The organism is Streptomyces sp. NEAU-174 (genome assembly GCF_052665095.1).
This window is the reverse complement of record NZ_JBQTCE010000023.1, coordinates 111,371-152,005: the sequence shown is the minus strand read 5'-3', so window position 1 is coordinate 152,005 and position 40,635 is coordinate 111,371. Positions and strand designations below refer to the sequence as shown.

Genomic DNA, 40,635 nt, shown 5'->3' with positions numbered 1-40,635 from the left:
GCGCGGCCAGGGCCCGCGGCCAGGGCCCACCCCCCTTGCGGCGGCTAAGCGGCCTCGCTGAAGTCCGGTGCGGTTCGGGTGCGCCCCGAAGGGGCGCGGGGAACTGCGCGACCGGCCACGACGAAGCCGCGGATGAACGACGGCACCTCGCGGCACTTCCCGTGGAGCGCTTAGGCCACCGGCCGGGGCCAGGCGTCGGCGAGCAACCGGCGGGTGTCGGCGAGGAGTTGCGGCAGCACCTTGGTCCTGCCGATCACGGGCATGAAGTTGGTGTCCCCGCCCCAGCGCGGCACCACATGCTGGTGCAGATGCGCCGCGATTCCGGCGCCCGCCACGGTCCCCTGGTTCATACCGATGTTGAAACCGTGCGCACCCGAGGCGGTACGCAGCGCGGTCATCGCGGCCTTGGTGTACTCCGCGAGCTCCACCGTCTCCTCGGCGGTGAGCTCGGTGTAGTCGGCGATGTGCCGGAACGGGACGACCATGAGATGACCGCCGGTGTACGGGTACAGGTTGAGCACGGCGTACACGGACTCGCCACGAGCGATGATCAAGCCGTCCTCGTCGGACTTCTCCGGAATGGAGCAGAACGGACAGCCATCGCCCGCGCCCGGGCCGGTCGGCTTGTTCTCCCCCTGGATGTAGGCCATCCGATGGGGCGTCCACAGGCGCTGGAACGCGTCAGGCGTCCCCACTCCGATCTGCTGTTCCGGCTCACTCGTCATGCGGGCCAGCATATTCGCCCCGCAGGGGTGAGGAAGAGCCGAGGGGCGGCCCTGGTCAGGGCCGCCCCTCGGAATCCCGGCCTCCGTGGAGACCGCTTTTGGATCAGACCTGGATCCGGCGCTCCACGGCGTCGGCGATCTCGGCCAGCGCCTGGTCGATCGGGATGCCGTTCTTCTGCGAGCCGTCGCGGTAGCGGAAGCTCACCGCGCCGTTCGCGACGTCCTCGTCACCCGCGATCACCATGAACGGGATCTTGGACTTCTGGGCGTTCCTGATCTTCTTCTGCATCCGGTCCGAGGACGAGTCCACCTCCATCCGCAGGCCCTTCGCCTTGGCCTGGGCGGCGAACTCCTCCAGGTACGGCACATGGGTGTCGCCGATCGGGATGCCGACCGCCTGGACCGGGGCGAGCCACACCGGGAAGGCACCCGCGTAGTGCTCCAGCAGCACCGCGAAGAAGCGCTCGATCGAGCCGAAGAGCGCCCGGTGGATCATGACGGGCTGCTGACGGGAGCCGTCCGCCGCGGTGTACTCCAGCTCGAACCGGGCCGGCTGGTTGAAGTCGACCTGGATGGTCGACATCTGCCAGGTGCGGCCGATCGCGTCCCGGGCCTGGACCGAGATCTTGGGGCCGTAGAAGGCCGCGCCGCCCGGGTCCATGACCAGCTCCAGGCCCTGCTTCTCGGCGGCCTTGCGCAGCTCCTCGGTGGCCTCTTCCCACTGGTCGTCGCTGCCCATGAACTTGTCGGAGTCGTCCCGGGTGGACAGCTCCAGATAGAAGTCGCTCAGGCCGTAGTCGCGGAGCAGGTCCAGCACGAAGGTGAGCAGATTGTCGAGCTCATCGGCCATCTGCTCCTTGGTGCAGTAGATGTGCGAGTCGTCCTGGGTGAAGCCCCGGGCCCGGGTCAGGCCGTGGACGACGCCGGACTTCTCGTACCGGTAGACCGTGCCGAACTCGAAGAGCCGCAGCGGCAGCTCGCGATAGGACCGCCCGCGCGCCCGGAAGACCAGGTTGTGCATCGGGCAGTTCATGGCCTTGAGGTAGTAGTCCTGGCCCTCGAACTCCATGGGCGGGAACATGCCGTCCATGTAGTGCGGCAGATGGCCGGAGGTCTCGAAGAGCTTGGCCTTGGTGATGTGGGGGGTGTTGACGAACTCGTACCCCGCCTCCTCGTGCCGCTTCCGCGAGTACTGCTCCATCTCCTTGCGGATCACGCCGCCCTTGGGGTGGAACACCGCGAGGCCCGAGCCCAGCTCGTCGGGGAAGGAGAACAGATCCAGCTCCGCGCCCAGCTTGCGGTGGTCGCGCTTCTCGGCCTCGGCGAGGAAGTCCAGGTACGCCTTCAGCTCGTCCTTGGTCGGCCAGGCGGTGCCGTAGATCCGCTGGAGCTGGGGGTTCTTCTCGCTGCCCCGCCAGTACGCGGCGGCGCTGCGCATCAGCTTGAAGGCCGGGATGTTCCGCGTGGTCGGCAGGTGCGGACCGCGGCAGAGGTCCTTCCAGCACAGCTCGCCGGTCTTGGCGTCGAGGTTGTCGTAGATGGTCAGCTCGCCCGCGCCGACCTCGGCGGACGCGCCCTCGGCGGCGTCCGCGGCCGACCCCTTGAGCCCGATCAGCTCCAGCTTGTACGGCTCGGCGGAGAGCTCCTCGCGCGCCTCCTCGTCGGTGACCGCGCGGCGGGAGAACCGCTGCCCCCGCTTCTGGATCTCCTGCATCTTCTTCTCGATGCGCTTGAGATCGTCCGGGTGGAACGGGGTCTCGACGTCGAAGTCGTAGTAGAAGCCGTCCTTGATCGGCGGGCCGATGCCCAGCTTCGCGTCCGGGAACAGCTCCTGCACCGCCTGGGCCATCACATGCGCGGTGGAGTGGCGCAGGATGTCCAGACCGTCCTGGCTGGTGATCTCCACCGGCTCGATCTCGTCGCCCTCGGCCGGCTGGTACGCCAGGTCCTTGAGCTGCCCGGCCACGCGCACGGCGACGATCGAGCGGTCGCCGGTGAAGAGGTCCGCCGTCGTAGTGCCCGTGGCCACCACGCGTTCTTCCCGCTCGGAATCGCGTTGGATGATCACACGGACGTCTGACACCGGTCTCTCCTGACTGATGGATGGCTCCCCGCGGCGTATGCCGCGCAGCGTGAATCGTACCGAGCCGACGGGCGGGACCGCGAAACGGTTGCGGACGGGCGTCATGAGCCCGGCGGCGGTCAGGGGCCGCCGCCGCACGCCTCCTCGAAGAAGTCCAGGTTCTCCTGGAGCGACTTGACCAGCCGGTCCCGCTCGGCCTCGTCCACCGGGACCGGGGTGACGCCACCGGCCCCGCCGAGCCGCCGGAAGCCGCCGCGGCTCTCCAGCCGCCCCCGCACCCGGATCGGCAGCCCCACCAGATGGGCGTGGCCGGCGATGCGGTAGTCCTCCTCGTCCAGGGTGATCCGCACCTGGTCGACCTCCGCCCCGGAGAGCACCCGCAGCCGCACCGTCCCGGGGCCGCCGGGGCCGGTACGGCGCAGCCGCACCACCGCACCGGTGAGGCATACCGGAACGGACGGCTCATCCCGGACATAGCGGGCGCCCGCCTCCCGCAACCCCGGGAGGTCGCCGGGCGAGAACTCCACCGGATCGGGCCGGGCGGCGAACCCCGGCGGCGGACCGGCGGCCGGTGACCACTCCAGCGCCACCCGGGCCCCTTCCGTGCCCTGGACCAGCGCGATCACCGCCTCGGTCAGCTCCCGGCTGGCCCCCGCCTCGACCGCCGCGTCATACGCCTCCATCCGGCCGGTCGTCCGGTGGTAGTCGGCGGCGTCCCGGAGGGCGTACAGCGCGCGCAGCAGGGTGACGGCGGTGGCGCGGCCGTCCTCCTCGACGGGCACGAAGACGGTCAGCTCACGGCCGCCGGACCCGGCGCCCGGGGGCCCGGTCAGCACCCGCTCCAGGGACGCCTCGGCGGCGCGGCGGTGCCGGGCGCCGTAGTACCCCGCGCGGCCGCGGGCGGCGAGCGCCCCGGCCAGCAGGGTGTCCCGGGCGGCGGCGCGCAGCCGCTCCTGCGCGGTCCAGGCGGAGGTGCCGCCGGGGGATTCGGGCACCTCGCGCCGCCAGCGGATCTCGTCGCTGGGCACGGCGAGGCCGGTGAGCACCTCGCGGGCGGAGGGCGCGGCGCTGCGGCTGAGCGCCATCAGCGCCTCGCCGAGCAGATCGCCGCTGTCGGGGAAGTCCCGGCTCTCGGGCACCAGCAGGCTGGTGCCGCCCGCGGGCCGGCCCGGCGGGGTCCAGCGGGCATAGGCCCCCGGGGCGCCGCCGCGGCGGCGCCAGCCGTGCCGGGCGAGCAGGGCGCCGAGGACGGCCGGATCCACCTCGTCGGGGCGCGGGACCGGCAGGGGTGCCGGGTCGTCCTGGGGCCATGGTCGGTCCATCACGGTCTCCCTCCCGCCCCGACCCGGGTCATGATCTCGCAGAGCGCGCGGTCGTCGAAGATCCGCGAGGTCGGGATCCGCACGGTGGTCCGGCGGCGGCCCGTGACCGCGTGGCCGGCCAGATTGATCCAGTAGCAGCAGTGGCGCAGGGACAGCCGGTCATGCCCGGCCCGCAGCCAGTCCTCCTGGCCGCGCGGCACGATCATCACCACGAGGATCTTGTGCACGGAGACCGGGCTGCGGGCCAGCTTGACCAGGTGGTCGTTGTCGAGCGTGAAGGCGAAGGTCGGCCCCGGAGGGTCGGGCGCGAGCTGGTACGTGGCCTTGAGCTGCACCTTGATGGTGACCTCGTCGTCCACGGCGTGGCCGGGCGCGCTGTGGCTGACGTGCCAGTCGATGCCCTGGTCGGGGAAGGGCTGGGCCAGTGAGCAGCCCGCGGCGGCGGCCACCGCGTGCAGATAGCCCACCTGAAGGGTCTCCATACAGGCGGTGGTGGCGATTTGGCCACGCACGGGAGGTGATCCGCTCAGCGCAAGGCCGCTCGCCGTCGGGGCCGGGTCGGGTGTTGCGAGCGTCATGTCCGTGACGCCTTCCGGTCGTCGCCGGCTTCGTACACCTGTGTTGTCTCCGCGTCAGGACCTCGGCAAACAGCGGCGGTTCGCGGTCCTCCCTCCGGGTATCACCTGGTCGGGGCGGGATCAGATGTCATCGAGGGGAAATGCACGAGGAGTTGAGGCCATGCCGTCCTGGTTCGAAGGGCCGCTCGCCGCCTTTGACACGGAGACCACGGGTGTCGATGTCGAGCATGACCGGATCGTATCGGCGGCCCTGGTGGTGCAGCGCGGGACCGGAAGTCTGCCGGAGATCCGGCGCTGGCTGGTGAGTCCGGGCGTGCCGGTGCCGCCGGCCGCCACCGAGATACACGGTCTGACCGACGCTCATCTCCAGCGACACGGCAGATGGCCGGCGCCGGTGGTGGACGAGGTGGCGCGGGCGATAGCGGAACAGGTCACGCGGGGCACCCCGGTGGTGATCATGAACGCGCCGTTCGATCTGACCCTGCTGGACCGGGAGTTGAAGCGGCATCGCAACTCCAGCTTGGCGGGCTATCTTCCGCTGCGCTCGATGACCGTCCTGGATCCCCGGGTGCTGGACAAGCATCTGGACCGCTATCGCAAGGGCCGCCGCACCCTGATCGATCTGTGTGCGCACTACGGCGTGGAGCTGACCGGCGCGCATGACGCGGCGGCGGACGCTGCGGCCGCGCTGCATGTCGTACGGGCGGTGGGCCGCCGGTTCGCCTCCCGGCTGGAGACGCTGACCCCCGCCGAGCTGCACGCGCGCCAGACGGTCTGGTACGCGGCGCAGGCCCGGGGGTTGCAGGCGTGGTTCGCGCTCAACGGCTCGGACGAGGTCTGCGATCCGGCGTGGCCGCTGCGGCCGGACCTGCCGGCCGCGGCCTGAGCGCCCGGGCCCGGCGCGGTGCGCCCGCCGCGGTGCGCCCGGCGCTCAGGTCCGGCGGAGCGAGAAGGGGTGGCCGGCCGGGTCGGAGTAGATCCGTGTGTCGCGCAGGCCACCGTTGTTCTTGGTGTCCAGCGGTCGCGCGCCCAGGTCGACGACCTGGCGCTCCGCAGCGTCGATGTCCTCCACCAGCAGATCCAGATGCGCCTGCTGGGAGTCGTCCGGCCGTGGCCAGCTCGGCGGGGCGAAGCCGTGGTCCCGCAGGAAGGCCATCCGCGACCCGCCGGGCGCGACGATCTCGACCCGGTCGGGGGTGGTCAGCGGCTGGATCTCCGCGCCGAGCACCCGGGCGTAGAACTCCGCGAGCTCTTCGGGTTCGGCGCAGTCCAAGGTCAGGACGGCTGCGGTCGCGACGGCCATGAGTTCCCCTCCACATCGTCACCCACGGAAGCTTTATCCGGATACCCCACTCCCGGCCGTACAAGCACACAAACAGGAGGCCGGGCCGCCTGCTGGCGGCCCGGCCTCCTGGGGTGGTGGGCGATACTGGGTTCGAACCAGTGGCCTCTTCGGTGTGAACGAAGCGCTCTCCCACTGAGCTAATCGCCCGGGTTGTTCTCTTCGGGGTCTCCCCGGCGGAACGACCTGAACAATACAGGTCGCGGCGGGTTTGGTTCAAACCGCATTTCCGCCGGGGGCCCCGGACGCCGGGCCGGACGGCGCCCCGGCCGGACCCGCTGGCCGCGCGGCGAGGTGCGCCCGCAGCCCCCGCAGCCCCGCGCGCATCATCAGGGTGTGGTTGGCCCGGAAGACGAGACGCCCGATGAGCGCGAGACGGCGCAGCAGCGGCTTGCGGGCCACCACCTCCTGTTCGAACAGAGCGCGGGTGCCGGTCCCCTGGGGCAGCACCGTCCAGCGAGCCCATCCCTCCAGATCGCCCGCGAAGCCGATCTCCAGCACGCCCTCCGCCGGGTCCTGGCGCGCCTCGCTGACGATCAGCCGCAGGTCGTACGGGACGAGGGAGCGGAATCGGGCGGCGCCGCTGCGCTCGTCGATCCGCCGGACCTCACGGACCTGGGGCCACCACCGCGGATAGTCGTCGCCGTTCGCCAGCACCGCGAAGACGGCGGCGGGCGGAGCGTCGAGGTCCCATCGGCTGCGGAAGCGGTAATGGCACCAGTCCATGCCCTCAGTGTGGTCCGGCCGTCACGGCCTGGCTAGCCCGGCAGCTTGTCGCCGACGAGCGCGAGGTTCTGGATCGCGGCGAGGCCGTACTGGGCGGTGGCATTGGTGCTCACCCAGGCCGCCTCGACGCCGGGCTCCAGCACCTCCGGGCCCTCGACCTTCACCGACTTCCAGCTGATGGTGGCATCCGGGTAGCCGTCGCCCTCGTGGTATTCGGTGAACTTCTGCCAGGCGCGGGCGGCCAGCTTGTCGTCCTTCAGCTGGACGGCGGCGTAGGCGTCGAGCCGGGAGTGGCCCTGGACCAGGATCAGCGAGCCGAAGTCGGCGCCGTAGCGGGCCTTCTGCTCGGCCTTGGTGGCGTTGAAGTAGCGGCAGTAGTCCAGCCATGCCTCCTTGAACTTCGGCAGGTCGATGAGGTCGATCACCTCGGCGCAGACCTCGACCAGGCCGAAGACCGCGGACAGATGGGAGACGCTGACCTTGGGCCGGTCGGCGATGGCGTACTTGCCGGTGTCGAGGTCGTACAGACCGCTGCCCTGGACGAAGCCGTTGGGCTGGGCCGCGATGGTCTCCATGGTGGAGCGCAGCCGCGCCTCGGCCTTCTCCGCCTTCGGGCCGCGCCGCTCCCATTCGGTGAGCCAGGCCCCGGCGAGGCCGCTCCAGTCGGTGCCGAAGCCGATGTCCAGGGCGTGCGGATCGGGCTCGTAGTCGGGGTCGTCGCGGACCTTGCGCTGCGGATCGAGGACGAGGAACGTCTCGTCGGAGTCGACGAGGGCGTGCATGATGTCGCCGATCCGCTCGTCCGCGGTGAGGAAGTAGAAGAAGCGGCGGTACAGGGCGGTGGAGATGCGCTGCTGTTTGGCACTGTCGGCGAAGTGCTGGACACCGTGCCGGGTGCCGAGCCCGGCCCACTTGCCGAGGTGGTAGGCGTCGACCTCGCCGGTGTGGCGGGTCATCGACTCGGCGAAGCGGAAGATGTCGGCGCGGCCGGAGCGCAGATACGCCAGCCACAGCCACAGGTCGGGCGAGAGCTCGGAGTTGTCCCAGGCGTAGCCGCCGACGTCGTACCGCCACTGGTGCCGGTCGCCGTCGTACGTGTGCATGATGTCGCCGTAATCCCAGAAGCCGTACCAACGGCGCTGTTCGACCTGGCCCTTGTGGTAGTCGAAGAGGAAGTCCAGCCGGTCCTCGACCTTCGCCTTGGCGGGGGTGGAGCGGTCGACGGGGGCGAAGAGGCCGCCGAAGACCTTGGCGCGGGCCAGGTCGGCGGGTCCGGCGGCCAGTTGGGGCGGGGTGCGCACGGCGGCGGCCTGCCGGACGAGGGCGTCGGCGTCGGGGGTGGCCGCGTTGGCCCAGAAGGTGAGTTCGCTGGTGCGGGCGATGCCGTACGGGGTGCCGAAGCCGGGCTCGTAGTCCTCGTAGGTGATCTCGAGGCCCTCGAGCTGTTCGGGGTAGGTGTCCTGGCCCATGCCGTCGTGGTAGAAGCGCAGGTCCATGGGCTGGGCCTCGGGCGACCAGAGCCACAGGGTGACCTCGGCCTCGGCCCCGGCGGCGCCGCGGATGTCCAGCTGGGCGGGGAACTTCTCCCAGAAGTCGCGCAGTCCGAAGGAGAGTCCGCCGCTGACGCCGCCGACATAGCCGAAGCCGCTCGCCCGGCCGCCGCCGCCCGCCGCGATCCAGCCGTGGCCGGGCTTGGTGCGCTTGCGCAGGGTGAAGCCGTCGGCGGAGAGCTGGGAGAGGGTGTAGTCGCCCCAGGCGGGGATGAGATGCAGCCGGGAGGTGACGCGCTGGTCCCAGCCGGCCGGGTCGGGCAGCTTCTCGCCCTTGACCTGCGCGGTGCGGACGCCCGCGCCGGGGTCGCGGCGCAGCCCGGTGACGCCTTTGACGGCCTCGGTCAGGAATCCCTTGCCCTCGCCCGCGATGCGGATGTGACGGTCGTACGCCGCGTCGCGCATCGGCACGGAGAAGCGGACGCCGAGGCCCCGGATGAAGTCCTTGTTCTGGTCGCCGTCGAAAGTGATCGTGTGCACCATGCGGAAGGAGTCGGCGCCCGCGTAGAAGTAGAGCCGGACGCTGAAGGGGAGCCAGGCGCGGCGGCCCTTGCGGTGCTTGCCGTCGATGCGGACGACGGCGCGGACGGGGCCCTGCTGCTCGACCTTCGCCCCGCTGATCTCGCCGTCGAACCGCTCCCACTCGGCGCGGCCCTGGTCGCCGTCGTCCACGTCGCCCTGGCGGAGCAGGACCAGCCGGCCGTCGCGGGCGATCTCGGTGGAGCCGCGGGTGACGGAGCGTACGAGCCGCTTGCCGTCCTTACCGATGACGGCCCTGATGGCCCCGGTGTCGACGGTGATCCCGCCGCCGCTCTCGGAGACGGTGACCTCCTTGGCGGGTGCGGCGGGCGTGCCGGTGGTGAGCCGGTAGGCGCTGCCGGTGAGGCCCTCCCCCGCCGCGTGCGCGGTCCACTTCAGCGAGCCGTCGGGCCAGTAGGCGGTGGCCCAGGTCTGGAGGGGCACGTGTGTGCCGTCGGCGGTGGTCAGCGCGAAGGTCCGGTCGCCGGGGTGGGCGCCCTTGGGCCAGGGAACGCCGAAGGTGGAGCCCGCGGCCGCGCCCAGGCCGCCGTCCTCCAGCCAGGTGATGTCCACGGGCTCGTCGGCGGCCTTCCCGGCGGGGCTGTCGGCGGCGGCCTTCGGGGCGTTGTGGGCGAGCAACCAGGAGAACGGCACGGTGGCGCCGGTGGCGGCGGCGGCCTTGAGGAGGTTGCGTCGGGGGATCGGGGGCATGTCGGCTTCACCTTTCGTACGGGGGCTGCGGGGCTACGGGGGCCTACGGGGGCAGGTGCATGACATAAGTCGGCGCAGGAGGCGCCGGTGGGGCGGAAGGCGCCTGGTCAGACGCGGGCGCGGCGCTCCACCGCGACCGCACATCCCGCGAGGGCGCCCGCCGCCGGGGCGATCAGCGGCAGCATCTGCCAGGCGGCCACGGCGAGTACGGCGAGCCCGCCGATGAGCAGCAGCGACCCGCCGGGGTCGGCGGCCAGCCCCTGGCGTGCGGCGGTACGAGCGGCGGCCGGCCATGCGGTGCCGGGCCGCCGTGAGGCCGCCGTCCGCAGCCCGAGGACGACCACCGCGAGCAGGCCCGCCACGCTGACGGCGATCAGCGCGGGCCCGCCGGGCAGGGCCCCTGAGCGGGCCACCCGCAGATCGAAGGCGAACAGCGCGAGCGCCGCCCACCACAGCAGGGAGAACCGCCAGCCGCTCCGGGTCGCCTCCCGCAGCCCGGCCAGGAAGTCCCGCCAGGTGGACCGCTCCCCGTCCAGATGGCGGCTCAGGTGCGCACAGCCGGCGGCGAACGCGGGCAGCAGAGTGATCACCGGCAGGGCGGCGAGCACCACCCAGACACCGGTCAGCAGACATTCGGCGAACAGCGCGAAGCGCAGCGGACCGTGCGCGGTGCGCCGTACGGCGGCCGCTCCCCCGGCGGCTTCCCTGCTCTTTCCCATGACGGCCTCAGCCCTTCAGCCCGGAAGTCGCCGCGCCCTCGACCAGATAGCGCTGGAACGCCAGGAAGAACAGCAGCACCGGCAGCAGGGCGACCAGCGACATGGCGACCATGCCTCCGTAGTCGGCGACGGAGTCCTGGTCGATGAAGAGCTTCAGGCCCAGCGAGACCGTGTACTTGTCCGGTTCGTTGAGGTAGAGCAGCGGCCCGATGAAGTCGTTCCAGGACCAGATGAAGGTGAAGATCGCGCTGGTGATCAGGGCCGGGCGGCACAGCGGCAGCACGATGTTCCAGTAGATGCGCGCATGGCCACAGCCGTCCAGCCGGGCCGCCTCGTCCAGCTCCCGGGGCAGCCCGCGCATGAACTGCACCATCAGGAAGACGAAGAAGGCGTCCGCCGCCAGGTATTTGCCGAGCAGCAGCGGCACATATGTGTTGATCAGGTCCAGCTTCTGGAACAGGATGTACTGCGGAATGATCAGCACCTGGAACGGCAGCAGCAGGGTGGAGATCATGAGCGTGAACAGTGCGTTGCGCCCGGCGAAGCGGATCCTGGCGAAGGCGTAGGCCGCCAGCGAGCAGGAGAACAGCACGCCGATCACCGAACCGGCCGCCAGCAGCAGCGAGTTGGTGAAGAAGGTCGAGATCGGCACGTCGGCGATGCCATCGCCGAGCCGGCGGTAGTTGTCGGTGATCGGGTCGGTGGGCAGCAGCTGGAGGCTGCCGACGATCTGGTCACCGGGCTTGAACGAGCCGCCGATCACCCACACCACGGGGTAGAGGATCACCGCCAGCACGGCGAGCGCCCCGACATGCCAGATGACCGAGCGCACCCGCCGCCGCCCGACCGTAGGAGAAGCAGCACTCACCGGGCGTCCTCCTCGTAGTGCACCCAGCCGCGCTGGGTCTTGAACAGCACGGCGGTCACCAGGCCGATGCCGAGCATCAGCATCCAGGCCATCGCGGCGGCGTAGCCCATGCGCAGATTGCGGAAGCCCTGCTCGTAGAGGTACCAGCCGTAGACCAGCAGGGAGTCGCCCGGTCCGCCGGTGTTGGTGCCCGAGCCCGCGATCACCACCGCGGAGGTGAAGACCTGGAACGAGTGGATGAGCTCCAGCAGGAGGTTGAAGAAGAGCACCGGCGAGATCATCGGCAGGGTGATGGACCGGAACCGCCGCCAGCGCCCGGCGCCGTCCATCTCGGCGGCCTCGTACAGCTCGCCCGGCACCTGCTTCAGCCCGGCCAGGAAGATCACCATCGGCGCGCCGAACTGCCAGACGGTCAGGGTGATGAGGGTGGGCAGCGCCCAGTCCGGGTCACCGATCCAGCCGCCGACATCCCAGCCGAAGAGACTCATCGACTTGTCGACCACCGCGTCGTCGTTGAAGATCGCCCGCCAGACGACGCCGATGCTCACACTGGCGCCGATGAGCGAGGGGGCGTAGAACGCCGAGCGGTAGAAGCCCTGGCCCTTACGGGGTTTGACCAGCAGCAGCGCCACGGCGAGCGCCGCCGCCAGCTTCAGCGGGGTGCCGATCAGTACGTACTTCAGCGTCACCTGGACCGAGGTCCACCAGCGGTCGTCCGCGAAGAGGTCCTGGAAGTTCTTGAACCCGATCCACTGGGGCGAGTCGAAGAGGTTGTAGTCGGTGAACGCCAGATAGAGCGAGACGAGCATCGGGCCGAGGGTGAGCAGCAGGATCCCGACGCACCAGGGCGTCAGGAAGAGATAGCCCGCGAGGGTCTCCCGGCGGCCCTGGCGCCGCCCCGCCGCCGGGGCGGGGCGGGTGCCCGGGGCGGCCTTCCCGGGGGTCGTCCCGCCGGGAGGCCGCACTCCGTCCGCCGCACGCGTCGTGGTCGGTGTCACGGAAGCTCTCCTCACGAGTCGAGCGCGGACTCGGCCTCGCTGAAGAACTGGTCGACCGCCTTGCCCATCGAGGCCTGCCCCAGCGCGACCTGGGTGTAGATCCGCAGGAAGGCGGCCTCGGCGACATCGGCGCCGGCCGGATGCGGGGTGATCGGCTCCAGCTTGGCGCTCACGCTCTTCTCATACGCGGCGATCTTGGCGTCGACGCCCTGCGGCTTGTAGGCGTCGTACTGGGCGGTGGTCGCCGGGATGCCGCGGTTGTAGCCCATGATCTTGCCCACCTCGGGGTCATGGGTCATGAAGTCGATGAACTGGGCGACTTCCTTGGGGTGCTGGGTGCGGGCGGAGCCGCTGAGCATCAGCGAGGAGAGGTACTGGCCGGTGCGCTTGCCGTCCGTGGTCGGGATGGGCCCGAGGTCGAGGGTGGTCTTGGTCTCGGCGGCGAAGCGGACCAGGAAGTTGTCCCAGGTGAACTCGGAGGCCGACAGATCGGCGCTGATCGACGCCTTGGGCTTGGCCTGCTCGGACTTCTTCCCCGGCACCAGCTCATCGGCCTTGGCGTGCTGCTGCCAGCGGCCCCACCACTCGGCGAGGTCGTCCTTGGTGAAGCCGAGCTTGTCGTCCTTGGTGAAGAACGCCTTGCCGTTCTGCCGCAGATACAGGTCGTAGAGGTACATCACGTTGGCGTTGTCGCTGGCACCGTAGAGCGCGTTGTCGCTTTTGCGCACCTTCTTGGCGGCCGCGAAGAAGTCGTCCCAGGTCCATCCGTCCTTGACGGTCACCCCGGCCTTCTGATACGCCTCCGGGTTGTAGAAGAACGCGAAGGTATTGGCGCCGACCGGCACTCCGAGGAGCTTGCCGTCGATATCCCCGGCCTTCTCCAGTCCGTCACGGAATCCCTTCAGACTGAGATTTCCGGCGTCGGCCTGGCCGTTCAGATCCAGCAGGAGGTTCTTGTCGCCGTATTTGCGCAGGAAGGCATAGGAGTTCTGGAAGACGTCCGGGGCGTTTCCGCCCGCGGCCTGGGTATTGAACTTGCTCCAGAAGTCGGTGTATTCGGAGAAGTCCGTCTTGACCTTGATGTTCGGATGTTCCTTCTCGAACAGCTTGACCGTCTTCTGGATCAGCTCCGCGCGGTCCTTGGCGCCCCACCACGAGTAGCGGATGGTCACCTTGCCGTCCCCGGAACCGCTTCCCCCGCCGCAGCCTGTGGCCAACAGCCCAAGCGCGGCCACCGCGGCCGCGACCGCCCGGACCCCTCTCGCCCCCGCCGTCCATCGCCCAGCACCCATGACACGCCCCTCCCGGGCAGGTCGTCAGACTGCCCCCGGTAGCTTGAAACGTTTTAGGCAAGCGCTTGCCGGGACAAGTTAGGGACCAGTGAGGCGTACGTCAACGGTTCGGGCAGGATCGCCCGGGATCGAGGTGAAGCGCTTCGACGAAAGCGCTTGGGGGAACCGCGCCGACCACCCGGCACCGGGGCCTTCGGGCACGCACCCCGACACTTCCGAGCACGCGCCCCGGACACCTTCGGACATGCGGCAACGCCGAGGGCCCGGAAGGCAGATGCCTTCCGGGCCCTCGGTCCAGGGTGGGCGATACTGGGTTCGAACCAGTGACCTCTTCGGTGTGAACGAAGCGCTCTCCCACTGAGCTAATCGCCCTGGCGCACGGACAACATTAGCGCATGCCGGACCGTGCTCATGACCAGTCCTACGACGCCGGACCGCTCACTGCTCGATCTTCCACGGCATCACGACGCCGAACTTCCACACATAGGCCGAGACCGCCACGGCGCAGATCACCACCGCGATCGTGGTCAGTATGAGATTGCGCCTGCGCACCCTCGGGTCCATGGCACGGTGCGCCGCCTCGGTGACCTTGCGCTTGGTCCAGGCCAGCACCAGCTGGGCCCAGACGAACTCGGTCGCCCAGATCGCCATTCCGGCGAAGATCACCAGCCACCCCGGACCGGGCAGGGGCAGCAGGATGACACCCAGGCCCACGACCCCGAGGCCGACGATGAACACGCCGACCTGCCAGCTCAGGTGCAGCGGGCGCGACCGCTTGATGAACCGCGGCGCCCGGGAGCCCCATACCGGCTCCTTCTTCGGCGCATCGCCCCCCGTCGCGACCGGGGACCCCGCTGCGCCGGCCCCGTGCCGCCCGTCACTCTCCGCATTCATGTGACCCAACTTACCTGATCGTTTGAAGTCACCGGAACGGCGGTAGTGGCCGGCCTCGAGCTGGGCCGCATGAGCTACCAGAAGAGCCGCAAAACGGTCAGAGGGGTTTACAACGGCACCGTAGGTGGCATGTCGATTTCGCCGACGTGCGAATCCCCGAGCGCACACTGAGCGAAAGGCCCTGGCGCTTATGAACACCACGGTCAGCTGCGAGCTGCACCTGCGCCTCGTTGTGTCGAGCGAATCCTCACTGCCTGTACCCGCGGGCCTGCGGTATGACACGGCCGACCCTTACGCCGTGCACGCCACCTTCCACACCGGAGCCGAAGAGACGGTCGAATGGGTGTTTGCCCGCGATCTTCTCGCCGAGGGTCTGCACCGGCCCACCGGCACCGGCGACGTCCGGGTGTGGCCGTCCCGCAGCCACGGCCAGGGAGTCGTCTGCATCGCCCTGAGCTCCCCGGAGGGGGAGGCACTGCTCGAAGCCCCGGCGCGGGCCCTGGAGTCGTTCCTGAAGCGAACCGACGCCGCGGTGCCACCCGGTACCGAACACCGCCATTTCGACCTCGACACAGAGCTCTCCCACATCCTGGCGGAGAGCTGAGACCCGGCGAGAGCTGAGCGCTCGGCCGTCCGACTCGGGGAGACGGCGCGAGCCGGGGCGCGACCGCATCACGTACCGACGATCCCGACCATGGCAATCCCGACAACGGCAGAGGCAGGCGACGGTGCCGTCGCCGCGGCAGCACCCGCGGTGGCGGCACCGTCGTATGACCGTCCGGCAGCGTCGCATGGCCACCCTGGGCCGCCTGAGCTACGTCCGCGGCCCGGCAGGACTAGAGTCGGGCAGATCGAGGGCAGCCCAGGGGCAGCCGCCGACCCAGCCGGCCAGGGAGCCAATCGTGCTGATCAACCACGACACCCGGTGCGCGCTCGACGCCGTCGTCGATCTGGTGAACACCGCGCCCGAGGGCGCCGACCAGGACGACCTCGCCGATGTCGCCGCGCTGCGCCGGTTCGTCGAGCGCAATGCCATCAGTGACATCGGCACGCTCGGGGAGCGCGACCTCACCGCGGTACGGGCCGTACGGACCCGGTTCGCCGAGGTCTTCGCGGCGGCCGGGAACGAGGAGTCCGCCCGCCGCACCGCCGAACTGCTCAACGCGATGATCGCCGCGGCTGGCACGACGCCCCGGCTCACCGACCACGACGGCTATGACTGGCATGTGCACTACTTCGCGCCCGGTGCCTCGCTGGCCGACCACCTGGCCGCCGACGGCGGGATGGCGCTGGCGTTCCTCGTGGTGGGGGGCGAGCGGGAGCGGCTGCGCCGCTGTGAGGCCCCGGACTGCCGCCACGCCTTCGTGGATCTGTCCCGCAACCGCTCCCGGCGCTACTGCGACAGCCGCACCTGTGGCAACCGGCTGCATGTCGCCGCGTACCGCGCCCGGCGCCGCGAGGCCGCGAGCTGACCATCCGGGTACGGGGGTCGGAGGCCGGGCGGTACGTCTCACCATCGGTAACCGGACGGGGTGCCGTCTCACACCGATGAGCGGGTCACCATCGGTGACCGTACGGGCGCCGTCTCACCACCGGTGGAGGTCGTGGACGGCGGTGACGAAGAGCAGCGTGCCGATGAATGCCAGGAACAGCATCAGCGGCGGCTGCGAGAGGGCGAAGAGACAGCCACGCGTCTCGTCGCTCGGCGGAACAGGGGGTCCTTCGATGGGGGATTGCTCCCCGGGCGGTGATTGCAACATCTCGCGGAGATCATGACCCAGCCATGAGCCCGCCTGCGACCGGTGATCGTTTTTTGATCGGTCGCTTGTCAGATCCCGTGCTTTTTGAGTATGGCCTCGATGTCGGAGAAGTCATCTGTGCCAGAGCTCGTTCCACCCTTGGTCTTCGGCTTCCCCGACGCCTTGACCCCGGTGGCCCCCCGGCCGGGCCCCAGAGCGGGCTCCGAGGCCCCCGCGGACACCCCGCCGGCACGTTCGGCCGCGGCCGCCGCGCGGCGCTCCTTACGGGTGCCGCCGGAGCGGTGCTCGACCGCCCGCGTGATCATGAACAGCCCCCAGGAGAGGCCCAGCAGGCCGAAGCCCAGCCAGATACTCGGCTTGAAGACCAGGTCGGTCAGCCAGTCCAGGATGCCGGTCATGGCCAGGCCCAGCGGGATCAGGGCGTAGGCGGCGATCCGCGTCGCCGCCAGGAACCGCTTGCGGTAGGCGGTCAGCCCGGCGATGCCGAGACCGGCCGCGGACAGCGCGGCGCAGATGGTGTCGGTCAGCATCGTTCCTCCCACGAGCTGGGCTTCCGGTACGTCCATCGTGCACCCCGTAAGGCGGTCGCGGCCATGGCCCGAGCCCGGGATCAGGGACATCTCCGGGTACGGATCAGGGTCCGGGGGCTGGAAGACTGGCCCCATGAGCCACACCGACCCCGCTCCCCGCCCCGTACTCGACGTCTGGTGCGAACTACAGTGCCCCGACTGCCGTACCGCCCTGGGCGATCTGCGCGCGCTGCGCGACCGCTTCCAGGACGCGCTGGACATCCGGCTGCGCCACTTCCCGCTGGAGCGCCACCAGCACGCCCACGCGGCGGCTCAGGCGGCCGAGGAGGCCATCGCCCAGGGGCGCGGCTGGCCGTTCGTCGAGGCCGTCCTGGAGCGCACCGAGGAGCTCGGGACCCGCGGTGAGCCGGTGCTGGTGGAGGTGGCCCGGGAACTGGGGCTGGACGCCGAGGAGATGGACACCGCGCTGGTCGACGGCCGGCACATCCTGATCGTGGACGCGGACCAGGCCGAGGGCAAGGCGATCGGGGTCACCGGCACGCCCACGTATGTGATCGGCGGCGAGCGGCTCGACGGCGGCAAGAGCCAGGAGGGGCTGCGGGAGCGCGTCGAGGAGATCGCCGCCCGGCTCGTCGCCGAGCGGTCCTGAAGCCCCGAATGTCCTGGAGGCTGTGGAGGCTCTGGAGGCCCTGAAAGCTCTGGAAGTCCTCGGAACAGGCCCTTACAACAGCGGCTTGTAGAGCTGGTACTCGATCGACTCGTAGCCCAGCGACTCGTACAGCCGCAGCGCAGGGGTGTTGTCGCCGAAGACGTGCAGGCCCAGACTCTCCGCCCCGTGCGCCAGGCTCGCGCGCTCTGCGGCCAGCATCAGGGTGCGGCCGTGTCCGTGGCCGCGGTGCTCCTCGGCGACCTCGACGGCGTAGACGTACGCCTCCCCGCTTTCGGCGGCGTCGGGCTCCCCCTCGCGCAGCGAGATCCAGATGGTGCCCACGTCCGTGCCGCCGTGGGCGAGGACGCGCAGCAGGGCCGCGGGGGTGTCCGGGCCCTGCGGCAGCAGCATCGCGTAGTCGGTGTCCGCCTTGGTCTCGGCCTGCTGCCGGGTGAGTCCGCGCGCCAGCAGATCGGCTACGTATCCGGCCCGCTCGTGGTCGCGCCACGCCGGGTATTCGGCCTCCGTGAGGGGGCGTATCGCGCTGTCCCCGGGCAGCTCGGGCGGGTCCGTGAGCCGCTTGATCATGTTGCGGCCGCGCTCGCGGTAACCGAGCGCGGCCGTGAGCCCGAGGGCGGTCGTGGCCGACGCGGGGACGCTCACCACCAGCTGGGCGCAGCCCCAGCCGCGCAGCACCTCCTCGGCGGCGAGCGCGGCGACCGTGCCGCGGCCCCGGTGCCGCTCGGCCTCGTCGATGTGGAGCCGCTCGATACGCCCGGCCGCCGGGCCCAGGCGGGCGTCGGTGGCGAGGCGTACGGTGCCGACGGGGCGGCCGTTGACGCACACCTCGTACGCGCGGGCACGTCCGCCGCCGTCGGTGTGCCGTTCGGGCGCGGTGGGCCGCAGAGTGGTGGTCACGAAGGTGTTCTACCGGCCCGCCGGGCGATCGTCACCCGTTTTCCGGCGCGGATCCGCCCGCTTCCGGCGCGGACCCCCCGTTTTCCGGCGCGGATCCGCCGCGACCGGCCGGTGCGGCCCCCGGTTTGCCCGCTCCGGGGTCGGTGCCCCCGCCGCCCGCTCAGGGGTCGATGTCGGCCGCCGCCCGCTCGACGAAGATCCGCAGGGCCTCGGCGGTGACCGGCCCCGGGGCGCCGGGCAGGGTGTGGCCGTCCACCCGGTGGACGGCCTGTACGTCGCGGGTCGTGGAGGTCACGAAGACCTCCTCGGCCCGGTACAGCGCGTCCAGCGGCAGATCGGTCTCCTTGGCGCCCACCCACTCCAGCACCAGGGCGCGGGTGATCCCGGCGAGGCAGCCGGAGGAGAGCGGCGGGGTGTGCAGCTGGCCGTCGAGGACCACGAAGACATTGGAGCCGGTGCCCTCGCAGAGCGCACCGACCGTGTTGCCGAAGAGCGCCTCGGTGGCGTCCTGCGCGCGGGCGCGGGCGAGCGCGACCACGTTCTCGCCGTACGAGGTGGTCTTCAGGCCGGTGAGCGCCCCGCGCTCGTTGCGCGCCCAGGGGACGGTCACCACGGCCGTGGCGTCGGGCCTGCGGGCCGCCTCGACCAGCGCGACCACCACGGTGGGCCCGGCCGTGCCCCGGTCGGAGCCGAGTGGCGAGATCCCTCCGGTGTAGGTGATCCTCAGCCGCCCGAACGCCACGGGGTGGGCCTTGAGCACCTCCTCGCAGCCCCGCCGCACCTCGTCCAGGTCCGGCTCGGGGAGCCCCAGGCCCGCGGCCGAGCGGGCCAGCCGCCGCAGATGGCGGGTGAGCGCGAACGCCCGCCCCTCGGTGGCCTTGACGGTCTCGAAGACGCCGTCGCCGACCGTGAGCCCATGGTCGAACACGGACACCATGGCGCTGTCCGGGTCGCAGAGGGATCCATCGAGCCAGATGGCCGGTTTCATCGCGTCGCCCTTCCCGTTGGCTGCTGTACACCCGACGCTACCGCGAGCAGCCGGGCGGCCTTGAGTTCCGTTTCGTCCCATTCGCGCTCCGGCTCCGAGCCCCAGGTGATGCCCGCCCCGGTGCCGAACCGCAGCACGGCCCCGGCCGGGCCGCGGTCGATCCAGAAGGTCCGTATCCCGACCGCCAGCTCACCGGTGCCGCGGTCGGCGTCGACCCAGCCGATGCCACCGCAGTACGGGCCCCGGGGCGCGGTCTCCAGCTCCTCGATGACGCGCAGCGCGCTGGACTTGGGCGCGCCGGTGACCGAGCCGGGCGGGAAGGTGGCCGCGAGCAGTTCCGGCCAGCCGGCGCCGGGGGCGAGTTCGCCCCGCACCGTGGAGACGAGGTGGACCAGGCCGGGGTGCGGTTCGACCGCGCACAACGCCGGGACGGTCACCGAGCCGGTGGCGCAGACCCGGCCCAGGTCGTTGCGGACCAGGTCCACGATCATCACGTTCTCGGCGTGGTCCTTCTCCAGCAGGTCCTCGGGGACGCGGCCGGTGCCCTTGATGGGGCCGGACTCCACGGTGCGCCCGGTGCGCCGCAGAAACAGTTCGGGCGAGGCGGTGGCGACCTCCACCCCGTGGGACGGCAGCCTTACGGTGCCCGCGTACGGGGCGGGGTTGCCCAGGGCCAGCAGCGCGGTCAGCGCGTCCACATCGGCCCCGGCCGGATCGGGCAGCGGCGCGGACAGCACCCGGCAGAGGTTGGCCTGGTAGACCTCGCCGGCCGCGATCCGCCGCCGGACGGTGCGCACCCCCGCGGTGTAGGCGGCCCGGTCAAGTGACGAGGTCCACTCCCCCGCCCCGGGGCCGCGCCAGCCGCCGGGCGCGGGCGGGGGCACCGGCTCGGCCCGTACCTCCCCGAAGCGAGCGCAGACCAGACGGCCCTCGAAGTCCGCGACAACGGCCCAGAAACCCTGGGTTTCCAGGGCCGACGGGTCGCTGGTGACATCCCGTAGGTCGGTGGCGAGCAGGCCGCCGAAGCGGGCGAGCGGGGGCAGGTGGTGCACGGTTGTGAGTCTATGGCGCCCAGGTCAGGGCGGCCTCGGGAGGGAGTGCGGGGCGCGAGCAGGGCAGCACGCTGCGGAAACGGAATTTGAGCTGGCCCCGGAATCCGCTAGAGTTCAACACGTCGCCGGGACGCGGAAGCGCCCCGGAGAAACGACACCTGCGGACGTGGCTCAGTTGGTAGAGCATCACCTTGCCAAGGTGAGGGTCGCGAGTTCGAATCTCGTCGTCCGCTCGGTGTGGGGGTTTCGACCCCCACGGCTGGTGGAGTGGCCGAGAGGCGAGGCAACGGCCTGCAAAGCCGTCTACACGGGTTCAAATCCCGTCTCCACCTCGGACGATTAGCTCAGCGGGAGAGCGCTTCCCTGACACGGAAGAGGTCACTGGTTCAATCCCAGTATCGTCCACTCGGATCCTCGCGGATCCACCACGCGCGATTAGCTCAGCGGGAGAGCGCTTCCCTGACACGGAAGAGGTCACTGGTTCAATCCCAGTATCGCGCACGCAGTCCTGCGGACGATTAGCTCAGCGGGAGAGCGCTTCCCTGACACGGAAGAGGTCACTGGTTCAATCCCAGTATCGTCCACATCGATCGGCGGAGGGCCGGAGCGAAAGCTCCGGCCCTCCGGCGTTTCCCGGGCCGGTTTCCCGGGCCGAGAGGCCTCTCAGGACGAGAAGAGCATGTGCCCGAAGCCGCGCTTGTGATGGCCGTGGTGGCCGTGGTGACCGCCGTGGTGCCCGTGCTGCGGGGCGCCCCACGCGGGCGCGGCCGGGTAGGCCTGCGGCGCACCGGGCGGAGGGGGCGGCGCCGCTTGCGTCCACTGCGACTCAAGGCGAGTCAGCGCCTCCAGCTCCCCGTAGTCCAGAAAGATCCCCCGGCAGCCGCTGCACTGCTCTATCTGCACGCCATTGCGGTTGTACGTGTGCATCGGCGCATGGCACTTGGGACACTGCATGGTCCGCCTCAACTCCTCATGCTTCGGACAGAGCGCGCCGGAACATGCGTCCGGGCGCGTGGACTTCACCCTACGGCCTCATCCCGCGGCCTCCATGAAGTGGGCGATACGGACGGACGCCTCCACCATCGCCTCCTCGGCCTCGTCCAACGCCCGTCCGGCGGCAGCCGCCTTGGCGAGCGCGAGCGCGGCGGTCTGGACGGTGAGGGCGCGGGCGGGCACGTCCAGCCGCGGCCAGGGGTCGCGCTCCCCCGCGGCGGAGCCGCCCGCCGCCCGGTACGCGCCCAGGAACCGCTCCCAGTCCTCGGCGGCGAGCAGCCCGGCGGCGTACCAGGCGGCGGGGCGGGCGAGGTCCCAGGCCGGGTCGCCGAGGCCGAGGTCGTCGATGTCGATCAGCCGCCAGTCGGTGGCGCGGTGGCGGATGAGCTGGCCGAGGTGGAGATCGCCGTGGCAGAGCCTGTTGTCTTCGCCGCCGACGCCAACGCCGTTGCCTTCGCCGTTGCCTTCGCTGTTGCCTTCGCCTGGGTCCACGCGGTCTCCGCGGTCTCCGCCGTCTCCGTGATCCCGATGATCCGGGCGGCCCACGTCATCCATACGGTCCGTACGGCCCACGCGATCCATATGGTCCGTACGGTCCACGTGATCCCCACGGTCCGTACGGTCCACGCCCCGCGCCCAGCCGGGCAGTCCGGCCCAGGCCCGCAGCACGGCCCGGGTGGCCACGCTGTCGGGGAGCGCCGCCGCCCGCAGCCGGGCGATGGCGCGGGCCGCCTTGACCGGGCCACGCATCGCCGGGAGCGGGCCGGGCAGTTCGGCGACCGGCACGGCGTGCAGCCGGGCCAGCAGCTTCCCCGCCTCGGCCCAGGGGGCGGCGTCCGGTGCGTCGGGTGCCACGGGTTCGCCGTACGGCCAGAGGGTGACCTGCCGGCCGTCGGGCAGCGCTCCCATGCCGTCGACCGGCGGCAGCAGTATCTCCGCGCACCGGGGGTGGGCCGCGACGCCGAGCCGGACCGCCAGCTCGGCCGGGTCCGTGCCGGGCGGATGCGCCTTGGCCACGACATGGCCGCACCGGACGACGGTGCCGTCGGGCCTGTCGGCCAGGACGGTGACCTCGGCGGTGGCGTCGCGCCGGGCCCGGCGGAGGGCGCTGACGAGCTGCGCCGCGGTTTCGCTCACGGCTCCCCCCCCATGTCATCGGCTGCCCCGGGATCGTAGCTGCTGCCGGGCGGGGTGCCGGGGCTCCGGGCCTCCTGGTGTCGGGCGATACACCCGCACGCGGGCCCACGCTCTCCCGATCGCATATGGGTTACAGATTTTGAACTCTGTAACCCACGGGGGTACGTTTCGACGCCATGGACACACAACACACGGGAGCGGGCGCGTCGGAGGACCTGCCGAACAACTGGGGCCGGTGGGGCGAGGACGACGAGCGCGGCACGCTCAACCTCATCACCGCCGAGGCCCGGGCCAGGGGCGCGGCGGAGGCCCGCAGCGGGCGGACGGTGTCACTCGCGCTTCCGATCCGGCCGGCGCCGCTCATCAGCGGCCCCTTCGCGCCCGCCACCCAGGACGCCTCGCCGGTTCAGCAGCTGATGGTGTACGTCGGCTCCCCGGCGCCCGCCACGGCGGATGTGATGCTGGTGACCAACCACCACCCGCGCTCCACCCACCTCGACGCGCTGGGGCACACGTTCCGGGACGGCCGGGTCTATCCGGGGCGGCCCGTGGACGAGGCCGTGACACCGGCCGGTGCCCGGCACGGCTCCACAGCGGCGTACGCCGCCGGGATCGCCACCCGGGGAATCCTGCTCGACCTGGCGGCCGACGGCCCGCTGCCCAGCGGCCACGCGGTCACCGCACGGGACTTCCAGGCGGCCGAGGAGCGCCAGGGCGTACGGCTGGAGTCCGGGGACGCCCTGGTGGTGCGCTGCGGATGGCCCATGACGCCCGACCCCGAGCGACCGATGCCGGGGATGAGCCTGGACGCGGTGCGCTGGATGCACCGGCGCGGTGTGTCGCTCTACGCGGGCGACATCGGCGACGCGCACCCGGACCTGGACCCCGCCTGCCCCCTGCCGCTGCACCGGGTCGCCCTCCCGTTGATGGGCCTGCCCCTGATCGACGCCGCCGAGGTGGACGAGCTCGCCGCCGTCTGCGCGGAACTGGGCCGCTATGCTTTCCTGCTCACGGTGGCGCCGCCGCGTATCCACGGGCTGACCGGGGTGCCCGTCAACCCGCTCGCGGTCTTCTGACGAGCCACTAAGCGCTCCGGTGGAAGTGCCCTGACCTGCCGTCGATCGTCCGCGGCGCCGTCGTGGCTGGTCGCGCCCGCGCGGCGGAGCCGCACATCGGCACAGCCCCGCGCCCCTGCGGGGCGCCACCGAACCGCAGCCGCATTCCGCCGACCCGCTGAGGAGGAACTGGAGTTGAGGGAGCAGTCGGTGCCCGCCGCCGGGGCCGGGAGCCGCGCGGTGCGGTGCGTACGGAACGGCGCGCCCTGATGCGTTCGGGCCCCCTCGACGCCGAGACCATCCTGACGGCCACCGAGGACGTGCTGCGCCGCCATGGACCGGCGAAGGCCACGGTGCTGGACGTGGCCCGGGCCCTGGGAGTCAGCCACGCCAGCGTCTACCGCCACTTCCCGTCCAAGGCGGCGCTGCGCGAAGCCGTCACCCGGCGCTGGCTCGGCCGGGCGCGCGACCCCCTCGCGGCGATCGCCGCCGACCCCCGGCAGGCCCCGCCCGAGCGGCTCCACACCTGGTTCACCACGCTCTTCACCGCCAAGCGGACCCTGGTGACCGAGGACCCGGAGCTCTTCGCCACCTACCGGGTCCTGACGGCCGAGCACAGCAGCGCCGCCGCCGACCATGTCACCGACCTGATCGGGCAACTGCGCGTCATCATCGCCGACGGCGTCACCAGCGGTGACTTCACCTCCCCCGACCCCACCGTGACGGCGCGAACCGTCTTCGACGCCACCATGGCCTACCACCACCCGGCGCACGCCCCCGAGTGGCAGTCCCGGGGGTCCGAGGCCGCCTTGCGGTCCATCTGCGCCCTGCTCATCGACGGCCTGCGCCCGCGCTGACGGCGGGTATGCGACATCACCCCTGAAGGGCGAGGGTGCGGTCGCAGACCTGCCAGCCACCGCTTGATGGAACCTGCTGGGCTGATGGCGAACGCACTGCCTTTCACAGGACGGAACGCCGCCATGCCGATCACCACCACCGCTTCGGCCAACGGCCGACTCTCAACCCCTCGGGCCCCGCTCAAGGGGTGGCCGGCCGTGGTCTCGGTGATGCTGGGGATCTTCGCCATCGTCACCACCGAGATCCTGCCGATCGGTCTGCTGACCTCGATCGGATCCAGCTTCACCGTCTCGGACGGGATGGCGGGACTGATGATGACCATGCCCGGCTTCCTGGCGGCCGTCGCCGCCCCACTCGTCACCGCGGTCACCGCACGCTTCGACCGCCGACCGATGCTGTGCGCCTTCATGCTCCTGCTGGCACTGGCGAACTTCCTCGCCGCCGCGGCACCCGACTACTGGCTCGTACTGACCTCTCGGATCATGGTCGGGATCACCATCGGCGGCTTCTGGTCGATCGGGGCGGGGCTGGCGGAACGACTGGTGCCACCGGCCTCGGTCGGCAGGGCTACCGCTGTGATCTTCTCCGCCGTCCCGCTGGGATCCGTCCTCGGCGTACCAACCGGCACCCTCATCGGAGATCTCGCCGGATGGCGAACGGCCTTCACCGTCATGGGAGCCCTGACGGTCGGCGTACTGGTCATGCTGCTCCTGCTCGTCCCGCCGCTTCCTCCGGTCCAGGCCACACGGCTGAGCGTCCTGCGCGGCATGCTCCGCGGCGTCGACATCCGCTTCGCGCTCTTGCTGACGTTCCTTGTCGTGCTGGCCCACTTCGGCACGTACACCTACGTGACACCGTTCCTGGAACAGGTCACCCACGCCAACGGCGGTCTGATCACCACGTTCTTGCTGCTCTACGGCGCCGCCGGCATCCTCGGCAACTTCCTGGGCGGCGCCTGGGTGGCCCGGCACCCCCGGACCGTCCTCGGGCTAGCGGCCGGTCTGATCGCCGCGGCCACCCTCCTCCTTCCGGCATTGGGCCGCTGGGAGGCGGGCGCGCTACCCCTGCTGATCGTGTGGGGCATCGCGTACGGCGCGGTGCCGGTCGCGTCGCAGACCTGCTTCTCCAAGGCAGCACCGCATGCCCCGGAAGCGGCCTCGGTCCTGTTCACCGCCTCCTTCCAGGCAACGATCTCCCTTGGCGCCCTCGCAGGGGGAGTCGTCCTGGACCACAGCTCTCCGTCCACGGTCATGGCGCTGGGCGGATGCACCGCGGTCCTCATGGCCCTGACCGCAGGCACGTTTCGCCGCACGGCTCACTGATCCGGACCGCGGAGACGTTCCTCGCCCGCGGAATCGGTGCCAAAAGGCGCGATGCCCGGACAGCTCCCCAGCTGTTGCGGTAAAACACTCAACGAAGAACGTCGGGAGTCCCTACGCCTTGACCTGCTTCTTGTCCTCCCAAGGGTCGGCCTCCCATACGGGATGGATCTGCACCGCTACGGTGCTCGCTTCGCCGTCCTCGGCGACTTCCTCGGGGTCCCTGCGTACCAGCACAACCCGCCGAATCAACTGCTTCAGCAACGCGTTCTGCTCGTCGACTTCCAGCGTCTCCCACTCGGCAGCAAGGCTGATGATCATCGGTTCGAAGTCCGTGCGGTCCGGTGCCTGCTCGACCTCGACGCACTGTTCGAGCTTGGCCTGTGTGTCGGCCTGCTTCTTCTTGATCCGGTCGCGTGCCGCTTCGTACTCGCCCGGCCCGTAGTCCTCTGGGCTGATGGCGTGCTCGGCCCGGAGCCGGGCGAGGCCAGCGCTCAGCTTGTCGAGCTCGGCCTGTAGACGCTCACGTTCGCGCGCAGCTTGGGCCCGTTCGTCGAGGACAGCAGCGCGCTTCTCCGGTACCGATGGGCCGCGTCGACCCCCGCCGCGGCCTCCCGCAGCACCCATTCCCATACCTCCTTTTCGATATCTGCTCGGGGCATCCATACGCCCTTGCAGCCGGCACCGCCGGTCTTGGCTCGCACGCTGCACCGGTTGGCGTGGCCGTCCTGGCCGACGATGGTTGCGCTGCCTCGGCATTCGCCGCGCCTCATGAGTCCTGTAAGGCGATAGAGCGCCTGTCGGGCGCGGGGCGGGGTGCTGCGTACCTCCTTGCGGCGCCGTTGGTATGCCTCCCACAGGTCCGGCGCGACGCATTCCTCGTGAGCGCCATTGACGAGTAGGTAATTGGGGCACCGCAGTCCCTGTTTGGCCCGCTCGCACGGGCACTCTCGGTCGTGCACGCGTAGCAGGCCAGCGGGAAAGCCGCTGTCCATGTAATGCTTCAGCGATGATTCCGACCACAGACGGTTTGCCGTGGTGCGGTAGCCGTGGCGGTTGAGCCACCCTGACAGGGCCTCGAATCCGTGGCGTCCCTCGGCGTAGTCGCGGTACAGGTCGGCGAGGGCCGGGCCACGTTCGGGGTGGAGCATCCGCAGCGTGTCGAGCCTGCTCGCCGCCGACCGCCTGCTCGTGCACCGGTCCTGCGAGGGACTGCTCACCGAGCTACCCGGTTACAGCTGGGACCCAAAAGCGACCGAGCGCGGCGAAGACTCCCCGCTCAAAGTCGACGACCACTCAGCCGACGCCCTGCGCTACGTCGTGCACTCGACGGCGCATGAGTGGCGCCACCTGTTCGCACAAGGCCAGCTACTCGGGTGATGTACCCAAGATTACCCGCGCAGCGTCGATGAACTCATCACGTCTTTCCTGAAGGGCGACTAACCCGTCATCGAAATGATCGAGACAAGATCTTCTGCATTCATCTGCATCCGCCGAGCACACCATCCCCAAGGCCACATCGGAATAGGTGAACTCGTGATACAGGTCGCGTGCGGCGTGCCACACGGGGTCCGGCCCGACCAGCGCGATGCTAGAGACAGACGCCGCCAGCCTATGAACACTGGCGGCGAACTGCCTCAATTCCTCTATCCTTGTCGCTCTATCAGGCATCTCCCCCAAAGAAAGCCCCGCGAACCGTCTCGATAACGCACGCATCGCACTGTCAGTCAGCATGACCTCATTCAGAAACGCATGGTAAGCAGCGGCACGTTCCTCCCTCACTACCCGGCCGTGGTCAAAACGCTTTTGCCCTCGGAATTGTATTTGCGCCGCCGCGTACGCAAGAACTGCCGTAACCAATGTCGCAGTGGCGCCAATCAGCGCACCCAGAATCCCCGCATCCATGGGGGCATTTTGCCGCAGACTCCGCAGAAGGGAGGCCCAAGGCATGTCCTTGCCTGCCAACGGCGCCGCGTGGCCGCCGCCGAGCTGGTCGCGCACGTATCGCGAGATGCGCCTCGACGACGCGTGGTACAGCGGCGACCGGCACCGCCTCGCCCGCATCTACGGCCACCACCCCGAGGCCCGCGAGCGCCGCAAGCTGTGGGGGCGTCGCTCGACAGAGCACCGGATGCGCAAGCGCGAGCAACGCCTACACGTGCCCCTGCCCGGCGATATCGCGCGCACGTCTGCCGACCTGCTGTTTGCCGACATGCCGGCGATCCGCGTCGACGACACCCCGACACAGGAACGCCTCGAGCAGCTGCTCGACGAGGGCAGCATTCAAGAGACCTACTCGGGGCCGCGGAGCAGGCCGCCGCCCTGTCGGGCGTGTTCCTGCGCGTGACGTGGGACCGCGAGCTAGCGCCGCGCCCCCTGCTCACCGTCATGCAGCCCGACGCCGCGATCCCCGAGTTCCGATTCGGCATGCTGCGCGCCGTCAACTTCTGGCGCGAGCTCGACGGCTCCACAGATCACACCGTGTGGCGGCACATCGAGCGGCACGAGACCGGCCGCGTGATGCACGCGCTGTACGAGGGCACGCCCGACAACATCGGCCGGCGCGTGCCGCTCAACGAGCACCCTGACACCGCCGACCTCGCCGCGCAGGTCGCCCCGGGCGACGACGGCGAGCCGAGCGTCGCAACCGGGATCACACAGCTCACGGCCGCCTACGTGCCGAACATGCTGCCGAACAGGCTGCACCGGTCCAGCCCCGTCGGCCGCTCGGACTACGCGGGCGTACACGACTTGTTCGACGCCCTCGACGAGACATGGACGTCATGGATGCGCGATATCCGCCTCGCCCGCGCGCGGCTGATCGTGCCCGATGGCTACTTGCGCAGCGAGGGCCCGGGCAACGGCGCATCGTTCGATGATGATCGCGAGGTCTGGCACGGCCTGAAGATGCCGCCCAACGAAGGCAGCGGCATCACACTCGCGCAGTTCGAGATCCGCGTCGCGGAACACCAGCGCACCGCCGAGAGCGTCGTACGACAGGCCGTGCAGACCGCCGGGTACGACGCGCAGGCGTTCGGCCTCGACGGCGACGGACAGCCCGTCACCGCGACGGAGGTCGACGCGCGCACGCAGCGCAGCATGGTCACCCGGAAGAAGAAGGCTGGCTACGCGCGGCACGCCCTCGCCGACATGCTGCACGTCATGTTGCAGATCGACCGGGCGCAGTTCGCATCGCCAATCACCCCGGAACGCCCGCGCGTCGAGTTCGGCGACGGAGTCGCACCGTCCGAGCAGCAGACGGCAACCACGCTCGATCTGCTCAACCGGGCCGGCGCCGTATCGACCTCGACGAAGGTCAAGATCCTGCACCCCGATTGGGACGACACCGCCGTAAAGTCCGAGGTCGCCGCGATCCTCGCCGAGACCGGCGCCGCCGCCCCCGATCCCGTCGGGCATTTTCCCCTCCACTCTCCGCCGATAGCGAAAATCGCAACGGCGACGTAGCTCTTGCCTCAAAGTGCAGCCATGCATCAAGAACGAAAACGCGGACGATCCAGCTATGCCCACCCCAGACGGCGACCGCGCCTGCCACGGCAGCGGACCGCACAAGAAGAGATCAGGCGTACCGATGAAAGTAGGGGGAGCGTCTGGATCAACACCATTTCCGCAGGCATCAGCGCTTTCATCGCAATTCCGGCTCTGATCCTCGCCCTATTGGCGTACGTCGACACGAAGCAACAAAAGGAAGAAGGGGACACCAAGGAGGCGGCACAGATTAGCTGGTTCGTAGTTTCGAGTCCCGGACCCGCAGATCGGCTGCAAATCGAACTTGAAAATCGAAGCCTGCGGCCGATTTACGACCCCATAATCGTTTTACCTCCGGTCACCCAGTTCATTCGTTTTGCCGAGACTGTAGCGCCCTGCACCAGAATAACCTACATAATTCCCGAGAAGTTGGCGGAACTCCCCAAGTATGGACACCTAGGGACAGTAGGTTTCCTGTTCTTTCGCGACTCCCTCAATCAGTGGTGGGAGACCGGTTACAGCGGAGGGTTGAGTAAGGATTCAGAACCTCCTTACGACCCCAATGATCTCAGTTCGCCCGTGGATACGCATCGCGAGGAACTACAGAATTGCGGATGATTGTTCGGGGGTGCGCAGGATGCCGATTCACCCGGGCATGGTCGAACCCCTCGCCGAGCGCACCCGCGTTTTGTACGCGGACGCCGAGAACCGGCTACTCGGCATCATCGCCCGGCAACTCGCCGACGGCCTCGACGCCCCGGGGTGGGCCGAGCGGAAGCTCGCCGCCGTGCAGGCACTCAGGCGCAGCGCACAGGCCGTCGTCGACGAGCTCGGCAAGGCCGTGACCCTCGACGTGTTCGACGCAGTTGCCGAGGCGTACAACGTGGGGCACCGCGCCGCGGGCGCCGAGCTCGGCGCCCTGTCGGACCGCGCCCGGCAGCTGGTCGACGAGATCACGCCGAACGCGCAGACCGTCGATCGCCTCGCCGAGCAGGCCGTCAACGTCGTCACGGCGACACACCGCTCGATTCTGCGCGCCGTCGTCGACAAGTTCCGGGCGATCGTCGCCGAGGTGACCGCTACACCGCTACTCGGCACCGGCACCCGCATGCATGCGACACAGGATGCGATGCGCCGGTTTGCCGACCAGGGCATCACGTCGTTTGTCGACCGCGCCGGCCGCCGATGGCAGCTCACGTCGTACGCCGAGATGGCTGTACGCACGTCCGTTGCCCGTGCCGCCACGGAGGCGCACGCGCGCACGTTGACCGACGCCGGTATCGAGCTGGTCGTCGTCTCCGATGCACCGCGCGAGTGCCCTCTATGCCGTCCCTGGGAGGGCCGTGTACTGACCCTCACTGGCCCGAGCGGCGAGCGCACTGTCGAGGTCGAGCACGCCCTCGACGACGGCCGCATGATCCCCGTCCGCGTGGCCGGATCGCTTGACGAGGCACGCCTCGCAGGGCTGCAACACCCCAACTGCCGTCACAGCGTGTCCGCGTACACCCCGGGCCTCACGCAGACTGAGCAGGCCGAGAGCGACCCGGACGGGTACGAGGCAGGGCAACGACAGCGCGCCATCGAGCGGCACATCAGGAAGTACAAGCGGCGCGCCGCCGCCTCGGTCGCCCCGGAGGCGAAGCGCGCCGCCGAGGCGAAGGTCAGGCAGTGACAGGCCGCCATGCGGTCGCACCTCGCCGCGCACCCCGACCTACGCCGCAACCGCACCCGAGAGCAGGAAGGCGCCGGCAACCTCCCGCCCGAGCAGCGCACCCGCGCCCGCAGGCAGCACGCACCCCAGCGAACCGCGCCCACGTCCGAGCAGATCGAGCCCGCCCGCGTGTGGTCTGGTGATATCCAGTCGGTACGGGAAATGAGCGACGACCAGCTCGCCGCCGCGATGCGGTCGAACCTGCTCGACGACCGCGCCCGTGCCCGCGTCGAAGCCGAGGCCGACCGCCGCGACCTCGAGCAGCTGCTCGCCCGCGTCCGGCCCGGCGGCACCATGGGCCCCGACCTCACACCGTTCAGCGACAGCGAACTCGCCCGCGCCTTCCCGCACCTCGACGACGCCGACGCGCTGCGCGTCATGGCCGAGATGGACCGGCGCGACCTCGCCAGCCGCCTACCGAGCGTGCGCCCCGAGCTGGTCGGTCTCTCCGATCATGACCTCGCCGCGCGCGCCCGCAGGGCGGACCCTGCCACCCTCGCACTACTCACCGCCGAGGCAGCCCGCCGCAACCTGCTCGCAAGACTGTTCCCCGGCGGGAACCTGCTCGCCGACCTCACGGCCGTATCCGACGACGAGCTCGCATGGTGCATGCAGTACGCCACCACCGCCGAACTCGACCGTATCGTCGCCGAGTTCGACCGCCGCGAGGCCGTCGACCTACCGGCCCCGGCCGACACCGGTAACGCGGTCGACGACCTGCTCGCCGACCGCGACGCCCTCGCCGACGCCATGCAGCCGGCGCCCGACCCGGAGCAGTGGGGCGCCCTCGCCAACGACGAGTTTTGGGAGGACTTGAAGGAGGCCGCCGCCAAGCAGCACCGCGGCGACGACGGCGACCAGGAGCAGGACGAGCGGCGACGCATCACTCGCCGCGAGGCCCGCGCCCTGTACGACGAGTACGTGTACCGGCAGTACCTCGCCGCCGAGGACGCCTGTAACGGGTACCTGCTCAACGCCAAGGCCAAGGCCGACGGCATCAACCCGGCAACCCTGTTCAGCGGCCCCGCGCGCATCGCGTACGCACGCGCGTCGGATGAGCTGAAAGAGTGGTGGGCCGAACACGGCCGACTCACTCAGGCCGAGTGGTATGGGCACGCGCGAGGAGATCGTCAAGGCGATCACGGCCGGCCGCGAGGCAGGCGACCGCGGCGACGACCCGCGCACCTGCCCGTACCCCGGCACGTCGACACTGCGCACCGCGTGGATCAGGGGATACGTCGAGCGGCGCCCCCCGTCCGCGCAACAGTAAGGGGTTCAGCCCTGGGGCTGAACCCCTTACTGACTTACTGACGTTGCGCCTAGTCCCCGTGGCCGCCTCCGTCAGACCCTGGCTGAGGCCGCTTCAGAGCCCGTCGAATCACCATCTGCCTGTGCAGCTCGCACAGCAGCTTTACGAGGTAATAGGCGATCAGGGAGATGTCCCCGATATCTTCCATCGTCGCTAACCCGTCCATGCTGCGCCCCCTCCTGAGAGGGGGACACATAAACAGCCGTCAGCAGCAGACGACTCCCGCCCGGGACATATGGGCAGGGGGCGCTAAACAGTCCCTTCAATGCCCTTAACGCGCCTGCCTTTAGTCCGGTTCCGCATCTCAGACCAGGGCCCGCCCCCAGCGGGCCCTTTTGCATGCACGCGCATGGTCGCCAGGAGCGGCCCGCAGGCGTGCAGGGGCGCCGCCAGGAGCGGGCCCCCACCGCAAGGCCACACCTGCTCGCCGTCCCCGCCGTACTGCCCGCCCTCACCGCCGTGATCGCCGATAACGACGCCCTCGCCGTCGCCGCCCCATGGCTGGTCGCCGCAGCCGGATCGGCCGCCGCCGCGGCGGGCATCATCGCCCGCATCATGGCCGCGCCCGCCGTCGAGCAGCTGCTCGACCGACTCGGCATCGGCCTTCCCGACACCGGGGGCGGCACCGAGTGACCGAGCCCTCGCCCAACGATCCGGCCACGGTCGCCCTCGAGCTCGAGCGCATTCGACGAACCATCGAGGTCGGGTTCACCCGCACCGACGGCGCCCTCGCCCTGCTCGTCCAGCGCCACGACCAAAGCGACGAGACGCAGAAGGACCACGCCCGACGCCTCGACACCCACGACGCGCGCCTCGACACCCTCGAGCGCGGCGAGACCGAGCGCCAGAAGCGCAGCGACGCCCGACTCGACGCCCTCGAGCGCGCACGCTGGCCGCTCCCATCCGTGGCCGCGCTGGTCGCCCTGTGCGGCCTGCTGCTGTCCCTGTGGCAGCTCACCAGCCGATGACACCAACGCCCCCGTACGGCCGGTCACGGTCGCGCGGGGGCGCCTTTGTCGTCCCTAGCGCACTTATTGACCTGTAGCGCTCCACACCCGTCGCGCACCGTGGGTACCGTTCTGAGGTATACGCCCGACGGATGGAGCACGGATGCATCGCCGCCCGCTCGAACCCCGCTGGCGCCCCACCGCAAAGGGGGCGCACTGATGTTGGAAGAAGCCGAGGAGATCGGCCGTCGCGCACGGCGCGCCCGGCTCCGTCTCGGGATGCCCCAGGCCGACCTCGCCGCCGCCCTGGGGAAGTCTCAGGGGTGGGTGTCGAAGATGGAACGCGGCCTCATCGAACTTGATCGGGTCGGCCTGCTCAATCTGCTCGCCGCCGAGCTGCATGTACACCCGAATGACCTGATCGGCCGTCCGTACAACAGCTCACCCGACGAGAACCAATGGCAGGTCGCCGCGTCATCCGTCCTGCGCGAGCTGCGCCGGTACGACCTCGCCCCCATCTTCGACGGCACCCCGCGGCCGGCTGGTCAGCTCTGGCAGGAGACCACCCGACTGCACCATCTACGCGACGCCGCAGCAAATGTCGCGATCATGCAGGTGCTTCCCGACCTGTTCCGGGAAGCGCGCGCCCTCGCCGAGGTATCCACTGGTCATGAGCGCGAGGAAGCGTTCGCGATCTACGCCGTGTGCTGCAAGTTCGCGCACACCGCCGCGCACGCCCTCGGCCATCCCGAATTGGTGGCCATGGCCTGTGAACGGGCCGCATGGTCAGCGCGGCTGTCTGGTGATTCAGTCATGCCAGCCGTGGCGGACTGGATGCGGGTATGGGATATGTGGGCAACCGCAGATTGGGCGGATGCCGTCGCCCTCTCGGACAAGGCGCTTCGAAGCGTGCAGCAGGGTTACGACCAGGGCGAACCGCTGGCCATTCGCGCATGGGGCTCGCTGCAACTGCGCGCGGCGGTTTCGGCAGCACGGGGCGGACTCCGGGCGGAGGCCGAGGACCGCATCGCGCACGCCAGGGACGCCGCAGATCGGTTGGGCGCATGCTCCGGTCCGCCGGTGTATGACCGGCATTCGCTGACGTTCTCGCCGGGCAACGTGCAGATTCACGCCATCAGCGTTGCGCTTGAGATGCGCGAGCAGCGAAGGGCTCTGGCCATAAACCGCAAGACCAGTTCGGAACTTGTCGCCGCGCTCCCCAACTCCCGCCAGGGACACCACCACATGGACCTTGCCCGCGCCTGGCTTTGGGATGGCGACCGGGACAAGGCGTTGACGGAACTGGAGAAGGCCGAACGCATCGCGCCCCAGCTCATCCGCAACCACCCCATTGCGCGGTCAACCCTGCGTAGCCTCGTCTACGCCGAACGAGCGACCACCCGTGAGAAGCTGCGCCGCATGTCAGACCGCTTTCACCTCGATGGATGAGGGTGATATTCCTGCGGTTCATATTCGGCTGCTGCCCTGCTCCTAGCTTCGGGGCATGGCCGAACAGACTTCGAAGCAACTTCCCGCGCAGGGCGCCGAGTTAAGCGCAGCCACCCCGTTTCGCCCCCGGCTCGGCGACCTCGCCTCAGACCTCGCGGAGAACGGGCGGATCGGCGTCGTCGTCCGTGTACCGGGCGCAAGCTCGGCGTCCTACCACCTGCGCCCGCCGGGAGGTGGCCGGGAATGGTCGGCCCCGTCCAGCGGTGACACCTTGCGCCCCGTGCCCGTGCCGGTCACCCACGTCAGTCCCCTGAAACGGGATGTCATCTACGACCACCGGGCGCAGCAGGCCGCCCTACCGGTCATGGTCCACCACGAAGACGGCGGCATGTCCGAGTCGGTCCTGATTCTGGAGCCCGCGCAGGTCGAGCTGTACCGAATCCAGCTCGACCACATCATCGAGCAGCGGCACCAGGCCCGAGGGGGTAAGCCGTGAGCGCGGCTGTGCTGACGCTCGCTCCGCCTGGCTCGGCACACACTTCCGCGCGGCTCCCCCTCGCCTTCCACTGTTCTGCGACCGCCCACGACCTCAGCGGCACCCGCGAGGTCATACTCGCCACCTACCGAGCGCCCACGCCTCGACTGGCCGCCCGTTGGATGCAAGCCGAAGCGCTGCGCCTCGCCCGCCTGTTCGCCCCCCACCCTGGCGAGCCCTATCTCGGGAGGGCTCCCGTCGTCCCCACCGGGCCTACGTGTCCCCGCCCTCACGCCTACCTATACGCATGGGCTCAGGAACCCGGCCAGTACGAGCAGGCCCTGCTGACACTCGCAGCCGCCGAGCCGTACCGCATCAGCGTGACCGACTACGACGCCCGGTACAACCTGCTCGCCGCTCCCCTGCTGATGCCGCCCAAGCCCCCACAGTCCCCCGCCCCCGCCGGGTGCCAACCCTCCCCGGCGAGGGCGGGCCGGCGCCGCCGGAAACCGGCGAGGCACGCCGCCCGTTGACCGCCGCCCCCGCGTTTTTACCGGTTCCCCCGCGGCGCGGGGGCGGTGCACCACCCCAGGCGACCGCAGGGTCAGGGTCGCACCCGTCTACTCATGGAGGCACTCACGTGAGCACAGCTACCGTGATCGGTATTCAATCCGTTGAGCTGGAGATCACCGGGACCTGCCAACTCCGGTGTACCCACTGCTGCACCGACAGCAGCCCGCAGGCGCCCTCCGGGCACATGACTCGCGAGGACTGGTCGCACGTCATCGCTGACGTGGCCGAGCTGGGCATCCCCCTGGTCCAGTTCATCGGCGGCGAGCCGACCCTCTCACCGCACCTGCCACAGTTCATCGACGAAGCCCTCGACGCCGGCCTCGAAGTCGAGGTGTATTCGAACCTCACCCACGTACGGCCCTCTCTCTGGGACTCCTTCAGCCGTAAAGGCGTCTGCCTCGCCACGTCCTACTACAGCGACGACCGGGCCCAGCACGAGCAGATCACCCGCACGCGCGGAAGCCTCGACCGCACCAGGGCGAACATCATCGAAGCGGTCCGGCGCGGTATCCCCATGCGCGCCGGCATCGTCGAAGTGATCGAGGGGCAGCGCGTCGAGCAGGCCAAAGCGGAGCTGCACCGGCTCGGCATCAAGGAAATCCAGGTCGACCGCATGCGCAAGATCGGCCGCGCGGCCGAGCCGGACACGAGCATGCCGACCACCGCCGAGCTGTGCGGGCACTGCTTCCGGCACCGCGTATCCGTCTCCCCCGACGGGGCCGTGTCCGGCTGCATCCTCAGCCGCTTCATGGTCGCCGGCAACGTCCGCGAACAGCGTCTCGCCGAGATCCTGCACAGCGACCGATGGGGCGAGATGATTGCAGCCGTGCCCGAGCCGCGCACCGGCGCCTGTACCCCGGCCGATTCGAACGACTGCGACCCCGCCCGTACGCCCGCCTGCGCCCCGAAGCACTTCGCACCCGCCCCGCCTCCCTCCCTTGGAGTCCACGCGTGAACTGGTCCACCCGCGCCGCCGCTCTGGCCGGCGCCGCGACACACCGGCACTCCCGATGGGCACCGGCCGTCGCCGCCACGCCACGGCACCTGTTCGTCCCCCGATGGTGGGAGCGCGGTTCGGACGGCTGGGAGCTGCACGACGGCCCCTCAGACCCGGATCGCTGGCTTGACACGGCGTACCGCGACACCTCGCTCGTGACCCGTGTCGGCCCCTTACACGCCGACCACGCCACGGCGGCCGACCGGCCGCACGGCCGGCCGACGTCCTCGGCCACCCTGCCGAGCCTGGTCGTGGGCATGTTCCAGCACGCCCGCATCGACGATGGCGACCGCCTGCTCGACGTGGGCACGGGAAGCGGGTACGGGGCCGCCCTCGCTGCCCGCCGGCTGAGCGACGAGCAGGTGACGAGTGTCGATGTCGACCGCTACCTGACCGAGGCCGCCCGCAAGCGGGTGGGCGAGGCTGGGGTCGCTCCCACGCTCGACACGATCGACGCGACCGGAGACCTGCCGTACGAGCCTGCGAGCTTTGACCGAATCGTCGCCACTGTGTCAGTACGCACGATTCCCGAAAGCTGGCTTCGGGTGCTCCGCCCCGGCGGTCGGCTGGTGACCACGATCGCCGGTACCTCCCTCCTCGTCACGGCCGAGAAGGACGAGGACGGGGGCGCGACCGGGCGCGTCGAGTGGGACCGGGCAGGGTTCATGCACGCTCGCCACGGTGACGACTACCCGCCCGGGATGGCCGTTCGCCTCGCCAAGGCCGCGGAACTGGACGGAGATGAAGTGACTCGCGGTCCGTACCCCGTCGTCGACGTGGCGAACGCGTGGGACCTCGCGTCCATGCTCGACATCGAGGCGCCCGGTATCGAGCACGAGTACCGGGAGGACGGCGAGCAGCGTGTCGCGCTCATGGCACATGCCGACGGATCGTGGGCCCGTGCGACGGCGACCGGGAACGAGCGGCCCACCGTGCACCAGGGCGGCCCCCGCCGGCTGTGGGACGCCCTCGACAAGGTCCGCGACTACTGGCTGAGTCACGGCGAGCTACCGGTGCGAGGGGCCCGAGTGGACATCATGCCCGACGGCCGTACCTTCCTCGGCCGCGGGAAGTGGTCCGTCGAGCTGAGCTGATCCCGGCGGGAGCTACCGCCCGGGCCGGGCCCCGCTGACGGGTTCCTTACGGCGGCGGTCCGGATCGGCCCCGAAAAGGCGCGATGCCCGGACAGCTCCCCAGCTGTCCGGGCATTCGTGCCGTCCGCCGCACCCCCGTCCCCACGGGGTTAATGGCCGGAAGTCCCCGGCCCGGGCCGCTCTCCCGGGCCCGGGGCGCCTCAGCGCCCCAGCATTCCCGCCACGGACGACGCTTGTGTGACGACGGCATCCCAGCCGCCGAAGGTGATGGTCAGGAGGATGGCCATCGGCAGCACCATCGCCGCCGCGACCAGAGGATGGCGGGTGCCGGTCTGCGGGCCGCCGAACGCGTCCACCGCCGCGCTCACGGACCTGCGACGACGTGTTCCGATGACCGTGCGTCCAGCCGTGTCCGCCATCGTCCCTCCTCCGTCACATCTGGGGGCGGCGAGCGTCTGACCTCGGGGGACGAGTGCTGCGCCCGCCGCTTGACCACAACATTAGGCGCGCACCCCGGTCCTCGGCGTCATGCCTTCGTACCGATTGCCGGGCCTCCCGGAGGATGACCCCGGGAGGCGTCGACTACTCCCCTGGGTGGAGACGCGCCCTCACGCCTTGGGGTCTTCCCGGAAGGGGTCGCGGAAGCGCTCTCTCCGGATGCCCTCCGGAGTCAGCGGAGTGTGCCCCTCCGAGCCTGTGCGAGCCCTACTCACCCTCCCCCTCCTCACTCCGCGGAACCGGCTGCTCCACCAGGGCCAGGACCCGGTTGGCCATGAAGCGGGCCGTCCGCACCACGGACCCATTACGGGTGACTTCGCTCACTTCCACCACCCCCCGCCGGACCGCCGTCTCGACCCTCCGGCCCGCCCTGGTGGCCACCACTTCATATGTCCGCGTCGTGTCCCCCGCGTCCACGACTATCTCCACACGATCACCCTTCACGGTCTCAATCCCCCTCCTGAGACGGCCTTTTGAGATCACGCAGCAGCGGGCCCGAGCGCGGATTGCCACGGTTCCGACCCACTTCTCCAGGATCTCAGGCACCACTGACAATCCATCGGCCGACGCATGCGCGGCCTCTCAGCGCGAGGGGCCGTCAATCCGTAAGCTGTGCACGTCAGACGGACGGCAACGGAACAACAGCGGCGAACCGACGGCAGTTCGACGGCAAACGGCAAGCAGACGGCAAGCAGACGGCAGCGGATGGGGCTCCCCACCAGGGGTTAAGGGGAGGGGCCCACCGGAGGTAGGGGACGGACATGGCGATGATGCGGCTCCGGCGCGAGGACCCGCGTGTCGTCGGCTCCTTCCGCCTCCACCGGCGGCTCGGCGCGGGCGGCATGGGGGTGGTCTACCTCGGCTCCGACCGGCGCGGACAGCGGGTGGCCCTGAAGGTGATCCGGCCGGACCTCGCCGAGGACCGGGAGTTCCGGTCCCGGTTCGCCCGGGAGGTCTCCGCGGCACGGCGGATCCGCGGCGGCTGTACGGCCCGGCTGGTCGCCGCCGACCTGGAGGCCGACCGCCCCTGGTTCGCCACCCAGTACGTACCGGGCCCCTCCCTCCACGACAAGGTGAACGAGGAGGGCCCGCTGCCCGCCGCCCAGGTCGCGTCGATCGGGTCGGCGCTGGCGGAGGGGCTGTTGGCGGTCCATGAGGCGGGGGTCGTCCACCGCGACCTCAAGCCCTCCAACATCCTGCTCTCGCCCAAGGGCCCGCGCATCATCGACTTCGGCATCGCCTGGGCGACCGGGGCCAGCACTCTCACCCACGTGGGCACGGCGGTCGGCTCGCCCGGCTTCCTCGCGCCCGAGCAGGTGCGGGGCGCGGCGGTGACCCCGGCGACCGATGTCTTCGCGCTGGGCGCCACGCTCGCGTACGCCTCGACGGCGGACTCGCCGTTCGGGCACGGCAGTTCCGAGGTGATGCTGTACCGGGTGGTCCATGAGGAGCCGCAGCTGCTGGGCGTCCCCGACGCGCTGGCACCGCTGCTCCACGCCTGCCTGGCGAAGGATCCGGAGGACCGGCCGAGCACGCTGCAACTGTCGCTGCGGCTGAAGGAGATCGCGGCGCGCGAGGCGCATGGTCATGGCTCTGGTGCCGGGGCTGGTTCCGGTGCCGGGGCTGGGGCTGGGGCCGGGGCCGGGGCCGGGGCCGGGGGCTACGGTGGTGGGCAGGGCCGTCCTCCGGCGCGGCGCCCCGAGGCGCGCCCCGAGGCGTATGCCGACCAGCACACGGAGCGGCGTTCCGGCGGTACGCCCGCGCCGCGGAGCGGGCCTCCGGCCCAGCGGCCGGGGGCCAGTACGGGCGGGTCCTCGGGCCGCCCCTCGGGGCGGAACACGCCCGCGCGCCCGGGGCAGCGCCGCGGTGGCGCGAGACCGCCCGCGCGTACCGGGCGGCCGGCCCAGACCGTGCGCACCTCGCCGAACGGGCGCCGCCCCGGCGGGCCCAACCGGCGGCTGCTGCGGCAGCGGCTGACCGTGTTCGTCGTGGTGACGCTGCTGGTGGCGTTGGGGATCGCTGCGGCGCAGGGTTGCCAGGGGCCGGCGAACGGGCTGGGGGCGCCGCTCGGGCCGACGGGGGCGGTCTCGTCGGCGGCACCGGGGTCGGTGGGGGCCGAGGTTGACGGCCGCCAGGGCGTGTCCGGCGGAGCTTGACGCCTGCGGCGGGCTGCTCCCCTCCCCGCCCCTTCCCGAAACTGGGGCTCCGCCCCAGACCCCGCTCCTCAAACGCCGGAGAGGCTGAAAGGCCAGACGCCGGAGAGGCTGGAAGGCGGGGCTTCGCCCCAAGCCCCGCTCCTCAAACTCCCCCAGCTACCGCTGGGAGGCGCCCCCCGGAGAGGCTGGAAAGCGGGGCTTCGCCCCGGGCCCCCGCTCCCCGAACTTCCCCAGCTACCGCTGGGAGGTGTCCCCCGAAGGGGCTGGAAAGCGGGGCTTCGCCCCAGGCCCCGGGCCTCACGCTCCCCCAGCTACCGCTGGGAGGTGTCCCCCGGAGGGGCTGGGAGGCGGGGC

At 70.5% G+C, this 40,635-nt stretch carries 43 protein-coding genes, 7 tRNA genes and 1 pseudogene; 25 read left to right on the top strand and 26 right to left on the bottom strand.

Annotation, left to right across the window (positions count from 1 at the left end):
• Positions 1 to 170 precede the first annotated feature (170 nt).
• The 4 genes from ACT2CW_RS44350 to ACT2CW_RS44335 form a co-directional block, all read right to left on the bottom strand.
• On the bottom strand, positions 171 to 737 hold the full coding sequence (locus ACT2CW_RS44350; RefSeq protein WP_164424976.1) for an HIT family protein: 567 nt from the start codon (positions 735 to 737) through the stop codon (positions 171 to 173).
• A 91-nt stretch (positions 738 to 828) separates the two neighbouring features.
• Positions 829 to 2,808, bottom strand: coding sequence for a threonine--tRNA ligase (thrS, locus tag ACT2CW_RS44345; RefSeq protein ID WP_432047944.1), 1,980 nt, complete (start codon positions 2,806 to 2,808; stop codon positions 829 to 831).
• A gap of 119 nt (positions 2,809 to 2,927) precedes the next feature.
• Positions 2,928 to 4,130, bottom strand: a complete 1,203-nt coding sequence (locus ACT2CW_RS44340) for a hypothetical protein (RefSeq protein ID WP_445520699.1) — start codon at positions 4,128 to 4,130, stop codon at positions 2,928 to 2,930.
• Complete coding sequence (locus ACT2CW_RS44335) at positions 4,130 to 4,612, bottom strand: DUF4365 domain-containing protein (protein ID WP_445520698.1); 483 nt, start codon at positions 4,610 to 4,612, stop codon at positions 4,130 to 4,132. The genes ACT2CW_RS44340 and ACT2CW_RS44335 overlap by 1 nt, the downstream gene beginning before the upstream one ends.
• Positions 4,613 to 4,868: 256 nt before the next feature.
• Between ACT2CW_RS44335 and ACT2CW_RS44330 the strand changes: the two genes are divergently transcribed.
• Positions 4,869 to 5,594: a 3'-5' exonuclease gene (locus ACT2CW_RS44330; RefSeq protein WP_445520697.1), complete on the top strand. Its 726-nt coding sequence runs from the start codon at positions 4,869 to 4,871 to the stop codon at positions 5,592 to 5,594.
• Positions 5,595 to 5,639: 45 nt separating this feature from the next.
• Here ACT2CW_RS44330 and ACT2CW_RS44325 read toward each other — a convergent pair whose 3' ends face one another.
• From ACT2CW_RS44325 to ACT2CW_RS44280, 10 genes are all read right to left on the bottom strand, one after another.
• Positions 5,640 to 6,011, bottom strand: a complete 372-nt coding sequence (locus ACT2CW_RS44325) for a VOC family protein (protein WP_164424970.1) — start codon at positions 6,009 to 6,011, stop codon at positions 5,640 to 5,642.
• 114 nt (positions 6,012 to 6,125) lie between these two features.
• Positions 6,126 to 6,200 (bottom strand) — tRNA-Val (locus ACT2CW_RS44320).
• 66 nt (positions 6,201 to 6,266) lie between these two features.
• The gene (locus ACT2CW_RS44315; protein WP_445520696.1) at positions 6,267 to 6,776 is read right to left on the bottom strand and encodes an SRPBCC family protein; all 510 of its coding nucleotides are present in this window, start codon (positions 6,774 to 6,776) and stop codon (positions 6,267 to 6,269) included.
• A gap of 32 nt (positions 6,777 to 6,808) precedes the next feature.
• Positions 6,809 to 9,556 (bottom strand): exo-rhamnogalacturonan lyase family protein, encoded by a 2,748-nt coding sequence (locus ACT2CW_RS44310; RefSeq protein ID WP_445520695.1) that lies wholly within the window; start codon positions 9,554 to 9,556, stop codon positions 6,809 to 6,811.
• Between the two features lie 107 nt (positions 9,557 to 9,663).
• The gene (locus ACT2CW_RS44305; protein WP_182469688.1) at positions 9,664 to 10,275 is read right to left on the bottom strand and encodes a hypothetical protein; all 612 of its coding nucleotides are present in this window, start codon (positions 10,273 to 10,275) and stop codon (positions 9,664 to 9,666) included.
• 7 nt (positions 10,276 to 10,282) lie between these two features.
• Positions 10,283 to 11,143, bottom strand: coding sequence for a carbohydrate ABC transporter permease (locus ACT2CW_RS44300; protein WP_445520694.1), 861 nt, complete (start codon positions 11,141 to 11,143; stop codon positions 10,283 to 10,285).
• The gene (locus ACT2CW_RS44295; protein WP_445520693.1) at positions 11,140 to 12,141 is read right to left on the bottom strand and encodes a carbohydrate ABC transporter permease; all 1,002 of its coding nucleotides are present in this window, start codon (positions 12,139 to 12,141) and stop codon (positions 11,140 to 11,142) included. The genes ACT2CW_RS44300 and ACT2CW_RS44295 overlap by 4 nt, the downstream gene beginning before the upstream one ends.
• A gap of 11 nt (positions 12,142 to 12,152) precedes the next feature.
• Complete coding sequence (locus ACT2CW_RS44290; protein WP_445520692.1) at positions 12,153 to 13,433, bottom strand: ABC transporter substrate-binding protein; 1,281 nt, start codon at positions 13,431 to 13,433, stop codon at positions 12,153 to 12,155.
• Positions 13,434 to 13,733: 300 nt separating this feature from the next.
• Positions 13,734 to 13,805 (bottom strand) — tRNA-Val (locus tag ACT2CW_RS44285).
• 66 nt (positions 13,806 to 13,871) lie between these two features.
• The gene (locus ACT2CW_RS44280; RefSeq protein ID WP_164424957.1) at positions 13,872 to 14,327 is read right to left on the bottom strand and encodes a TIGR02611 family protein; all 456 of its coding nucleotides are present in this window, start codon (positions 14,325 to 14,327) and stop codon (positions 13,872 to 13,874) included.
• 190 nt (positions 14,328 to 14,517) lie between these two features.
• Between ACT2CW_RS44280 and ACT2CW_RS44275 the strand changes: the two genes are divergently transcribed.
• Both ACT2CW_RS44275 and ACT2CW_RS44270 read left to right on the top strand, forming a co-directional pair.
• The gene (locus ACT2CW_RS44275; protein ID WP_003959770.1) at positions 14,518 to 14,931 is read left to right on the top strand and encodes an SsgA family sporulation/cell division regulator; all 414 of its coding nucleotides are present in this window, start codon (positions 14,518 to 14,520) and stop codon (positions 14,929 to 14,931) included.
• A 298-nt stretch (positions 14,932 to 15,229) separates the two neighbouring features.
• A complete protein-coding gene (locus tag ACT2CW_RS44270) occupies positions 15,230 to 15,799 on the top strand; it encodes a CGNR zinc finger domain-containing protein (RefSeq protein ID WP_164424955.1) in 570 nt (189 codons plus the stop codon).
• A gap of 114 nt (positions 15,800 to 15,913) precedes the next feature.
• On the opposite strand, the gene ACT2CW_RS44265 is transcribed toward ACT2CW_RS44270, so the two are convergent.
• Together ACT2CW_RS44265 and ACT2CW_RS44260 are read right to left on the bottom strand one after the other, a co-directional pair.
• Entirely contained in the window at positions 15,914 to 16,087 is a 174-nt protein-coding gene (locus ACT2CW_RS44265; protein ID WP_165455915.1) for a hypothetical protein, read from the bottom strand.
• Positions 16,088 to 16,155: 68 nt separating this feature from the next.
• On the bottom strand, positions 16,156 to 16,617 hold the full coding sequence (locus tag ACT2CW_RS44260; RefSeq protein WP_171072788.1) for a hypothetical protein: 462 nt from the start codon (positions 16,615 to 16,617) through the stop codon (positions 16,156 to 16,158).
• Between the two features lie 133 nt (positions 16,618 to 16,750).
• On the opposite strand from ACT2CW_RS44260, the gene ACT2CW_RS44255 reads away from it, so the two are divergent.
• Positions 16,751 to 17,266, top strand: a complete 516-nt coding sequence (locus ACT2CW_RS44255; protein ID WP_167442454.1) for a DsbA family protein — start codon at positions 16,751 to 16,753, stop codon at positions 17,264 to 17,266.
• A 72-nt stretch (positions 17,267 to 17,338) separates the two neighbouring features.
• On the opposite strand, the gene ACT2CW_RS44250 is transcribed toward ACT2CW_RS44255, so the two are convergent.
• From ACT2CW_RS44250 to ACT2CW_RS44240, 3 genes are all read right to left on the bottom strand, one after another.
• Entirely contained in the window at positions 17,339 to 18,184 is an 846-nt protein-coding gene (locus ACT2CW_RS44250; RefSeq protein ID WP_445520691.1) for a GNAT family N-acetyltransferase, read from the bottom strand.
• Between the two features lie 160 nt (positions 18,185 to 18,344).
• Positions 18,345 to 19,172: an aminotransferase class IV gene (locus tag ACT2CW_RS44245; RefSeq protein WP_164424949.1), complete on the bottom strand. Its 828-nt coding sequence runs from the start codon at positions 19,170 to 19,172 to the stop codon at positions 18,345 to 18,347.
• Positions 19,169 to 20,224 (bottom strand): chorismate-binding protein, encoded by a 1,056-nt coding sequence (locus tag ACT2CW_RS44240; RefSeq protein ID WP_445520690.1) that lies wholly within the window; start codon positions 20,222 to 20,224, stop codon positions 19,169 to 19,171. The genes ACT2CW_RS44245 and ACT2CW_RS44240 overlap by 4 nt, the downstream gene beginning before the upstream one ends.
• 160 nt (positions 20,225 to 20,384) lie before the next feature.
• On the opposite strand from ACT2CW_RS44240, the gene ACT2CW_RS44235 reads away from it, so the two are divergent.
• The 5 genes from ACT2CW_RS44235 to ACT2CW_RS44215 all read left to right on the top strand — a co-directional run bounded on the left by ACT2CW_RS44235 (position 20,385) and on the right by ACT2CW_RS44215 (position 20,808).
• Positions 20,385 to 20,457 (top strand) — tRNA-Gly (locus tag ACT2CW_RS44235).
• Positions 20,458 to 20,485: 28 nt separating this feature from the next.
• Positions 20,486 to 20,556 (top strand) — tRNA-Cys (locus tag ACT2CW_RS44230).
• 1 nt (position 20,557) lies between these two features.
• Positions 20,558 to 20,629 (top strand) — tRNA-Val (locus tag ACT2CW_RS44225).
• A 24-nt stretch (positions 20,630 to 20,653) separates the two neighbouring features.
• Positions 20,654 to 20,725 (top strand) — tRNA-Val (locus ACT2CW_RS44220).
• 11 nt (positions 20,726 to 20,736) lie between these two features.
• Positions 20,737 to 20,808 (top strand) — tRNA-Val (locus ACT2CW_RS44215).
• A 79-nt stretch (positions 20,809 to 20,887) separates the two neighbouring features.
• Here ACT2CW_RS44215 and ACT2CW_RS44210 read toward each other — a convergent pair.
• On the bottom strand, positions 20,888 to 21,178 hold the full coding sequence (locus tag ACT2CW_RS44210) for a TFIIB-type zinc ribbon-containing protein (RefSeq protein ID WP_037951541.1): 291 nt from the start codon (positions 21,176 to 21,178) through the stop codon (positions 20,888 to 20,890).
• A 78-nt stretch (positions 21,179 to 21,256) separates the two neighbouring features.
• Positions 21,257 to 22,354, bottom strand: a complete 1,098-nt coding sequence (locus ACT2CW_RS44205) for a phosphotransferase family protein (protein WP_445520689.1) — start codon at positions 22,352 to 22,354, stop codon at positions 21,257 to 21,259.
• Positions 22,355 to 22,530: 176 nt separating this feature from the next.
• Between ACT2CW_RS44205 and ACT2CW_RS44200 the strand changes: the two genes are divergently transcribed.
• The 3 genes from ACT2CW_RS44200 to ACT2CW_RS44190 all read left to right on the top strand — a co-directional run bounded on the left by ACT2CW_RS44200 (position 22,531) and on the right by ACT2CW_RS44190 (position 25,589).
• Positions 22,531 to 23,430 carry a cyclase family protein gene (locus ACT2CW_RS44200; protein WP_445520688.1) on the top strand — a complete coding sequence of 300 codons (900 nt, stop codon included), beginning with the start codon at positions 22,531 to 22,533 and terminating at the stop codon, positions 23,428 to 23,430.
• A gap of 248 nt (positions 23,431 to 23,678) precedes the next feature.
• The gene (locus ACT2CW_RS44195) at positions 23,679 to 24,266 is read left to right on the top strand and encodes a TetR family transcriptional regulator (protein WP_445520687.1); all 588 of its coding nucleotides are present in this window, start codon (positions 23,679 to 23,681) and stop codon (positions 24,264 to 24,266) included.
• 123 nt (positions 24,267 to 24,389) lie between these two features.
• The gene (locus tag ACT2CW_RS44190) at positions 24,390 to 25,589 is read left to right on the top strand and encodes an MFS transporter (RefSeq protein WP_445520686.1); all 1,200 of its coding nucleotides are present in this window, start codon (positions 24,390 to 24,392) and stop codon (positions 25,587 to 25,589) included.
• 111 nt (positions 25,590 to 25,700) lie between these two features.
• Here ACT2CW_RS44190 and ACT2CW_RS44185 read toward each other — a convergent pair whose 3' ends face one another.
• Positions 25,701 to 26,213, bottom strand: a complete 513-nt coding sequence (locus tag ACT2CW_RS44185; protein WP_445520704.1) for a hypothetical protein — start codon at positions 26,211 to 26,213, stop codon at positions 25,701 to 25,703.
• A gap of 260 nt (positions 26,214 to 26,473) precedes the next feature.
• Positions 26,474 to 26,737, bottom strand: a pseudogene (locus tag ACT2CW_RS44180) (recombinase family protein); the annotation flags it as partial.
• A 7-nt stretch (positions 26,738 to 26,744) separates the two neighbouring features.
• Between ACT2CW_RS44180 and ACT2CW_RS44175 the strand changes: the two are divergent.
• Positions 26,745 to 26,966, top strand: coding sequence for a hypothetical protein (locus ACT2CW_RS44175; protein WP_445520685.1), 222 nt, complete (start codon positions 26,745 to 26,747; stop codon positions 26,964 to 26,966).
• Here the strand turns inward: ACT2CW_RS44175 and ACT2CW_RS44170 are convergent.
• Positions 26,955 to 27,491: a hypothetical protein gene (locus tag ACT2CW_RS44170; protein ID WP_445520684.1), complete on the bottom strand. Its 537-nt coding sequence runs from the start codon at positions 27,489 to 27,491 to the stop codon at positions 26,955 to 26,957. The two genes, ACT2CW_RS44175 and ACT2CW_RS44170, sit on opposite strands and share 12 nt — an antisense overlap.
• Positions 27,492 to 27,534: 43 nt before the next feature.
• On the opposite strand from ACT2CW_RS44170, the gene ACT2CW_RS44165 reads away from it, so the two are divergent.
• From ACT2CW_RS44165 to ACT2CW_RS44115, 11 genes are all read left to right on the top strand, one after another.
• Complete coding sequence (locus ACT2CW_RS44165; protein ID WP_445520683.1) at positions 27,535 to 27,933, top strand: hypothetical protein; 399 nt, start codon at positions 27,535 to 27,537, stop codon at positions 27,931 to 27,933.
• Entirely contained in the window at positions 27,918 to 29,051 is a 1,134-nt protein-coding gene (locus tag ACT2CW_RS44160) for a phage portal protein (protein WP_445520682.1), read from the top strand. Before ACT2CW_RS44165 ends, ACT2CW_RS44160 begins: the two co-directional genes overlap by 16 nt.
• 21 nt (positions 29,052 to 29,072) lie before the next feature.
• Positions 29,073 to 29,690, top strand: coding sequence for a hypothetical protein (locus ACT2CW_RS44155; protein WP_445520681.1), 618 nt, complete (start codon positions 29,073 to 29,075; stop codon positions 29,688 to 29,690).
• A gap of 37 nt (positions 29,691 to 29,727) precedes the next feature.
• Positions 29,728 to 30,744, top strand: a complete 1,017-nt coding sequence (locus ACT2CW_RS44150; RefSeq protein WP_445520680.1) for a phage minor capsid protein — start codon at positions 29,728 to 29,730, stop codon at positions 30,742 to 30,744.
• A 9-nt stretch (positions 30,745 to 30,753) separates the two neighbouring features.
• Positions 30,754 to 32,094: a hypothetical protein gene (locus ACT2CW_RS44145; RefSeq protein WP_445520679.1), complete on the top strand. Its 1,341-nt coding sequence runs from the start codon at positions 30,754 to 30,756 to the stop codon at positions 32,092 to 32,094.
• Between the two features lie 337 nt (positions 32,095 to 32,431).
• Positions 32,432 to 32,725: a hypothetical protein gene (locus ACT2CW_RS44140; protein WP_445520678.1), complete on the top strand. Its 294-nt coding sequence runs from the start codon at positions 32,432 to 32,434 to the stop codon at positions 32,723 to 32,725.
• Entirely contained in the window at positions 32,722 to 33,060 is a 339-nt protein-coding gene (locus tag ACT2CW_RS44135) for a hypothetical protein (protein WP_445520677.1), read from the top strand. The genes ACT2CW_RS44140 and ACT2CW_RS44135 overlap by 4 nt, the downstream gene beginning before the upstream one ends.
• Positions 33,061 to 33,258: 198 nt before the next feature.
• On the top strand, positions 33,259 to 34,488 hold the full coding sequence (locus ACT2CW_RS44130; RefSeq protein WP_445520676.1) for a helix-turn-helix domain-containing protein: 1,230 nt from the start codon (positions 33,259 to 33,261) through the stop codon (positions 34,486 to 34,488).
• Between the two features lie 55 nt (positions 34,489 to 34,543).
• The gene (locus ACT2CW_RS44125) at positions 34,544 to 34,984 is read left to right on the top strand and encodes a hypothetical protein (RefSeq protein WP_445520675.1); all 441 of its coding nucleotides are present in this window, start codon (positions 34,544 to 34,546) and stop codon (positions 34,982 to 34,984) included.
• Between the two features lie 619 nt (positions 34,985 to 35,603).
• Positions 35,604 to 36,491 carry a radical SAM protein gene (locus ACT2CW_RS44120; RefSeq protein WP_445520674.1) on the top strand — a complete coding sequence of 296 codons (888 nt, stop codon included), beginning with the start codon at positions 35,604 to 35,606 and terminating at the stop codon, positions 36,489 to 36,491.
• On the top strand, positions 36,488 to 37,627 hold the full coding sequence (locus tag ACT2CW_RS44115; RefSeq protein WP_445520673.1) for a methyltransferase domain-containing protein: 1,140 nt from the start codon (positions 36,488 to 36,490) through the stop codon (positions 37,625 to 37,627). The genes ACT2CW_RS44120 and ACT2CW_RS44115 overlap by 4 nt, the downstream gene beginning before the upstream one ends.
• Positions 37,628 to 37,827: 200 nt before the next feature.
• On the opposite strand, the gene ACT2CW_RS44110 is transcribed toward ACT2CW_RS44115, so the two are convergent.
• Both ACT2CW_RS44110 and ACT2CW_RS44105 read right to left on the bottom strand, forming a co-directional pair.
• Positions 37,828 to 38,046, bottom strand: a complete 219-nt coding sequence (locus ACT2CW_RS44110; RefSeq protein WP_037951535.1) for a hypothetical protein — start codon at positions 38,044 to 38,046, stop codon at positions 37,828 to 37,830.
• Positions 38,047 to 38,332: 286 nt separating this feature from the next.
• The gene (locus ACT2CW_RS44105) at positions 38,333 to 38,569 is read right to left on the bottom strand and encodes a hypothetical protein (RefSeq protein WP_037951761.1); all 237 of its coding nucleotides are present in this window, start codon (positions 38,567 to 38,569) and stop codon (positions 38,333 to 38,335) included.
• A gap of 317 nt (positions 38,570 to 38,886) precedes the next feature.
• Between ACT2CW_RS44105 and ACT2CW_RS44100 the strand changes: the two genes are divergently transcribed.
• Positions 38,887 to 40,281, top strand: coding sequence for a protein kinase domain-containing protein (locus tag ACT2CW_RS44100; protein ID WP_445520672.1), 1,395 nt, complete (start codon positions 38,887 to 38,889; stop codon positions 40,279 to 40,281).
• Positions 40,282 to 40,635: the final 354 nt, after the last annotated feature.

Coding starts and splice junctions, on each gene's coding strand:
- ACT2CW_RS44195 (WP_445520687.1), top strand. CDS start 23,679: ATGCGTTCGGGCCCCCTCGACGCCGAGACCATCCTGACGGCCACCGAG.
- ACT2CW_RS44315 (WP_445520696.1), bottom strand. CDS start 6,776: ATGGACTGGTGCCATTACCGCTTCCGCAGCCGATGGGACCTCGACGCT.
- ACT2CW_RS44335 (WP_445520698.1), bottom strand. CDS start 4,612: ATGGAGACCCTTCAGGTGGGCTATCTGCACGCGGTGGCCGCCGCCGCG.
- ACT2CW_RS44185 (WP_445520704.1), bottom strand. CDS start 26,213: ATGGGTGCTGCGGGAGGCCGCGGCGGGGGTCGACGCGGCCCATCGGTA.
- ACT2CW_RS44265 (WP_165455915.1), bottom strand. CDS start 16,087: ATGTTGCAATCACCGCCCGGGGAGCAATCCCCCATCGAAGGACCCCCT.
- ACT2CW_RS44350 (WP_164424976.1), bottom strand. CDS start 737: ATGCTGGCCCGCATGACGAGTGAGCCGGAACAGCAGATCGGAGTGGGG.
- ACT2CW_RS44140 (WP_445520678.1), top strand. CDS start 32,432: ATGCACGCGCATGGTCGCCAGGAGCGGCCCGCAGGCGTGCAGGGGCGC.
- ACT2CW_RS44130 (WP_445520676.1), top strand. CDS start 33,259: ATGTTGGAAGAAGCCGAGGAGATCGGCCGTCGCGCACGGCGCGCCCGG.
- ACT2CW_RS44290 (WP_445520692.1), bottom strand. CDS start 13,433: ATGGGTGCTGGGCGATGGACGGCGGGGGCGAGAGGGGTCCGGGCGGTC.
- ACT2CW_RS44340 (WP_445520699.1), bottom strand. CDS start 4,130: ATGGACCGACCATGGCCCCAGGACGACCCGGCACCCCTGCCGGTCCCG.
- ACT2CW_RS44275 (WP_003959770.1), top strand. CDS start 14,518: ATGAACACCACGGTCAGCTGCGAGCTGCACCTGCGCCTCGTTGTGTCG.
- ACT2CW_RS44145 (WP_445520679.1), top strand. CDS start 30,754: ATGCGGTCGCACCTCGCCGCGCACCCCGACCTACGCCGCAACCGCACC.
- ACT2CW_RS44310 (WP_445520695.1), bottom strand. CDS start 9,556: ATGCCCCCGATCCCCCGACGCAACCTCCTCAAGGCCGCCGCCGCCACC.
- ACT2CW_RS44150 (WP_445520680.1), top strand. CDS start 29,728: ATGGTCGAACCCCTCGCCGAGCGCACCCGCGTTTTGTACGCGGACGCC.
- ACT2CW_RS44330 (WP_445520697.1), top strand. CDS start 4,869: ATGCCGTCCTGGTTCGAAGGGCCGCTCGCCGCCTTTGACACGGAGACC.
- ACT2CW_RS44260 (WP_171072788.1), bottom strand. CDS start 16,617: ATGCTGACCGACACCATCTGCGCCGCGCTGTCCGCGGCCGGTCTCGGC.
- ACT2CW_RS44255 (WP_167442454.1), top strand. CDS start 16,751: ATGAGCCACACCGACCCCGCTCCCCGCCCCGTACTCGACGTCTGGTGC.
- ACT2CW_RS44165 (WP_445520683.1), top strand. CDS start 27,535: ATGTCCTTGCCTGCCAACGGCGCCGCGTGGCCGCCGCCGAGCTGGTCG.
- ACT2CW_RS44280 (WP_164424957.1), bottom strand. CDS start 14,327: ATGAATGCGGAGAGTGACGGGCGGCACGGGGCCGGCGCAGCGGGGTCC.
- ACT2CW_RS44325 (WP_164424970.1), bottom strand. CDS start 6,011: ATGGCCGTCGCGACCGCAGCCGTCCTGACCTTGGACTGCGCCGAACCC.
- ACT2CW_RS44190 (WP_445520686.1), top strand. CDS start 24,390: ATGCCGATCACCACCACCGCTTCGGCCAACGGCCGACTCTCAACCCCT.
- ACT2CW_RS44305 (WP_182469688.1), bottom strand. CDS start 10,275: ATGGGAAAGAGCAGGGAAGCCGCCGGGGGAGCGGCCGCCGTACGGCGC.
- ACT2CW_RS44155 (WP_445520681.1), top strand. CDS start 29,073: ATGCATCAAGAACGAAAACGCGGACGATCCAGCTATGCCCACCCCAGA.
- ACT2CW_RS44100 (WP_445520672.1), top strand. CDS start 38,887: ATGGCGATGATGCGGCTCCGGCGCGAGGACCCGCGTGTCGTCGGCTCC.
- ACT2CW_RS44125 (WP_445520675.1), top strand. CDS start 34,544: ATGGCCGAACAGACTTCGAAGCAACTTCCCGCGCAGGGCGCCGAGTTA.
- ACT2CW_RS44110 (WP_037951535.1), bottom strand. CDS start 38,046: ATGGCGGACACGGCTGGACGCACGGTCATCGGAACACGTCGTCGCAGG.
- ACT2CW_RS44210 (WP_037951541.1), bottom strand. CDS start 21,178: ATGCAGTGTCCCAAGTGCCATGCGCCGATGCACACGTACAACCGCAAT.
- ACT2CW_RS44200 (WP_445520688.1), top strand. CDS start 22,531: ATGGACACACAACACACGGGAGCGGGCGCGTCGGAGGACCTGCCGAAC.
- ACT2CW_RS44245 (WP_164424949.1), bottom strand. CDS start 19,172: ATGAAACCGGCCATCTGGCTCGATGGATCCCTCTGCGACCCGGACAGC.
- ACT2CW_RS44170 (WP_445520684.1), bottom strand. CDS start 27,491: ATGGATGCGGGGATTCTGGGTGCGCTGATTGGCGCCACTGCGACATTG.